Origin of the sequence: Streptomyces sp. NPDC047453, from assembly GCF_040643155.1 — a bacterium.
GTDB lineage: Bacteria > Actinomycetota > Actinomycetes > Streptomycetales > Streptomycetaceae > Streptomyces.
Map to the genome: position 1 here is coordinate 1 of NZ_JBEYTS010000036.1, position 56510 is coordinate 56510.

The following is a 56510-nucleotide window of genomic DNA, read 5'->3' on the forward strand; positions in this document are numbered from 1 at the left end:
TCACCAGGGGCCTCCTTCGCCGTGACGAATGTGAGCCACCTGGGACCTACCCGGGAACCCACGGGGGCGGAGGCCCCGCCCCTTCATCGCATCAAAAGCTCTGGATCGGTAGCTGTTCACGCTGTTTCGTGGTTCAGGTGGGTGAGCCCTTCGATGGAGTCCAGGCGGACCTGCAGGGCGAGGTCCGGGGTCGGAGTGGTGGCGAGCAACAGCACCTGGGCCGCCGGGTGTTCCGGGGCGTAGAGCATCGTCGCCGGGGGCCTGCGTACTGGATGTACTCGGGTGATGCGACAACGCGGCTGAGGGTCCCCCTGCTCGAAGAGCTCGGGGGAGCCGTGCCGGGCGTCGCGAGCCGGTGAACCTTTCCGGTCGCAGTACTAGAGTGCGCTGATCGACTCCTGAGTCGGGTGGGCAGGGAGCGATTCTCTAGGGGAAGGAACAAGGGGGCGGTTGATGTCCAGGTTTTGGGTCAGGGGTGTCCGAAGATCTGCCGAGGCGGGGTTGTGCGGGTCAGTGTTGACAGCCTCGCTGCTGGTTGCGCCCGGCGCGATGGCGTCGGACGGCGATTCGGCCGCTGGAGGAATGGTCGGAGTGGTGTCCACGGCACCGGGCGTGGCACACCGCGGCGGACCGAGCGCCGCGTTGGGGGACGGTGGGCGCGTCGAACTCGTCGGTGGACGGCAGGTTCATGTCACGGCGGGGCTGAAGGGCGCAGGGGCGGGCGCGGGGCGCTACGCCGTCGCCGCTGTGAACGGCATGGTGTCCGTGCGGCCGGACGGGGCGCACACGGCAGACCGTACAGCCGCGACGCTTCCGCTGACCATGGCGGGCGTCGATGGCACGCGCACGCCGGCCGCGCGGGGCGGTCTCACGACCATGAGCACCACGGCGTCCACGTACTCGGTGAAGCTGAGCATCACGCACGCCAACGTCACGACCAAGCAGTTCTATGTCTGGAACCGCACGACGTGGACGGCCTACGCAGTCGACAGCAGCGCCTACGGTGCCACGGCAACGGTGAAACTGCCGTCCGGTGACTACTTCGCCGTGGCGCTGCACATGGACTGGCGGCAGCCGAGCTATCTGCTCACCCGCACGTTCACGGTCGGTTCGGCCGCCACCACGGTCGCCTTCGACCAGAGGGCGGCCAAGCAGGCCGGGATCCGTACCGACGACACCACTGCCACCCGGCAGTCCTCCGCTGTGTGGCTGAGCGTCCCGGGAGGCGACCTCGCGGGCTTCGCTAGTTCGGGCGCCGACAAGGTCTACGTCACCCCATTCTCGATGCGGGGCGTCTCACTGCGGATCCACGAGGTGCTCGGCAAGAAGGGTGCCTCGGCCAGCGTGCCGAGCCCCTACCGCTACGACCTCACGCACGGCTTCACCACCACGGTGCCCGCCTCGCCCGTCGTGACGGTCCCCACCTCCGCCCTGGCGAAGACCGTCACGCAGGTCCGCGCACCCGGCACCCGGACGACCGCGAACCTGCAGACCGTCCCCTCCTTCGGCGAGTGGACGGGCGTCTTCATCGGCAGCGCGGTGCCCGTGGGCGGCTCGGTCACCGAGTACGTCACACCCGGCGTCACCTCCATGCGGCTGCTGAACTACGGCACCGGTGAACAGAACCTGATCCTGCCTGATCGCACCCTGCCCGCCGGGACCAGCGCGGGCGAGGTCCTGGGCGCGGCCCCGCTGCAGCCGGTGCGTGGTCCGTGGCCTGGCTCGCAGTGGTACCGCGGGAAGGTCTCGCTGTACGAGGGGCACACCTTCAGCGACACCGCGGGCCACACGGGCCACGACTTCCGGGCGAAGTACTCGTACAAGCTGACCGGCTCGGACGGCGTCACCTACGCCCAGGCGTCGGGTCTCGACTTCTCCCACGGACTGACGTCGTCGACCGTGCCGACGTCGCCGCAGACGTACACCCTCGACCAGACCGTCCACCGCCGCGTCCCGTACTCCCGGCTGTCTACGGACGTAAGCAGCAAATGGACGTTCCGGGCGGGCTACGCCGAAGGCAAGGAACTCCCCTTGATCGACACCGAGGTGAGGGTCTCGGGGCTCGACGCGATGGGGCGCGCCGCCGCCGGGCCGGTCAGGGTCAACGCGAGCGCCACCACCCGCAACGCGGACACGGCGCAGGCGAACACCAAGATCACGGGCCTGGCGTACTCCACGGACGACGGCGCGACCTGGACCGATCTTCCCGTCGCGGCCGACGGCTCGGCGACGTTGGACGTTACCGCCACCGGCTCCTTCGTCACCCTCCGCGTCACCGCCGCCGACGACCTGGGCGGCAGCCTCAGCCGCACCATCGAGCGGGCGTTCGCGGGGCCGGTCCCGCAGGGCAACGAGACGGCGGGCGCGACCCGCATTTCGAACATCGTGGTGAACGGCGGCAAGCCGGTGGAGCTGTCCGACCAGCCGCTCCAGGAGTTCAAGGCGAAGTTCACCGCCACCGACCCGTCGGGGATCGCGAGCGGTGACATGTACCTGTACCAGGGTTCGTACGACACCCCCAACGCCGTCCTCTACAGCCCCTGGCGAGCGACCTGCACCAAGGTCAACGCGACTACGTCCACCTGCCAGGCCCAGTTCGCCTACATCCACCCGCGCTGGACCCTCGGCCGCAACTCCTTCGCCGGCACGTGGAAGGTCGCTGCCTGGGCCGAGTCCGCGGACGGTACGGGCCACGTCGACCTGCACGCCGCCAAGTCGGCGGCCGTCCTTCGTGACGCGACCCTGACGGCCAACGCGACTCCCGAGCCGGTAGACCAAGGGTAAGACCCTCACCATCACCGGCAAGCTTTCCCGCGCGGACTGGGAGACGCTCGGCGGCTATCACGGCTACGCCGATCAGAAGGTGAAGCTCCAGTTCCGCAAGAAGGGGACGTCCACGTACACGACCGTGAAGACGGTCACCACCAGCAGTTCCGGAAACCTGAAGACCACGGTGAAGGCGTCGACGGACGGCTACTGGCGATACACCTTCGCCGGCACGTCCACCACCGCATCCGCCACCGCCGGGGGCGACTACGTCGACGTCCGCTGACGTCGCGACCGCCGTGGGGCCCGGCTTCCACCGGCCGGGCCCTACGGCAGACGCCACCGGAACGCCACCGGCCCAAGCCCTCGAGCGCGTTGAGCAGCCTGGGTCGGCCGGGGTGAACTCCATGGCGGACAGAAACCCGGACCGGGCCGCCGACAAAGAACCCCCAAGCCTTGACTTGGGGGTCTCACATGGAGCGGGTGACGAGAATCGAACTCGCGCTCTCAGCTTGGGAAGCTCGGGTTCTTTGGCGGGGTTGCTGAGCTGACCTGTGCTGGCGCCCTAGTCGCTTTCGCAGCCAGGCCCCGTTGTTCCCCGCACGATCTGGCACGCGAATGGCACGCCCCCTCGTCGAGCGGTCTGGGCAGAGGGCGGGCCTTCCACATGCTGGCACTGGAGACGAGGGCGAGGAATCGTCTCGGTTCTCTCGGACGTGGCGATGCCGGGTCAACACCAGGCAGTGCCGTCATGGCTGGCTGTGACTTCCAAGCTGTAGTCGTCGGAGCTGTCCCCGAGATCGCTGGGGAACCACACAGCGAGATGGGCGGTAGTGCCCGCGACGGGCTTCTCGAAGCAGAGCGCTGAGGTGTCGATCGCGAGGCTGCCGGGTGCCGGAGACGGTGAAGGGTTGGCGCCCTTGAGTCGCCAGCCGTCCTCTGCGGCGGCCTTGCGGTAGAAAGTCAGCACGCTGGCCCGGGATGTCGTGAGTCGGTAGTACTGCCCGGCGTAGGCGAATCCGTCATCGTCGTCGCATCCGGAGTACCGCTCGCCCTCGGGCCACGTCTGGCTCGGGTGCGTGTCGAGGATGGACGAGGACGCCAGTGTGGGGGCGAACTCTTCGTCAGCCCTGGTACAGCCGTAGAGCCCACCCGAAAGCGCCCACACTCCCGTTGCCGCGATGACGGCTATGCCGCCCGCGCCGACGAGAATCAGTGTGGCCGCTGCCTTCAGCTTCAGGGCGCGGAGCGTAGCGTAGCGGATCTGGAAGACGGGGAGTGCACGGCCCGAGCCCACCAGTAAGCCCCCGCGCCGTGAAGAAGCGGCGACTCAGGGGCTTACAGCCGTGGACCTACTTCTTCTTGCCCTGGGTCTTGCCGGGGATCTTGGTGAGCTGGGTTTTGGCTGCTCAGAAGCGGTAGGGCCGGGCGCTTGATGGTCGTTATTGGTCGTCCTTGGTCAGCGTTGAGCGGCCTCGGACGGCCCAGGGACGGCCCAGAGGGCTGAGCCGTCCCATGGCACCACCTTCTGATCTGTAGCTCTATGTGGATCGGTCATCGACGGTCGTATCGGACGTGCATCGGTCTGGTGCGGCTGCCAAAGCACGGGACTGGTCGTTGCGGTTGCTGTACTTCACTGCTGTACAGCCGGATCCCAAAGGCCGTCAGGAACCAGATTATGTGCAAGATCCACAGCCATGGTAGACGATCGCGTCTGAAGGATGCCGCTCCCGATGCTGCTCCGTCCGAGAGTGGCGGCTGCCCGCCAGCCCGGTCTTCTAACCTGTTCGTGTGATCGACTACGACGATTCCGGACGCCCAGCCGTCCAGGTGGGGGACCCCGGTCCCGTCCGCCTGCTGCTGTCGGAGCCGACACGCCCGTTCGAGGATGATCCAACGCTCGACTTCCTCATCAGGGCCTGCGGGCTTTGGGGAAGTGTTGAGACCTCGGTACAGACCTGGGACGGTGACGGCCTCGACACCTTCCTCGCCTCGCTTGCCGAAGACTTCCGGGGCTGGGAAGACGCACGTACCTGGCACTCCCTCTGCTACGACCTGACCCTCTCAGCGGAGCACCGTGGTAGCCACGTCCAACTGACCTGGGGCATCCACGATCGGGCGCCCTCCGAGGAATGGCACTTCGAGACCACCACGGCACATGCGGCAGGCGAGGACATGCGCAACCTCGCCGCCGACATCCACACATTCATTGCGAGCATCGCCAAGTAGCCGAAAGCGTCTCAAGTCGGGGCGCACCGTCCTTGAAGTGTGGCCAGCACCCGGTGTGAGCGCGGACCGGGTAGCGGTGCTGTCGGGGCCGAACCTGGCCCGCGAGATCATGGTCGGCCAGCCGGCCGCCGCGACCATCGCTTGCCCGGACGAGGACGCCGCGCGCCGCTTCCAGACGGCGTGCCACACTCGGTACTTCCGGCCCTACACCAGCACCGACGTGATCGGTTGCGAGCTGGGCGACGCGGTGAAGAACGTCATCGCCCTGGCGACCGGCATCGCCTCCGGCATGGGCCTCGGTGACAACGCCACGTCCATGCTCATCACCCGGGGCCTGGCGGAGACCACCCGACTGGCAACGGCCATGGGCGCCCACCCGGCCACCCTCGCTGGCCTGTCCGGCATAGGGGACATGGTGGCCACCTGCACCTCCCCACTCTCCCGTAACCGGACCTTCGGCGCGCACCTCGGCCAAGGCATGACCATCGACGAGGCCGCCGCCGCCACGCGGCAGACGACCGAGGGCGTCAAGAGCGCCGAGGCGATCCTCGCCCTCGCCCGCGCCCATGACGTCGAGATGCCGATCACCGAAGTGATCTCGGCGCTGCTGCACGACAAGGTCACCCTCGACGAGGCCGCGGCCGCGCTGATGCAGCGGCCCCCCAAGCCCGAGCGCTGACCCCCGGGCCGGCCCGGCGCGCGGGCCGCCCGCCCCTTCCTTCACCCTCCCTGTTCTCGGAGGCTCCTCATGCACGGTTCCGTGCTGCCCGCTGTCCAGGCCGCCGTCACGGTCGGCCTGGTCGTGTGGATGATCAGCGGCTTCACACCCCTGACCGGGCGCTGGATGCGCTGGAAGATGTTCTGCCGGGCCACGTTCACGATCATCACGCTCACCGGCACCACCAAAGACGGCCGTACCGAGGCGGTGAACGTCTACGACTGGCTCTCTCCCGGCAGCTTCATTCTCGGGCCGCCGCAGCTCCAGACGATCGTCAACCACCTCGTGGCGTCCGGCCGTTACGCCAGGGTCGACGGCCACGGCCGCGTGCTGTCCGCGCGTGGCGAGCAACCCGTGGAGGTGAGGAGTAGCCGTGTGGTTCTTTGACGCGCTCGCCTCCGGGTTCCAGCACCCCACCGATCCCGCGCGCCTCCAGGCCTTCCGGATCGTGTTCGGGACCGTGCTCACCGCACGGTTCGCGCTCTCCTTCGGTCAAGGCGGCTGGGACCGTCTCACCCCTGGCTCGCTCAGTGCGCACGTGGTGGAACAGCGTTTCGGTCCGGCGCGCGCCCGGCTGCTGGTCTCGGTCTACCGGCCCGCGCTGGTCGTCCGCACGGTCGCGACCGTCGCCCTGGCCGTGGGGATCGCTCCGCGCCTGGCGCTGGTGCTGGTCCTCGCCGGGTCCGCGATGGAGCTGCTCTACCTCCGCAGCCCGAACGCCGTCCGTTACACCCTGCTGACTGGGGCCTGCCTGCTACTCGCCGGGGACCTCGGCACCGGCCTGCACATCGCTCACGGCTCCAGCACGGCCAACGTGTGGGCGCAGGTCCTCCTAGTCCTGGTCACCACCGACATCTATTGGAACTCAGCCTGGCAGAAGCCTCGTTCCGAGCAGTTCCGCAGCGGTTGTACCTGGCTCAGTGGGTGCACGTCTACAGCCAGGTGCGCGAGCGGCTTCCCCACCGTCGCCAGTACGCCGTCCCCGGCCTCGTCTGCCGCTACATGGGCAACCTCACCGACCGTGACGTCCGCCTGTGGCGGCTCGTCTCGGCCGCCGTCATCGCCTTGGAGATCGCGCTACCTCCGGCGCTGCTCGTTGAGCAGACGATGCCGTACGCCGTCGCCGCCGGCATCGGGATGCACGCCGCCTTTACGTGCTTGAAGCCTCGTCAACTCATCACGTTCTCCGGCCTCACAGTGGGTACGTACCTGGGCTTCGCGGCTTGAGGCGCGGCACCCTGGGGCGCATGAGCACCCCGAGGATCCTTCACCCCGTCCCCTACTACGCGCAGTGGGAATCCGCCGCCCTCGTCCCGGAGTTCATCACCGGCCAGCGGGACGCGGCGGATGACCCGCTCTGGCAGAAGTCAGGCGCCGACAGCCCGGCCGAGTACGCGTTTTGGGCGCCGCGCATGTGTGGCGTCGCGTGCCTGCGGATGGCGCTGGACTACTGGAGGCGCCCGGTGCCCCCCTCCGTGCCGCTTGTCCGGGAGCTGTGCGAGGCCGGCGCCTACGTGCGCGACGGGGACCAGGTGAAGGGCCTGATCTACCAGCCGTTCGCAGAGCACGTCGGGGACCGTTGGGCCCTCCAGGCCGAGGCGGTCCCGGACCTGCCCGCCGCCCGTGTCCGTGAAGAGGTCGCGGGCGGGCGGCTGGTGCTGTTGTCCGTCCACAAGACGATCCGCACGACTGACGACGAACCACCGAGCAAGGGCGGGCACCTGGTGCTCGCCGTCGGCGTGTATGAGGAGGGCGTGATGCTGCACAACCCGTCAGGGCTGCCCGGCGTATCCCAGGAGGCCCACAGAGTCCCATGGGCTCGCCTGGCCCGGTACTACGCAGGCAGGGGTGTGGTCCTCGGTGGCTGACCAGACGACCGGCCAGGCCGCCGACGACGGCCCGTATCGCGGCGGATCGCCGTGCTCGGGGAGATGCTGGAGCTGGGCGACGAGGCGGCCAAAGCCCATTGGGACGTGGGGCAGATGGCCGGTGAGTACGGCATCGACCTCGTCATCGCCGTGGGCAGCGGCATGGCCAAACAGCTTGCCCTGGGCGCGGCCGATGCTGGTGCCGAGGTCGCGATCGTCCGGGACAACGAGACCGCTACCGCCGTCCTGGACAAGCTGCTGGGGCCCGGGGACATTGTCCTGATCAAGGGCTCCCGCGGCGGGATGCGGTGGCAGATCGCGCAGGCCCTCACCGGCCAGGACATCACCGACATCCTGAGCTGACGACGTGAGGAGGACACCGGCTGTGCGCTTTCACCCGGGGTGGCTGGAGCCCGTGATGCCCGTGCAGTACGTGCCGACCCTCGGCCCTGCACGCCTTCGACTTCTCGGTCTGGCGGCCGGCGCTGCCCATTGGCTGGTACGCAGCCCTGGAGGTGCTGGAGCTCAGTCCTTTAGGAACGGTCGATGCCCTTTCGCGTGAGATCGGCTGCGATGCCGTCCAGGACACCGGCGAGACCTGAGGCGAACAGGGCATCGAGGTCCCAGGGGTCGGCGCCCGCGCGCATCGCGCGGGCGAGCCGGGGATACGCCCCGGGTTCGTACAGCGGGTTCTGTGCGTGATCCGAGGCTTTCGCCCCCTGTTTCGCGGCGATCCTCGACTGCCGCTCCGCCTCCGCATCGCTGACGAGGATCAGCGCCACGCCTTGCACGTAGGAGGCGAACATGAACATGTACCGGAAGGCATCGGCGGGTTCGAGGTCGAGCCCGTCGAAGGAGGAGAGGGCGCTTTCGCTGTCCGCCGCGAGAGCCGGGCTGAAATACGCGCGGGTCGTCACCATGACCCTCGGCAGGATCCACGGGTGGCGGTGGTACAGCTCCCAGTCGCGGTACGCGGCGCGTTCGAGGCCGTGACGCCAGTTTCGCGGTGGTGAGTCGGGCGGCGGCACGTCGGCCATCGCGGCTTCCACCATCAGGGTCACCAGGTCGTCTTTGGACGCCACATGCCGGTACAGGGACATCGTGCCGGTGCCGAGTTCCATGGCGACCCGGCGCATCGACAGCGCGTCGAGCCCCTCCGCGTCCGCGACGACGATCCCGGCCCGCACGATGCGCTCGACGGTGAGATGTGGTGCGCCGTCGTCGCCCTCCGGGACGTCGGCCGGCGTTTCCGCCCTGCGTGCCCGATAGGCCCTGGCCTGGCACGCGCGGGAACAGTAGAGCCGGGGCCGCCCCCGGTCCGTGGGCTCCAGCGCCTTTCCGCACGACGCGCATGCCGGCTGCACGGACATCAACGAACTCCTTTTCGTCACACCTCAGGGTTGTGTCGAAATTCTAGCCCGTTAGCGCGAGTGTGTGCACAGTTCAGGAGAAACAGCAGGTCAAAAAGCTGTTTTGTCGGATCAGCGCGTGGGCGTACTCTGTACGCGTTGGTGCGTACAGAGTACGCATCCGGGTGGTTAAAAGTCCGTCCGGATCTGCACGGCTCAGGAGAGGGCATGACCGAAGAGAAGAAGAAGAGAGCCGGAACCAGGGAGTGGGTCGGTCTCGCCGTCTTGGTGCTGCCCTGCGTACTGGCATCCATGGACATGGCCGTCATGTTCATCACGCTCCCGTCCCTGACGGCCGACCTCGCACCGAGCAGTTCCGAGCAACTGTGGATCATGGACGCCTACGGTTTCCTCCTCGCCGGCCTGCTCATTACGATGGGCACACTCGGTGACCGCTTCGGGCGGCGGCGAGTACTGCTCACGGGCGCCGCGGCCTTCGGTGCCGCCTCGGTCCTGGCGGCCTACTCGACCAGCCCAGAGACACTCATCGCGGCCCGCGTGCTCCTGGGCATCGCCGGAGCCACGCTGGCACCGTCCACCCTCTCCCTGATCCGGAGCATGTTCCACGACGCCGCACAGCGGGCCACCGCAGTCGGCATCTGGACGGCGGGCTTCGCGGGCGGCGCCGTGCTCGGCCCGATCATCGGCGGTCTGCTCCTGGAGCACTTCTGGTGGGGATCGGTCTTCCTGATCAACGTGCCGGTGATGGTCCTGCTGCTGATCCTCGGCCCGCTGCTGCTCACCGAATACCGCGACCCCAAGCCGGGCCGTTTCGACCTGCTCGGCGCCGCCATGTCCCTCGTGGCCATGCTCGGCGTCATCTACGGCATCAAGGTGACAGCGGAGCACGGCTTCGGGTGGATTCCCCTGACGTGCTGCGCCGCCGGACTCGCAGCGGGAGCGGCATTCCTCCGCCGCCAGCACAGGGCCGCGAACCCGATGATCGACATGGCGCTGTTCCGCACGCGCCGGTTCAACTTGCCCCTGCTCATCGACGCGCTGGCGACCTTCGGACTGGTCGGCTTCAGCCTGTTCAACTGGCAGTTCATGCAACTCGTCCTGGGCATGGGTCCGTTCGAGTCGGCAGTGTGGTCCTTGCCCACCTTCCTCGTGATGCCCCTGGGCATCGCGCTGGCCACCGCGATCGCCCCCCGCATCGGTAAGCACAACGTGATCGCCGCCGGGCTGCTCGTGGCCACCGCCGGCTACGTCATGCTGGCCCTGCTCCAGGCCGATTCGGGAATCGTCCACCTCGTCAGCGGCATGACCGTCGTCTCGATCGGCATCGGCGCCGTCTCCGCGGTCGTCACCGAGGTGATCCTGTCCGCCGCACCACCGGAGCGGGCCGGGGCGGCCTCCGCCATGGCCGAAACCTCTGCCGAACTCGGCGGGGCGCTGGGCATCGCGCTCCTGGGCAGCATCGGCACCGCCGTCTACCGTTCGGACCTGGCGGCCAAGGCTCCTGAGGCCCTCACGCCCAAGGAGCTGGAAGCGGCGAGGAGCACCCTCGGCGGCGCCGTCGAGACCGCCGCCGCCCTCCCCAGGGGCGCCGCCGAATCCCTGCGGCGTGTGGCCTTCGACGCCTTCGCCCGGGAGGCCCGGATCGCCTCGGTGGCCCTTGCCGTCCTGATGTCGGGCGCGGCGATCCTCATCGCCACCCTGCTCCGCACCGCAGGCACCCGGCCCGAACCCGAGACCCCCCAATCCCCAGCGGAGCACCATGACGGGGACCGCGCAGGGGACCTGCGCTCCCGGGCAACCTCGTCCTGAGCGCGGAGGGTGAGCCGTACCGGTCGGATCTCCAGCGAGATTGGGTTCAGCCTGCGGCACGAAGTGACCGACTCCGGGTGCTCGCTCGACGGCAGTTGCTACCGCTTCACTAAGTCCCAGCGTTGACCCCTGGAGTTGACTCCTGAGCCGGCCCCGCCGTCCGCCGTCGCGGATGGTCGGGGCCGCTTCAGCGTTCATCTGGCAGCGGGTGAGCCGGATGCGCGGCAGCTTTCGGTCATCCTCGCGGCCGACGCGGGCTCGTGGAGCCCGGGAACGGGTACGGGCTGGTCAGGGCCCTACGCGTTCGCGATTCCCACGCGGTGTTCCCACGGGAACACGGGCGACGGTCCGAGGCGGCCCGAGGCGGGCCGGGACGGGCTGACGCGGGTTGAAGCGTGGAAGTTTCCGCAGGTCGGAGAGAAACCGCAGGTCAGAGGTATTGCGAGGGGCCCTTTGGGCGGGGTTCCCCGCACGACCGGGAGACAGGCTCGGCATGATGGCCGGATGATTACCGCGCGTGCCCTCAACCGCTCAACCCTCGCCCGGCAGTTGTTGCTCGACCGGGAGCCGCTCACCGCCGCCGACGCGGTACGGCGCGTGGTCGCTCTTCAGGCACAGCAGCCCGCCTCGCCGTACCTGGCGCTGTGGAACCGGCTCAGCGGTTTCGACCCTGCGGGCCTCGACGCCGCCGTGGCGGGCCACCGGGCGGTCAGGTCGACGCTGATGCGGATCACGCTGCACATGGTCCACGCGGAGGACTACCGGGTGTTCCGCGAGGCCATGGAGCCGACACTGCGCGCCTCCCGGCTCGGCGACTCCCGCTTCACTGCGTCCGGGCTCACCGCCGCCGACGCCCACGCGCTGATCCCGGGACTGCTGGAGTACACCGGCCGGCCGCGGTCCGCCGCCGAGGCGCGGGGCCGCATCGAGGAGTTGCTGGGCGCGCCGGTGGAACCGGCGGCCTGGCGGATGCTGCGGCAGTACGCGCCGCTGTGGCACGCGCCCACCGGAGGACCCTGGTCGTTCGGCACGCAGCAGTCGTACGTCGCCGCCGGCATGCCACCGGAGCTGGCCGACCCGGACGCCCCCGTCGCGGGTCTGCGCACTCTGATACGCCGTTACCTGGAGGGCTTCGGCCCGGCGTCGGTGGCGGACATGGCGCAGTTCGCCCTGGTCCAGCGGGCCAGAGTGAGGGCGGCGCTGCAGTCACTCGCCGCCGAACTGGATCAGTTGGAAGGCCCCGACGGCACGGTGCTGTACGACATCCCCGGCGCGCCGCGGCCGGCCGAGGACACCCCGGCCCCGGCCCGGCTGATGGCGATGTGGGACAGCATCCTGCTGGCCTACGCCGACCGCGGCCGCGTCATCCCGCCCGCCTACCGCAAGCTGGTGACGCGCGTGAACGGCGACGTACTGCCCACCCTGCTGGTCGACGGCTACGTCGCCGGCGTCTGGCGTCCCGTCGACGGAGGAATCGAGGCCACCGCCTTCCACCCGCTTCCGGAGCACGTCTGGCGGGGACTGGCCACGGAGGCCGGCTCGCTGATGCGGTTCCTCGCCGACCGCGAGGACACGGTCTACCGGCGCTACGGCCACTGGTGGGCCAAGGGGCTGCCGGCCGCCGAGACACGCCTGCTGCGCGGCGACTGAGCCGTACCCCATGCCGGTGCAGGCCGACCCGTCCGCCCCGGCTGCCCGAACGAGCGGTGCGGCGCGTAGCGTCCGGTCCTATGGAACCCATGGCACACGTCCAGTCGGCACAGGGCACCCGGCCGCGGGCCCGTGACCTCGGCATCGTCGTCGGGCGGGGCGGTACCGGGCCCCTCAACGCGATCACCGATGTGCCGGGCGTCCGGGTCGGGCACACCACCATCCGGCGTCCTCCCGACGTGCACAGCGGAGTGACCGCGGTCGTGCCCGGGACCGTCGGCCCCCACTCGCCGCTGCCCGCCGGGGTGTTCACCGGCAACGGCTACGGCAAGCTCATCGGCACCACCCAGCTCACCGAACTCGGCACGCTGGAGACCCCGGTACTGCTCACCTCCACCCTGTCGGCGTTCCGGGTCGCCGACGCCCTCGTCGGATGGATGCTCGAACAGCCGGGATGCGGCGAGGTGCAGAGCCTCAACCCGGTCGTGGGCGAGTGCAACGACGGCTTCCTGTCCGACATCCGCGCGCGGCCGGTGCTCGAGGAGCACGTCCGGGCCGCGCTCGACGGAGCGTCCGGCGGTGCGGTGGCCGAGGGCTGCGTCGGAGCGGGAACCGGAACGGGCGCCCTGGGATTCAAGGCGGGGATCGGAACCGCCTCGCGCACCCCCGAACTGGCGGGCCGGCGGTGCACGGCCGGGGTCCTGGTGCAGGCGAACTTCGGCGGCACGCTGCGGGTGCTCGGCCGCTGCGTCACACCTGGGTCCCTGGGCCTGGCCGAAGCTCCGGCGCCGGTCGCGGAGACCGGCTCCTGCATGATCGTGCTGGCCACGGACGCCCCCGTCGACGCGCGGCAGCTCACCCGCGTCGCGCGGCGGGCCGTGTTCGCCCTGGCTCGCACCGGCGCGGCCTACAGCCACGGCAGCGGCGACTACGCCATCGCCTTCGGTACGCGACCGGAGGCGGGCGCCCCGGCGGCGGACGCCGAACTGGGGCCCCTGTTCGAAGCCGTTCTCGACGCCGTCGAGGAGGCGGTGCTCAACTCCCTGCTCGCCGCGACCACGACCACGGGCTTCGGCGGCCGCACCCTGCCGGCCCTACCCGCGGACCGGCTGATCGACGCCCTCAGAACTCCCGCGCTCTGATCGGTCCCGTACGAGACGGCGCGGCCGGCCGGCTGACCCCCGATCAGCGGCGGCACGCGATAGGCCGCGGCTATCGGCCGCATTGGGCAATCGCGCATTGTGACGGCCCGGCCCTTCGGAGAGCCTGACCACGTCCGGCAGCACGGCCGGCGTTGGTCCAGCGAAGGGGAGGGCATGACACAGTCACAGCACCTTCGGCGCAACTTCATCGACGGACAATGGGACCCGGCCGAGTCGGGACTGACCAGGGAGAACACCAACCCGGCCGACGTCAGCGACCGGATCGGGGAGTTCGCCGAGTCGGGCGGCGTCGACGTGGACCGGGCGGTCGACGCCGCCACGGCCGCACTGCCCGGCTGGCGTGGACTCGGGCCGGTCCGGCGAGCCGAGTTCCTCGCACGGGCCGGAACCCTGCTCACCGAAAGGGCCGAGGAGTTCGCCGCCGTCATCACCCGCGAGCAGGGCAAGCTGCTTGCCGAGGCACGCGGTGAGGTGGCCCGGGCACGCGCCGTGCTCGACTTCACGGCCGGGCAGGCGCGGCTGCTCGGCGGCGTGACGGCGCCCGCGGAGGACGAGCGCACGTTCGCCTACACCTTCCGCCGCCCGATCGGCGTGGTGGGTCTGGTCTCGCCGTGGAACTTCCCTCTGGCGATCCCGATGTGGAAGGCGGCACCGGCGCTGCTGTCGGGGTGCACGGCGGTGCTGAAACCCTCGCCGCTGACCCCGCTCACCGCGGCCCTGCTGGTGGAGGTGTTCCAGCAGGCCGGAGTCCCGGACGGGGTACTCAACCTGGTGCAGGGCGACGTCGCGGCCGGCGAGGCGCTCGTCGCCAACCCGGCTGTGGCGGGCATCAGTTTCACCGGCTCGCTCGCCGTGGGCACCGCCATCCAGACCGTCGGCGCGGACCGTCTGCTGCGCACCCAGTTGGAGCTCGGCGGCAAGAACGCGGTCGTGGTCTGTGACGACGCCGACCTGGACCGGGCCGTGGACGCCGTCGTGCACGGCGCGTTCGGGCAGGCCGGACAGCGGTGCAGCGCGACGAGCCGCGCGGTGGTGGACGTACGGGTGCGGGAGGAGTTCCTGGAGCGGCTGGTGCCACGGGTCGCCGGGCTGCGCGTCGGCCCGGGTGACGACCCGGCCTCCCAGGTGTGCCCGGTGGTCAACACGGTACGCAGGGACGCGGCCCTGTCGGCGATCGCCGGGGCTCAGCGTGACGGCGGCAAGGTGCTCTGCGGCGGCGGCCCGGAGGAACGGGCGGACCTGCCACAGGGATGCTACGTGCAGCCGACGGTGATCCGGGACGTCCCGTGGAACAGCGAGCTCGCCCAGGAGGAGGTCTTCGGCCCGGTGCTGGCCGTGGTCCACGCGGACGGGTTCGACGACGCGATACGGATCGCGAACTCGGTGAAGTACGGAATGAGTGCGACGGTGTTCACGGCCTCCCAGTCACGGGCGTTCGAGGCGGTGGAGCGCTTCGAGGCGGGGATGCTGCACGTGAACCGGCCGGGCGTCGGCGCGTACGCGCATCTGCCGCACACGGGCGCCAAGGCGTCCCAGTACGGGCCCCCGGAGTGTTCACCCCAGGTGTGGGACTTCTACACCGCATGGCATTCGGCCTGCATCGCCTACTGACCCGGAAGACCGGTCCGGAAACGGTGAGGAGCCCGGCGGGAACGTTCCGCCGGGCTCCTCACCGTCCTGCGCTCAGCCGCCGATGTTCTCCTCCGCGAGTCCGAAGGACAGGGTCATGCCGGCGCCGCCGACACCGTTGACGACGGTGACGGCCGGCTCCGGGGAGACGACGAGTTCGGTGCGCCCGTCCCGCAGCGAGGGGTAGTAGCCCGCCCAGCGTTCGGTGACGCGGGCGTCGGGGAGGGCGGCGAAGGTGTCCAGGTAGGAGAGGACGGCCTCGTTGATCTCCTCGTTCTCGAACGGATCGTGCGTCATGCCGTAGGCGTGGCTGTCGCCGATCGTCAGCCGTCCGTCCGCCGTCTGGGACAGCAGGACGTGGATGCCGTGCTCGCGGTGGAACGGCAGCTCGACGGCCATCCGGTCGGCGAGCGCGGCACGAGCGGTCAGGCCGTTGAAGGCCGCGTAGTGCAGCAGGGTGAGACCACCGCAGAGCATCGGCCCGAGTTGCCGGCCGCCCGGCTGCACGCCGGTCCGCATCATCTGGAGCTTGCAGCGGACCAGGCCGCTCTCGGCGAAGACGTCCGGATAAAGCGTCGCGAAGTCGTTCCCGCTGCACACGAAGACCCGCTCGGCGTGCCACTCGCCCGCGGTCGTGGCGACAGCCGGCATGTCGATCGAGCGCACGGTGGTGCCGAACCGGATGTCCACCCCGTACTCGGCGACGAGGTGTTCGGCGACGGCGGGGATCGCCCGCCGGGGGTCGACGTTGACCTCGGTAGGACTCCACAGGGCGGCCAGCAGACCGTCCGGCCGGGCGGTAGCGCTGCGCTCGGCCGCCTCCCGGGCGGTGATCATGGTGGTGCCGCGTTCCCGCGCGGCGGGCGCGGCGGCGAGGAACTCCTCGAGGACCGCCACCTCGTCGGGGTGGTGGGCGAGGTGCAGCGAGCCGGTCTGCTCGGCCCACAGCCCGGTCTTGGCGGCGATCTCCAGCCAGATCTCCCGGCTGCGCAGCGCACGTTCGTAGACGGCGCCGCGTTCCTGGCCGACGGCCCAGATCATGCCGAAGTTGCGGATGGAGGCGCCGACGGCGAAGTCGTCGCGTTCGAAGACGACGACGCGTTCGCCGCGGCGGGCGGCGGCCAGGGCGTGCGCGAGTCCGACGATGCCTGCGCCGACGACGACGGTGTCGGCCCGGTTGACGGTCATGGGGTGTTCCTCTCTGGGTACGGCGGAAGGTACGGCGAGGGGTCACGCAGGAGTCCTGAAGGAACGGAGCTCACACACCGGCCGCGCGCGGCGTCCGGTTCCAGTGCGGCAGCATCAGCAGCCCGGCGAGCAGCGCGGCGACGGCGAACCCGGTGAACAGCACGCCCCCGGAGAGGAACCCGGGCAGCAGGCCACCGAGGATCGCACCGACGGAGCCGCAGCCGTTGACCAGCCCGGCCGCCGTGCCCGCACCCTTGTCGGTGCCGAAGTCCACCGCGGCGACGCAGGAGATCATCGAGTCGGCGGCGTACACGCTCAGTCCGATCACGGCGAGGACGCCGATCATGACCGCGACGCTGCCGGTCGCGGTGAGCGGCATGAACAGCGCCAGGGCCGCCGTCAGCAGGGCCAGCGCGAGCACGCACGGCGGTACGCGGCGCGAGGCGAACAGCCGGTCGGAGAGCCAGCCGACGCCGATCGGAGCGAGAACTCCCGCCGCGCCGAACGCGATCGGAACGAGGACGGCACCGACCTTGTCGAGGTCGGGCAGCCGCCGGCTGACGAGTACGGGCCCCCACAGCAGGATCGCGTAGCGGGCGGGTTTGAGGAGGAAGTAGGTGGCGCCGAGGGTCAGCACCATGCGGTCGCGCAGCGTCTCACGGTAGAGGGCGATCCCGCGGCGCCGTTCACCGGTCTCCATGGCTGGTGCGGGCCGCCCGCCCGGCGCCGGCTCCCCGGCCGGTGCGTCGTCCTCGGCGATGCCCGCGTCCCGCGGGGAGTTCTTCTGGAACGCCGCGAACAACAGCAGTACGGCGCCGAGCGTCGCCGCGCCCGAGAAGAACGCGGCCCGCCAACTGTCGAAGAGGGCGTACGCGATCCAGCCGAGGAACGGGGGCGCGGCCAGCCCGCCGAACGCGTAGTTGGTGCTCCACAGTCCGAGAGCCCGGCCGCGCTGCCGCATGGGGAAGAAGCTGCCCATGTTCTTGCACAGCGGTGCCCAGCCGGCCGACTGGGCGAGGCCCTGGACGACCATCGCGCCGCCGAAGGCCAGCAGAGCACTGCTGAGGCCCATCACGCAGGCCGCGGCGATGGCGCCGATCATGCCGCCGATGACGACCACCCGGGGACCGAAGCGGTCGGCCCACATGCCCCACAGGAACTGCCCGGCCGCATAGGCGGCGAGGTACACCGCGTCGATGACGCCGAGGGCATGTTCGGTGAGGGCGGTGTTGGCGGCAGGGTCGTCGAGGATGCCGAGCTTGGCGACGGAGAAGGCCTGGCGCACGAAGTAGAACCCGGCGTAGGCGAGCCAGGTCACGGCGAAGATCCGCCGTCGCCAGCGGACGGCGTCGGCATGTGCCGGGCCGGTCAGGGGAGCGCGGTGCGGATGCGGTGGTGCGAGGTCGGCCATGGCGGTGTCCTGTCCCTCGTCTGGGGCGGATGGGCTGGCGTGGGGGGCGGCAGCGGGCATGGCAAGGCCCCGGACGCTCGTACTCGGGGCTCGGCGGGCGGGCCCCGGCGGCCGGGGCCGGTCGCCGACAGGTGTGCTGGACGGGTCAGACGGTGAGCGGCTCACCTGCCGCGATCGCCGTGCCGAGCCAGAACGCGTCGAAGTTGCGCAGGCGGTGTCCATCGGGCAGACCGGGGACGGGCGCGTTCACGAGGAACGGCACCTTCTGCTCGGACAGCCCCCCGTGCGAGCGCAGGGGCTCGGTGAAACCGGAGATGTCGTGCCGGGCGGGCGTCGTACCGAGCACGGTGTTGCGTTCCGCGATGACGACGAGGTCGCCGATGCGGTCGCCGGGCAGCTCGAAACGGGCGGCCGCCTCGCCGCGGGTCAGCACCGTGTCCACGCCCTCCAGGGCCTGGAGTCGGGCGGTGACGGCGCCGGAGTCGGCGTGCTCGGGCAGATGGACGGTGGCGTAGGATCCCAGTGCGCCGTGGTGCACGGTGTACGGGTCGGTGATCGGCAGCACGACCCGTGCGGAGCCCGGCTCCAGCTGGGCGTCGAGGACGTCCTGGAGATGGATGACCCGGGCGTTCCCGTCGCGGTCGGCCTTGGCGTTCATGCCGTGGTCGGCGGTGACGACGAGTACCGCGCCGAGCGCGTCGATGCGCTCGAAGTACTGGTCGAGCATGGCGTAGAAGTCGTTGGCGACGGGCGATCCGGGGGCGTGCTTGTGCTGGATGTAGTCGGTGAGCGACAGGTACATGAGGTCGGGGCGGTCCTTGTCGAGGATGTCGGCCCCGGCGGCCATGACCAGTTCGCTGAGCTCGGCGCTGTAGACGGACGGCAGTTCCATGCCGGTCCGGGCGAGGACCTTGCCGATGCCGTTCTCCTCCTCCGTGGCCTGGTCGGCCTTCTCGGCGGAGAAGCAGATGCCGTCGACGAGACCGCTGCCGAGGAGGCGGCGCAGCTTGTCCTTGGCGGTGATGACGGCGACCTTGGACCCCTGCTGCGAGAAGGCGGCGAACAGGGTGGGCGCGCGCAGCAGTTCGGGGTCGTTCATCATGACCTCGGTGCCGGCGGCGGTGTCGTAGAAGTAGTTGCCGCAGATGCCGTGGACGGAGGGCGGCACCCCTGTGGCGATGGACAGGTTGTTCGGATTGGTGAAGGACGGCATCGTGCAGTCGGCGCGCAGGTCGCTGCCCGCATGGAGCATGCGTTCCAGGAAGGGCATGCGGCCGTCGGCGATGGCCCGCTCGTGGTAGGCGTCCTCGCTGCCGTCGATGCACACCACGACGACGGGCCGGCGGGGCCGGTGGTAGCGGCGTCCGTTCACTGTCAGCGGTTCGGTCATGTGCGGATCCACCTCTGAAGGTCGAAGGAGCCGGGAGGGCCATCGCGTCGGCCGTCCCGCTGTTTCATGGGTAGCACCGCGCCAGGGACGGGCAGAACCACCGGATTCGCTATGACGGCCATAGCCGCGGACGGTGCTCTCGCTGCCTCTCGCACCCTCCCCACCAGGGTGTTCTGGCGCTAGAGTCGGCGGCTCGGGTGATCGGCGACGGCCTGAGGGAGGCGTGTGGAACTCAACCTCCACCGATTGTGGATCTTCATGCAGGTCGTGGAGCACCAGGGCTTCTCGGCGGCGGCGCACCGTCTCTACATGAGCCAGCCGTCGGTCTCCAACCAGGTGCGCCGGCTGGAGCAGTCCCTCAAGGTCACCCTCATCGACCGCTCGGGAACCCGGGCGCGGCCGACTGCCGAGGGCGAGATACTGGCCGAGTACGGCAAGCGGGTGTTCCTGCTGGCCGAGGAGGCTGTCGCGGCGGTGCAGCAGGTGAGCGGTCTGGTGTCGGGACGGCTGCTGGTCGGTGGCTCGACGACCGTCGGCACGTATCTGCTGCCGTCGCTCCTGGCCCGGTTCCAGGAGCGGCATCCGGGCATCGAGTGCGACATCTTCGTGGGCAACAACGAGGCGGTGCTGGAGCGGCTGCTGGCCGGGGACATCGGTGTCGCCGTGGTCGCGGGCGTTCCGGCGGAGTCCCGGCTGGTGCCGGAGACGGTGCTCGGTGAGCGGCTGGTGCTGATCGCGGCGCCGGGGCATCCGCTGGCGGCGCTGGACCAGGTGAGCCCGGGGGACCTGAAGGGCTGTCGCATTTTGCTGCGTGAGCCGGGCTCGCAGACACGTGAACTCCAGGAACAGGCGCTCGCGGAATGGGAGCTGACCGAAGTGTCACGGGGTGAGGTCTGGGGCCCCGAGGCGGTCAAGCAGTGCGTGGCGGCGGGCCTCGGACTCGCCCTCATCTCCGAGCACGCCGTGGTGGACGACGTACGCGCCGGGACCCTGACCGTCCTGCCGGTCGACCCGGCGCCGCGCTCCCGGCCCGTCAACCTCGTCCGCCGCAGGGACCGTCTGCTGTCCCCGGCGGAGCGCGCGTTCATCGAACTACTGCGCTCCGTGGGCCAATGGCCGCGTGAACTCCCGAGGCCCGCCACGTCCTGAACGGCGGCCGGCGCCCGGTCCTACCGGAGATCCGGGGGATCGTCTCGTACGAGTCGAGGTGGCCCGGCTTTCGCAGGCCGTTTTGTGCTGTTGCACAATCGTCGTGTGCCCGTCTCGGTTCCCGACCTCCTCAGCGAACCCGCCCTGCGGCTTCGCGCGCTGAGCAGCCACTGCCATGACGAGGACCGGCGGATCGGCTGGGTGTCCACGACGGAACTGCCGGACCCGACGCCGTTCCTGCGCGGTGACGAACTGGTGATGACGACGGGCATGCTGGACCGGGACGACGCCGAGTGGATCCGGCTGCTCGGCCGGCTGGCGGAGCTTCCGGTGGCCGCGCTCTGCTTCGGCACCGGCCTGGTGCACAGGGACGTGCCGCCCGTCGTCGTCGAGACCGCCGAGCGGGTCGGTCTGGCCCTCCTGGGCTCACCCGTGGAGGTGCCCTTCGCGCAGATCAGCCGGTGGGTGGCTGACCGGATCTTCGCGGAGCGCTACGACGCGGTGCGATCGGCCGTCGTCCTCCAGGACCAGTTGGTCAGGGAACTGCTGTCCGGTCACGGGCTGCGCGGGCTGCTGCGGCGGCTGCACCGCGAACTGGGAGCCGGGCCGGTGGCCGTGGTCGAGCCGGGTGGGCGCGTGCTGGCACGCCATCCCTCCTCGTCCGAGTGGCCGCAGGCCGGTGCGGACGAGGGGGCGGTGGTCGACGCGGGGACGTCCGTGCCGATCGTGGTGGACGGTGTGCCGGTCGCGTGGCTGCGCACCCGGCTGGGCACGATGCGGCAGGACGTGCTGTCGTTCGCCACGAGCATCATCGGCCTCGAGGTGGCCCGCCACCAGGCCGTGCTCAACGGCCGGCGGGAGCTGCTGGGCCAGCTCCTCGAGGACGTCCTGCACCGCACGGTCTCCGACGCCGACGCCCGTCGCCGGCTGACGGCGTACGGCCTCGCGGTGGAGGGGCCGCACGTGGTCGTGGTCGCCCGGGTCGGCGGCGCCCCCGGGCGGCTGCGCAGGCTGCCGTGGACGCTGGGGCCGCTCCTGGAGCGTGAGCGCGACCGGCTGCCCACCGCCCTGATCGACGACACCGTGATGGTGATCGTGCCCGACGGTGTCGATGCCGCGGCCGCTGCCCGTACCGTCGCGGACCACCTGACCGTGCTGGACCCGGGGGTCCGGGTGGGTGTGGGCGAGCCGCGACGCGGGGTGGCCGGGCTGCGGCTCGGCTACTTCGAGGCGCGCCAGGCGGCGCAGGCCGGCCCCGGGGTGCACCGGGCGGCGCCGCTGAGCATCGCCGGACTGCTGATGGGCAATCTGGACCTGCCGCTGCGGGAGCTGGGCCACGCCGTGCTCGCGCCGCTGCTGCGGCACGACGAGGAACAGCGGGCCGAGCTCGTCACCACGCTGCGGTCGTACCTCGCTCACGACTGCGCGTCGGCCGCGACCGCCCGGGAGCTGACGCTCCACCGCAACAGCCTGCGCTACCGGCTGCGGTTGATCGAGCAGCTCACCGGCCGCGATCTCGACCGCCTGGCCGACCGCACGGAACTGTGGCTCGCCCTCCTGGCATTGGAGGCCGACCCCGCCGGGGCACCGCCGGGGCAGTGAACGGGTGCGACCGCCTCCGCCGCCGTCAGGGGGTGGGGGAGGGGGAGCCGGTCCTCGTCCCCGGCTCGGTGGTGAGGATCATGCGGTCCGGTACGTGGGCGGTGTCCCGGCGGGCGGTGAGCCAGTAGAGCGCGGCCGGTACGGCCAGACCGACGATCCAGGAGATGTCCGTGCCGCCGAGCGGCTGCACCAGCGGGCCGGTGTAGAAACTGGTGGCCAGGAAAGGCAGTTGGACCAGCAGGCCGATGCCGTAGACGACGAGTGCCTTGACGCGCCAGGCGCCGTAGCGGCCGTGCGGGTCGCTCAGGGCGGGCAGGTCGTAGCGCTCCTTGGCGATCAGGTAGTAGTCCACCAGGTTGATCGCCGACCAGGGGGTGAAGGCCGTGAGCAGGAAGAGCAGGAAGTCCTTGAAGGAGGACAGGAAGCTGTCCTTGCCCAGGAGGGCGACCGCGGTTCCCGCGATCATGATGCCGGCAATGTAGGCGGCGCGGCCGCGTGTGGACAGCGCGCGCTGCCCGCGGAAGCCGCTGATGCCGGTGACCATCGACATGAAACCGCCGTAGGTGTTGAGCACGTTCACCGTCAGCTTGCCCAGGGCGATGACGAAGTACAGGAACGAGGCCGCGAGGCCCGCGCCGCCCAGGCCGACGATGTAGCCGACCTGGTTGTCGACGAAGGCGCTGCCGGCCGCGGCCGCCGCGAGCGCGCCGAACGTCATGGACCACTGGGAGCCGAGGGTCGAGCCGCCGAGGGTCCACCAGAAGGTGGCGCGGGGAGAGGTTGCGCGGGGCAGGTAGCGCGAGTAGTCGGCGACGTAGGGGCCGAAGGCGAGCTGCCAGGAGGCGGAGAGGGAGATGGCGAGAAGGAACAGCGGCAGGTCGAACGAGCGGTTGGCGAGGAGGGTGCTCAGGTCGGCGCGCTCCAGGAGGCGGATGCCGAGGTAGATGAAGGCGAGTGCGCACACGATGCTGGCCACCCGTCCCAGGGTGTGGATGAGCCGGTAGCCGACGAGCGTGGTGACCGCGGAGACGACGGCGAAGATCACGATGCCCGTGGTGTCGCCGAGGTGGGTGAGTTCGCCGACCGCCTGGCCTGCCAGCACGCTGCCGCTGGCGAAGAAGCCGACGTACATCACGATGACCAGGACCAGCGGGACGATGGCTCCGCGGACGCCGAACTGGGCCCGGCTGGAGATCATCTGCGGGAGGCCGAGGCGGGGCCCCTGGGCGGAGTGCAGGGCCATCACCGCACCGCCCAGCAGGTTGCCGAGCAGCAGGCCGATGATCGACCAGAAGGCGCCCGCGCCGAAGACGACGGCGAGCGCGCCTGTGACGACCGCGGTGATCTGGAGGTTGGCGCCCAGCCAGAGAGTGAACTGGCTGAACGCGCTGCCGTGCCGTTCGGCGTCGGGTACGACATCGATCGAGCGTTGTTCGACCACGCCTGTCATAGATATGCCCTCTTCCACAGACCCGCTCCTGAACTGCATAGGGTCATTCAGAATGGGGTTGGTTGAATGAGAGGTCAATACTTTGGCGCAAAATATGGTCTGAGGATTGCCTGGGCGGGGTGGCGAGGCCCGAACCTACGGCCGGCGCCTGCCCGGACTCATTGACGGATCCGGCCCCGGTCCTCACGCAGCCATTGCTCGACAACCGCGTCGGTGTGCTCGCCGAGAGCCGGGCTCGGAGCCGCCGTCCCGTGGACCGAAGGACCGGTGCCCGCCCCGTCCGCCGCGCCGTCCGGCCCGAACCGCGCAGGCTGGCGCAGGTACGGCGTGCGGCCCAGCACGGGGTGGTCGAACTCGCCGACGAGCCCCCGCCCGCGGATCTGCTCGCTGTCCACCGCATCGGTCAGGTCCCAGATCGGGGCGGCCGGGACTCCCGCGGCCTGCGCCGACTTCAGGGCCTGCTCCGTGGTCAGTCCGGCGGACCACCGCTCGGTGATCTCCCGCACCTGCTCGATGTGGTGCGCCCGGGCGGCGTCGTCGCGGAACCGCGGGTCCGACGGCATGTCGGGCCGCCCCACCATCCGGGCGAACCGAGCGAACACCGCCTCGCCGGCGACCGCGATCGCCACCAGGCCGTCGGCGGTCCGATAGGTGTCGAACGGGGTGGAGACCGGATGCCGGTTGCCGACCCGGCCGGGCAGGTCTCCGGTCGCGGTGAGCAGACTCATCGCGGTCACCTGGAGCGACACCAGGGAGTCGAGCATGGCCACGTCGATGTACCGGCCCTGGCCGCTGCGCTCCCGGTCGAACAGCGCGGCGTTGATGGCCCACGAGGCGAACAGTCCGGCCACCAGGTCGCCGACCGACTCGCCGACCCTGGTGGGCGGCCCGTCGGGCGTGCCGGTGCCGGCCATCAGACCGGACATGGCCTGGACGATCAGGTCGTAAGCGGGGTGCTCCCGCATCGGGCCGGTCTGCCCGAAGCCGGAGATGCTCGCGTAGACCAGCCGCGGGTTGGCCACGCGGAGGGTGGCGTGGTCGATGCCGAGCCGCCGGGCGACCCCGGGACGGTAGTTCTCGACGAAGACGTCGGCCTGCTCGGCCAGCCGCAGCAGCAGCGCGTGGTCGTCGGGATCCTTCAGATCGAGGGCGATGCTGCGCTTGCCGCGGTTGAGCTGGGCGAAGTACACGCTCTCGCCCTTGCGGAACGGCCCGAGGTGCCGGGCGTCGTCACCGCCGGGCGGCTCGACCTTGACCACGTCGGCCCCGAGGTCCGCCAGCAGGGCCGTGCAGTACGGGCCGGCCAGCACCCGGCTCAGGTCGAGCACGCGCAGGCCGTGCAGAACAGTCATGGCTTCACGCCTTTCGGTCGGGGGGCGGCCGGATCACACCGCGGCATGCGGAACGTAAGCCGAGGGCCTTCGGGGAGTCGATGTGCGGCTGCACGAAGATCTGCCGGATCGTCGTGCGCACGCACATTGGCGCCGTGGGCGGGCTTGCGCCGCAATGGAGGCGGGCCCGTACCGATCCGCACTCCGACTCTCCGACCGAGGAGCACTCCATGACGACGCCGTACCTGCTGCCTCCGATGTACGACGAGTTCCGCGCCGCGGCCCGCGCCGTCGCCGAGAAGGAACTGGGGCCCCGGGCGGCGGAGGTCGACGCGCGGGGCGGGTTCCCGCACGAGAACTACGACCGGCTGGTGGCCGCCGGGCTGCACGCACCCGGCATCCCCGAGGAGTACGGCGGCGACGGCGTCGACGCCATCGCCGCGGCCATCGCCGTCGAGGAGGTCGCCCGCGTGTGCGCGTCCTCGTCCACCATCCAGACGTCCAACAAGCTCGGGGTGGTCCCGCTGCTGCTGGCCGGCACGGAGGAACAGCGGCAGCGGTACCTGCCCGAAGTGGCCTCCGGCGAGGCGCTGATGGCCTACGCCATCAGCGAGCGGGAGGCGGGCAGCGACGTCGCCGCGATGCGCTGCCGTGCGACGGCCGACGGGGACGGCTGGATCCTGGACGGCGTGAAGACCTGGATCACCTCGGCCGGTGTGGCCAGGTACCTCATCGTCTTCGCGGTCACCGACCCCGACGCGGGCTCCCGCGGCATCTCGGCGTTCGTCGTCCACGCGGACGACGCCGGCATCGCCTACGGCGAGCCCGAACGGAAGATGGGGCTGAAGGGCTCGATCACCCGCGAGGTGTACTTCGACGGCTGCCGGATCCCCGGCGACCGCCTGCTCGGCGAGCGAGGCAGGGGGCTCCGGCTGGCGCTGGCGACCCTGGACCACACCAGGGTCTCGGTCGGCGCCCAGGCGCTCGGCATCGCGCAGGGCGCCCTCGACCACGCGGTCGGCTATGTGCGGGAACGCCGGCAGTTCGGCAAGGCCATCGCCGACTTCCAGGGCGTCCAGTTCATGCTCGCCGACATGGCGATGAAGGTGGAGTCGGCACGGCAGATGGTCTACGCCGCCGCGGCCCGCAGTTCGGCGGGCTCGTCCGACCTGACATACTTCGGCGCGGCCGCCAAGTGCCTCGCCTCCGACACGGCGATGGCCGTGACGACCGACGCGGTGCAACTGCTCGGCGGCTACGGCTACACCAAGGACTTCCCCGTCGAGCGCATGATGCGCGATGCGAAGATCACCCAGATCTACGAGGGGACCAACCAGATCCAGCGGATCGTGGTGGCCCGCAACCTGCCGTAGCCCACACCGGCCCGGCACGGGTGCGCGGCGGGAGTACACCGGCTCGCGCGGAGTCGACAGCGGGCCTGCCCGTCGGCTCGAGCTCCCGGGACAGGACCGCGGCCGGCGTCCCTCGCCATGCGTGGCGCGGTCGTGAACCCGACCGCGCCGCGTCGTCGTGGGCACCACACGCGTGCGCTGGGCGTGAACCGGGCTTCCCCGCGGACGTGGCCGGCGGCGCCGGCCCCGGGCTCGGCGCCGCGCCCCGCAGTGGGCGAAGGCGCCGAGCAGGACGGGGAGTTGGCTCATGTACGGGTGAAGACGGGCTGCGCCAGGTCGGCCACGCGCGTCGGGCGGCCCAGCAGCGCGACCTCGCGGAACTGCCAGAGCAGCGCGCCGGTGGGCGGGTGGACCACCATCCCGCGGCGCAGCGGCAGTTGGAGGAGCGGTCGGCCGTCGTCGGCGGTGCGCCAGCGGGGGATGTCCGGATCGGTGAGCCTGTGCAGGGGGATGGGGTGCAGGGAGTGGACCTCGCGCCGGTCGCGTGCCGGATTCACCGGTGCCCGGGGGATCACGACGACCGGGGTGATGACGAAGCCGGAGTCGGTGACGAAGTCGTCGAGCAGCCCGGCCACGTCGCCCGGTTGCGCCGAGATCCCCGTCTCCTCGGCGAGTTCCCGCAGTGCCGCGGCCACCGGGGTCTCGCCGTCGTCCAACCGGCCGCCGGGCAGGGCCCACTGGCCGGCATTGCGGCCCCGGGGCGCTCTCTTGATCAGCAGGACGTGGGCCTGGCCACGGTGGGCGAAGAGGGTGAGGCACACCCCGGCGCGGCGGGTGGCCTGCGGCGCGGTGGCCTCGCGCCGTTCGAACGCGGCCAGATTGGCCGCTATCCGGTCGGCGGCCTCGCCCAGGTCGGTGACCGGCGCGGTGGCCGCGGACCCCTCAGGCGTCGGCAGGTTCATGGGATCCTCCTGTGGGCGCGAGGAGTTCGCGCTCGATGAAGTCCAGCAGAACGCCGCGCATCCGCTCGGCGCTGACCTGCGGTGCCCCGGTGAGCACCTGGATGGCCAGGCCGTCGGTGAGCGCGGTGATGCCGAGTGCCAGTTGCTCGGCGTCGGCGTCGGCGCGGAACTGCCCCTGGCGCTGCCCTCGCCGGATGATCCGGACCACGGCCTCCCGCCAGCGGGCGTAGAAGTCGTTGTGGATCGGACGCAGTTCGGGACGCAGTGCCGTCTCGGCCCAGAACTGAAGCCACACCAGCCACTCGTTCCGGACCCGGCCCGGTGCGGGCAGCTGCATGTCGATGAGCCTCAGCAGGCGTTCGTGGGCGCTGTCCACGGCCCTCAGCTCGACACTCTGCCGGTCGAAGGCGCTGTGGACGCAGTGCAGCAGCGCCGCGCTGAGCAGGTCCTGCTTGGTCGGGAAGTAGTAGTGCACGGCGCCGCTGCTGGTCCCGCAGGCACGGGCGATGTCCGCGATCCGGACGGCGTGGTACCCCTGCTCCGAGATGAGCTTCCACGCCGCGTCCAGGAACTCGTTGCGCCGGCGCTCGTCTCCCGCCCGCTCGGCTTCGCCGGTCTCCCGCACCGGTTCCGCGAGCTGTTGCCCGGCCGCCGGAGCCGGTCCCGTGCCCCGGCCGTGCATCAGCCAGTCGACGCTGACCCCGCCCGTCGCGGCGACGGCCGCCAACTCCTCCGGCGTGAAGCGGCGGTTGCCCCGGAGCGACTTGGAAAGCTTGGTCGGCTCCAGACCGATGCGCACCGCGAAATCCCGGTGCGTGTCCGCGACCGCCTCGATCACCTGACGCACGCGTTGCGCTGTTTCTCCCATGCCGCCGAACCCTAACCGCGTGATTGCTCAAATCGCAACACCCCAGGTATGCGCGGGTGCTGGACCAGAGCTGCTCCAGTTGATGAAAACCGCAGGCAGTGCACCTATTGACAGTGGGTTTCGGAGCGTCTCAGAGTGAGGGGCAATCGCCAACCGGCGCATCAGTCAGTCGATGTCCCAACGCCAGGGTTCCGGCCGCGATCCGGACACCAGGCCCGGCACGAAAGAGAGCACTGTGGGGACGACACCACTGCGCCCTGATGTACACGACGGCAAAGTCGTGCTGATCACGGGCGGCGGCACCGGTATCGGCCGGGCCGTGGCCGCCGACTTCGCCGCCTGCGGGGCGCGCATCGTGATCTGCGGCCGCCGCAGCGGCCCGCTGGAGGACGTACGCGCCCGGATCGAGGCCGTCGGCGGCACCTGTCTGGCCGTACCCGCGAACATCCGTGAGGAGGGCGCGGTCACCCGGGTCGTGGACGCCGCCCTCGAGGCCTTCGGCCGCATCGACGTGCTCGTCAACAACGCCGGCGGCCAGTTCACCGCCCCCGCCGAGGAGATCACCCCCAAGGGCTGGCGCGCGGTGCACGATCTGGCCGTCGACGCCGGTTGGGCCATGACCCGCGAGGTCGCGGTCCGCTCGATGATCCCGAACCGTTCCGGCGTCGTGTTCTTCATCGCGTTCTCCCCGCGGCGCGGCATCCCCGGCATGGTCCACGCCACCTCCGCCCGCGCCGCCTTGGAGAACCTCGCCGCCGGACTGTCCCTGGAGTGGAGCCGCTACGGGATCCGCACCGTGTGCGTCGCCCCCGGCACCATCGCCACCGAGGGGATGGAGGACGCGTACGGCGAGGAGGACCGCCGTACCTGGGAACGGGCCGTACCGCTCGGCCGGTTGGGACGCCCCGAGGAGGTCTCCGGGCTCGTGTCCTTCCTCGCCTCGCCCGGCGGTTCGTACGTCACCGGAACGACGATCGTCGTGGACGGCGGCACGGACGCGTGGGGCACGGGCCAACCGGCACCGGCCCTCCTGACGGAGACTCCCGGCTCTCAGCAAGCACCGGGCTCTCAGCAAGCACCGGGTTCCCCGGAAACACCGGGCTCCCCGGACGCGCTCCACGCCCCCGGCTCGCCCGAAGCCCTCCCCGGCCCGCCCCACACCCACCGTCCCCCGAACATCCCGGACACCCGCTCCCTCAACGCCCCGGACCCCACGGAGGTGGCCCCGTGACCGTCGCGCTCCCCGAAGGCACCTCCGCGCCCGGCGACGCCCGGGACGTGTCCGCGCTCTTCGATCCCGCCTCCGTCGCCGTGATCGGCGCCAGCAACGACCAGACCAAGTACGGCAACTGGATCGCCGTCCAGGCGCTGCGCGGCGACCGGAGCCGCCCGGTCCACCTGGTCAACCGGCGCGGCGAGCCCGTTCTGGGCCGCCCCGTCCACCGCCGCGCCGTCGACGCCCCGGGAGGCGTGGACCTCGCCGTGATCGCCGTGCCCGCCGCCGCGTTCGGCGACGCCGTGGACGACGCGCTCGCCGCCGGTGCCCGCGCGATCGTCGGCATCACCGCCGGCTTCGCCGAACTCGGCGAGGAGGGCCGGCAGCGGGAGGCAGCCCTGGCCGAGCGCATCAGGCAGGCCGGCGCCGTCCTGCTCGGTCCCAACTGCCTGGGCGTGCTCGACACCACCAGCGGACTGCGCCTGGCGTCCAACGACATGCCCGCGGGCCCCGTCGGATTCGTGTCGCAGAGCGGCAACATGGCCCTCGAACTCGGCCGCCACCTGGAGCGGGACGGCCTCGGCTTCTCCCGGTTCGCCTCCCTGGGCAACCAGGCCGACCTCACCGCCGCCGACCTCGTCCGCGGCTACACCGAACACGACGGCACCGAGTTGATCGCCCTGTACTGCGAGGACTTCGGGGACGGCCGCGCCTTCGCCCGCGCCGCCGCCGACGCCGTGCGGGCCGGAAAGCCCGTCGTACTGCTCACCGTCGGCGCCGGACAGGCGTCCATGCGCGGTGCTCGCTCCCACACCGGAGCCCTGACCAGCGACTCCGCCGTCATCGACGCCGCGTGCCGGGCCGCGGGCGTCGACCGCGTCGCCACCGTCGCCGAACTCGCCCACCTGCTCGGCGCCCTGCACCGCAACCGGCGCGGCGGCGGCCGCCGGGTCGCCGTCATCGCCGACGGCGGCGGCCACGCCTCGCTCGCCAGCGACGTGGCCGAGGCGCACGGCCTGCTCGTCCCGGAGTTCGGCGCCCGCCTCACCTCCGCGATGGGCGCCGAACTCCCGCCCTCCGCGGGCACCGCGAACCCGGTCGACCTCGCCGGGGCGGGGGAGCAGGACATCACCTCCTTCGGCCGGGTGCTCGACCTGGCGCTGAGCGCGGACGAGGTCGACGCCGTCCTGGTCACCGGCTACTTCGGCGGCTACGGCGGCTACGGCGAGGCACTCGCGGACGCCGAGACCGCCACCGCCCGCGTGATGGCCGAGCACATCCGCACCCGCGGCAAGCCCGTCGCCGTGCACACGATGTACGCGGAGCGGCCCGCCGCCAGGGAGCTCAAGGACCAGGGAGTGAGCGTCTTCGGCTCCGTGGAGCACGCGGCCCGGGTCCTCGGGCAGATCGCCGAACGTGCCGAGCGGTCCGCCCCGCGCGTCCCGGCACTGCCGGAGCCCGCCGTGCCCGTGGCCGCCGACGACTACTGGACCGCCCGCGAACTGCTTCGCGAGGGCGGGCTCGACTTCCCCGCCGCCCACCTGGTCCGTACCGAGGACGAGGCGGCCGCCGCCGCCCGGGAGATCGGCGGGCCGATCGTCCTGAAGGCCATGGGCCTGCTGCACAAGTCCGACGCGGGCGGCGTCGCGCTCGGCCTCGCCGACGAGACCGCGGTCCGGACCGCGCACGCCGACATGGCACGCCGCCTCGACCCGCCCGGCTTCTGCGTCGAGGCCATGGCCGACACCGGCGGAGGCGTCGAACTCATCGTCGGCGTCCGCCGGGACCCCCGCTTCGGTCCCGTTGCGCTCGTCGGGCTCGGCGGCGTCTTCACCGAGGTGCTGCGCGACGTCCGGCTCGCACTGGCGCCCGTGACCGCGGCCGAGGCCGAGGCCCTGCTGGCCCGTCTGGCGGCCGCGCCCCTGCTGCGCGGCGTACGCGGCCGGTCCGCCGTGGACCTTCCGGCGGCCGCCCGAGCGGTCGAGGCCATCACGGCCGTCGCCGCCGCGCACCCCGAGATCTCCGACCTGGAGGTCAACCCCCTGCTCGTCACCCCGAAGGGCTGCCTGGGCCTCGACGCCCGGATCGTCCTCGGCTCCTGACCAGCCGTCACCACTCGTCAGTAATCGCTCAGTCATTACGAGGAGAGACCCCTTATGGACTTCGCCTACACCCCGCGCCTGACCGAGCTGAAGGAACGTGCCGCCGCCCTCGCGGACAAGATCATGATTCACGAGGACGCCTGCGAGGCGAACAACGGACTGACACCCGAGGTGCTGCGCGGGATCCGCGACGACGTGCTCGCCAGTGGGCTGCAGGCCGTCAACATGCCCACCGAGTGGGGCGGCGCCGGACTGAGCGTCCTGGAGCAGGTCGTCGTCCAGGAAGAGCTGGGCAAGCTCACCAACGCCCTGTGGGACACCGTGTGGCGGCCCGCCAACGCCCTGTCCGCCTGCACCCCCGCACAGCGCGAGCGCTACCTCGTCCCCGACATCCTCGGGCAGCGCCGCGACGCCGTCGCCATCACCGAGGCCGACGCCGGCTCCGACCCGCAGGGCATCGCCACCACCGCCACACCGACCGCGGACGGCTACCGCATCGACGGCGAGAAGTGGTTCGTCACGGTCGGCGACGCCGCGGACTTCTTCCTCGTCCTGGCCCTGGTCGGCGAGGAGCGGGCGCCGACCCTCTTCCTCGTCGACAAGGACCTGCCGGGCGTACGCCTCAAGCGCGTTCCCCGCTACATGCACACCTTCGTCTACGAGCACCCCGAGTACGTCTTCGAGGGCGTCGAGGTCGGCGCGGACGCGGTGCTCGGCGAGGTCGGCGGCGGCTACGACCTGACCCGCAGCTGGTTCACCGAGGAACGCCTGATGATCGGTGCCCGCACCGTCGGCGCCGCCGAACGCGCCCTCGCCCTGGCCACCGAGTGGGCCCGGGAACGCGTCCAGGGCGGCCAGGCCCTGATCGAGCGCCAGTTGATCCAGGGCATGCTCGCCGACAGCGCCGTGGACATCGCCGTCAACCGCGCCTTCGTCCACCAGGTGGCCTGGGAGTTCGACCAGGGCGGCGACCGCAAGACACTGCACGCCAAGGCGGCCATGGCCAAGCTGTCCGCCTCCGAGGCCGCGGGCCGGGTCGCCGACCGGGCCGTGCAGATCTTCGGAGGGCGCGGCTACATGCGCGACTACCCCGTGGAGCGGCTCTACCGCGAACTGCGCGTCGACCGCATCTGGGAGGGCACCTCCGAGATCCAGCGCCTCGTCATCGCCAACGAGATCGGCAAGCGCGGCCTGGGCATGCTCGACTTCCCGACGACCGGAAGCACCCGCGCGTGAGCGCCGGCACCGTCGAGATCCGGCGCCGCGGCGGCACCGCCGTGCTGACGCTGCGCCGGGAGGCGAAACTCAACGCCCTCTCCACGCACCTGGAACGCGAGCTGCTGCGCGCCCTGGACGACAAGGCCGTCACCACCAGCCGCGCCGTCGTCCTCACCGGCGGCGACCGGGTCTTCTCCGCGGGCGCCGACACCGGCGAGCTGCGCGACATGACCCCGGAGGCGATCGCCGCGTACTACCGCGACTCGGGAGCGGTGTACGAGAAGGTGGCCGCCCTGCCGCAGCCCACCGTGTCCGCCATCGCCGGCTACTGCCTCGGCGGCGGCCTGGAGCTCGCCCTGGCCACGGACTTCCGCGTGGCGGACCCGACCGCCGTGTTCGGTCTGCCCGAGGTCGGCATCGGCATCCTGCCCAGCTCCGGCGGCACCTACCGCACGGTCCGCGCCGTCGGACCGGCCCGCGCCCGTGAACTGGTCCTGCGCGGACGCCGCCTGGACGCCGAGCAGGCCCTCGCCTGGGGCCTGGTCACCGAGGTCTGCGAGACCGGCGGGCACGTGGAGGCGGCCCACGGCATCGCCGGCGAACTGGCCGCGCTGCCGCCCCTCGCGGTGGCCGTCACCAAACGCGTCATCGACGCCGCGACGGACTCCCCACGAGAGTCCTCCCTACTGCTGGAACAGCTCGCGTACGCGTCCCTCAACCAGGCCACCCGCACCCCCACCGAGGACCCGACATGACCGTCACCTCGCGTTCCACCCCCGCAGCGGCGGCCGAGCCCCCCAGCGGCCGACCGGTCATCGAGACCCGTTCCATCGACTACGTGCCCCTGGCCGAACGCCACGGCAAGGTCTGGCACCTGTTCCCGGTCTGGTTCGCCGGTGACGCTCACCTGGCCACGGTCGCCACCGGCGCCATCGGGGTCGCCCTCGGCGGCAACCTGATCTGGACAGCGATCGCGGTCGTCCTGGGCAGCGCCTTCGGCACGTTCTTCATGGCCTTCCACTCCACCCAGGGCCCCCAGCTCGGCCTGCCCCAAATGGTGCAGTCCCGACCGCAGTTCGGCTTCGTCGGCGCCCTGCTCGTGTGGGTCACCGCGCTCACCACGTACATCGGGTACACCGCGTTCAACGAGATCCTGGTCGGCCGCACGCTGGAGCACCTGGCCCACGTGCCCAACGGGGCGAGCTACATCGGCTACGCCGTGGTGGGCATCGTCCTGGCGGTGATCGGCTACGACTTCATCCACCGGGCGTCGCGCTGGCTGACGTACCTCATGTTCGTGGCCCTGATCGTGTTCACCGTGGGCGTCGTCGTGGCCGACCCGTTCAGCTCCGCGCAGCTCGACCTGGGTGCCTTCGCGCTGTCCCCCTTCCTGGTCCAGTTCTTCACCGCGGCCGTCTACCAGCTCTCCTGGTCGATCTACGTCTCCGACTACTCCCGCTACCTGCCGCCGACGGTGGGCGTGCGCTCCTCGTTCTGGTGGACCTACCTCGGGGCGACGATCGGCGGCGCGTGGATGATGCTGGTCGGCACCGTGGCCGCCGGGCTGTTCCCGAAGCTGACACTCGTCGAGTCGATCATCTCCGCCGGAAACGAGGTCTTCCAAGGATTCGGCATGACGCTGCTGCTGGCCTCGGTCCTGCCGCTCATCACCATCGGCACCCTCAACTTCTACGGCGGCAGCCTGACCCTGCTGTCGAGCATGGACTCGGTGCGCCGGATCAAACCCACCGTCGCCAAGCGCGTCGCCACCCTCCTGGTGATCGGCCTGGTGTCCACGGCGATCGCCTTCGGCTCCGACGAGACGTTTCTCCAGCAGTTCGAACACTTCCTCGTCGTGCTCGGCTACCTCTTCACCCCGTGGACGGCGATCAACCTGGTCGACTTCTACGTGGTGCGCCGCGGCCACTACTCGATCCGGGAGATCTTCAACCCACGAGGAACCTACGGGCGTTGGAGTTGGCGCGGGCTGGTGTCCTACGCCGTCGGCTTCGCCTCGATGATGCCGTTCGCGGTCGTCGGCGACAGCATGGGGCCCGTGGCCCGCTGGATGGGCGGCCTGGACATCACCATGATCGTCGGCCTGGTCGTCTCGGCCGGCCTGTATCTGCTGGTCTGCCGATCGCTGGACGTGGAGGGCGAGCGCGCCGTCGTCGACCACGCCGACGACGGCCTGGACCCGGACGTCCCGCAGGGTACGTCGCTGACGGCACACACCGCGTGACCACGGCCGCCTCCGTCCCGTCCGGTACGCCCGCGCCGTTCGGTACCCCCGCCGCGCGGGCGGTCGTAGGGGGCCACCGGGCCCCGCCCCGTTCACCAGCGAAGGGACAGACGACTCGTGGACATCCAGGGTGCTGCGGACCTCCCGCAGCGGATCGGCGTCGTCGGCGCCGGCCAGATGGGCTCGGGCATCGCCGAGGTCTGCGCCCGGGCCGGCCTGGACGTCCTCGTCGCCGAGAGCGGACCCGACGCGCTCGCCGCCGGGCGGCGGCGCATCGAACAGTCACTGGCCCATGGCGTGCGCAGGGGAAAGCTGTCGGAGGCCGACCGCGAACAGGTCCTTGCCGGGATCCGACTGACCACCGATCTCGGGGACTTCGCGGACCGCGACCTGGTCGTCGAGGCCGTCGCCGAGACCCAGCGGGCCAAGGCCGACGTCTTCGCCGTCCTGGACAAGGTCGTGGCACGCGAGGACGCCGTCCTCGCCTCCAACACCTCGTCGATCCCGATCGTCCGACTCGGCATGGCCACCACCCGGCCCGAGCACGTCATCGGCATTCACTTCTTCAACCCGGTCCCCGTTCTGCCCCTGGTGGAGCTGGTGCCCTCCCTGGTGACGGGCGAGCGGACCCGGGCACGCGCGGAGCGCTTCGCCACCGCCGTGCTCGGCAAGAGGGTCATCCGCTCCACGGACCGCGCCCGGTTCGTGGTGAACGCGCTCCTCGTGCCGTACCTGCTGTCCGCGATCCGGATGCTCGAATCCGGTTTCGCCTCCGCCACCGACATCGACCAGGGCATGGTCCTCGGCTGCGCGCACCCGATGGGCCCGCTGGCGCTCGCGGACCTGATCGGGCTCGACACCACGCAGGCGATCGCCGAGTCGCTGTACGCCGAGTTCAAGGAGCCGTTGTACTCTCCGCCCCCGCTGTTGCAGCGCATGGTGGAGGCGGGCCACCTCGGCAAGAAGACCGGCCGCGGCTTTCACCGCTACCCGGCCGCCTGAGCCCGGCGTCCGACCGGTGTGACGGCCGGACACGCGAGCGCACATTCGATGACGACGAATTCGACGACCGGCTCCAACAACCGCCCCGGCGTGGGCGGTCAGGGTGTTCCTTCGGGGTGCACGGCCCGCACCGCCTCGACGACGGAGCCGCTGTGCACCAGGTCGACGGCCGCGCGGACCCGGGGGTACAGGACGACGTCCCGCGTGATGTGGTCGATGGCCCGCCCGTCGGCGGACCGGGTGGTGCGTACGAGTTCGAGGACCGCCCGGCTCGCGCTGGACAGCACCGAGGCGTCGGCGTCCTGTTCGGCCAGGCGCAGTTCGAGTGCCTGCGCGGCCATCAGCAGCTCGATGCCGATGACGGCCTCGATGTTGGCGACCACCTGCCGGGCGTGCCGGCCGGCGTTGTTCGCCATCGAGACGTGGTCCTCCTGGTTCGCGCAGGTCGGGATCGAGTCGACGCTGTCGGGATGGGCCAGCGTCTTGCAGTCCGACACCAGCGCGGCCGCGAGGTACTGCGGCAGCATGTAGCCGCAGTCCATGCCCACCTTCTCGCTGGCGACGAGCATGTCCGGCAGCCCGCGGTTGAGGGAGCCGTCGTCGAGTCGGAACAGCCGGCGCTCGGCGATGCTGCCGATCTCGGTGACGGCGATGGCGAGGAAGTCCGCGGCGAACGCGAGGTACTGGGCATGGAAGTTGCCGCCGGAGACCGCCTTGAGGCCACGGGTCGCCGGCAGGTCCGGGAACACGAGCGGGTTGTCGGTGGCCGCGTTGATCTCGGTCTCCACGATGCCGTGCACGAAACGCAGTGTGTCGCGGACCGGTCCGAGTACCTGCGGTGTGCAGCGCAGCGAGTACGCGTCCTGCGGCGGCCGCCGCACCGGGTCGCGGTCCACGTCGCCGTCGATCAGGCCGCTGTCGCCGAGCAACTGCCGGATGCGGGCCGCGGACTCGATCTGGCCGCGGTGCCCGCGGGCCTGGTGGATCTGCGGGAGGAACGCGTCCCCGAAGCCCATCAGCGCCTCGATGGACATCGCCGCGGTGATCTCGGCGGTGGCGAGCAGGTTCCGCGCGTCCGCGAGGGCGAGGGCCACCTGCGCCGTGGAGAACGACGTGCCGTTGGTGAGGGCGAGGCCCTCCTTCGCGCGCAGCACGATCCGCTCGATCCCGGCGTGGCGCATGGCCTCGAAACCGCTCACGATCTCGCCGTCCCGGAACGCCTCGCCGCTGTCGAGCTCGACGTCCTCGCCGGCCGGACGCGACAGCACGATCGCCAGGTGGGCCAACGGGATCAGGTCGCCGCTGGCGCCCAGGGAGCCGTATTCGGGGACCGCCGGGTGCACCCCGGCGGCGAGCATCCGCGCGAGGGTCTCGGGCAGCTCGGGCCGGACGGCCGAGTGGCCGCGGGTCAGGCTCGCGGCCCGGATCAGCATGGCGGCGCGCACCACCTCCTGGTCCAGATAGCGGCCCACCCCGCTGGCGTTGGAGACGATCAGCCGGCGGGACAGCTCGGCGGCGTCCTCGGCGGTGGCGAAGGCCTGCCGTCCGGCCAGCGAGCCGAAGCCGGTGTTGACGCTGTAGATCGGCTCCACCGGCTCGCCGGCCCGCATGCCCTCGACGATCGAGTCGACCCACTGCTCGCTCGCACGCATGGCTTTCACGGCGCTCTCGCCGACGACGACCCGACGGCCGCCGCGTGCGACGGCGAGGAGATCGTCGAGGGAAACGGGCGCTTCGCCCAAGGTCACTGGCTCGGTCATGGGTTCCTCCTGGGCAGAGGCTACGTGTCGTCTCAGGGGCTGCAATCGGCTGTTCTCAGGGGGTGAGAACAGCGCCGGGCCGCGGCGACCACGGCGGCGTTGGCGTCCTCGTCGCCGACGGTGATCCGCACGCCCTCACCGGGGAACACGCGCACGGCGATGCCGGCGAAAGTGCACTGCCGCAGGAACTCCTGGCTCGCGTCCCCGAACGGCAGCCAGACGAAGTTGGTCCCGGACGCCGGCACCTCCAGGCCCGCCGCGCGCAACTCCGCGACGAGCCGGTCCCGCGAGGCGGTGAGCCGCCGTACCCGACGCGCCGTCAGCTCCGGCTCGTCCAGGGTCGCCAGCGAGGCGGCGAGTGCGGGCGCGCTCAGCGTGAACGGCAGCGCCACGCGCCGGGCGGCGTCGAGCACCGCGGGGTCGGCCACGCAGTAGCCCACCCGCAGACCGGCGAGGGCGTAGGCCTTGGAGAAGGTCCGCAGTACGGCGACGTTCGGATACGACCGCTGAAGCCGCACCCCGTCGTCGGTTCCGCCCGCCGGCACGAACTCGCGGTACGCCTCGTCCACGATGATCAGCACGTCCTCCGGAACGGCCGCGACGAAGGCGGCCAGGGCGCCCGGCGGCAGCACGGTCGAGGTCGGGTTGTTGGGATTGCAGACGAGGACCGCGCGCACGTCGAGCGTCAGCGCCGCCGCGACCGCGGACAGGTCGGGCGCCGCGTCGCGCAGCGGCACCTCCAGCGGGGTCGCGCCCGCGGCGGCGACCAGGATCGGGTAGGCCTCGTAGGAGCGCCACGCGTAGGCGACCCGGTCCCCGGGGCCGGCGAACGCGCGCACCAACTGCTCCAGTACGGCGATGGAGCCGCCGCCGGTGAGTACCTGTTCCGGGCGGACTCCCAGGTGGCCGGCTAGACGCGTTTCGAGTTCGGCGGGCCGCAGCGGCGGGTAGCGGTGGGCGGCACCGGCACTGGCCGCGATCGCGGCCCGCACCGCGGCCGACGGCGGAAAGGGCGACTCGTTGGAACCCAGCCGGTGCGTCGGCTCGTCCCCGACCCTGCCACCGCCGTAGGCGGGCAGACGCAGAACTCCCGCACGGGGGCGCGGCGTCATACGGTCACCACCCCACCGGGGTGCAGGCCGTCGCAGGCGAACGCCCCGTCGGGGGGCAGGCTGTGGCGGGCCGGCGCCTCGTCGGGCGCGGGTACCTCGCTGGGGTGCAGGCCATGACGGGAGGGCATCTCGCCGGGTTGCAGGCCATGGCGGGCGAGGGCCCCACTGGGGAGCAGGCCGTCGCAGGCGCGTACCTCGACGGGGAGCATGCCATGACGGGAGGGCACCTCGCCGGAGTGCAGGCCTCGGCGGGTGAGGGCCCCACTGGGGAGCAGGCCGTCGCAGGCGCGTACCTCGACGGGGAGCATGCCATGACGGGAGGGCACCTCGCCGGGGTGCAGGCCTCGGCGGGTGAGGGCCCCACCGGGGTGCAGGCCATGGCGGGCGACGGCCCCACCGGGGTGCAGGCCATGGCGGGTGAGGGCCCCACCGGGGTGCAGGCCATGGCGGGTGACGGTCCCACCGGGGAGCAGGCCGTCGTGGGCAGGGATCGCGACCCGTCGGCTGCGGATGACGTCCGTTCCGGTCGTCGCGCCGGGATCCGCGCGCCGGGGGCGCGGGATCCGGCCGGGGCCGGACGGGCCCTGGCCGCGGCGGCGGGCACGCCGCTCCCCGGCGGCCCGGACCGTCCGCGCGCGTCCGCCGGGCGCCTCCCGCAGCCGGACGCCGACTCCGCGTCCACTCCCGCGCGCGCTCACGCCAGGACCTTCGACAGGAAGGTACGGGTGCGCTCGTGGCGCGGATCGCCCAGCACCGCGGCGGGTGGACCGCTTTCCACGAGCACGCCGTCGGACATGAAGTGCGCGACGTCGGCGACCTCCCGCGCGAAGGCCATCTCATGGGTCACCACGATCATGGTCATGCCGCCCTCGGCCAGGTCGCGCATCACGTCCAGCACCTCGCCGACGAGTTCCGGGTCCAGTGCCGAGGTGGGCTCGTCGAACAGCATGAGCGCCGGACGCATGGCCAGCGCCCGGGCTATCGCCACGCGCTGCTGCTGCCCGCCCGACAACTGGCCCGGGTAGTGCAGCGCCTTGTCGGCCATCCCCACCCGTTCCAGCAGAGCGTGAGCCTCGTCCAGCACGTCCCGTCGGCGCGCGCCCTTGACGGTGACCGGGCCTTCCAGCACGTTCTCCAGCGCGGTGCGGTGCGGGAAGAGGTTGAACTGCTGGAACACCATGCCGATCCGCGCCCGGCGGCGCGCCACCTCACGATCGTTCAGCTCGTGAAGCCGGCGACCGACGCGGCGGTACCCGACGAGGTCCCCGTCGACCCACATGCGTCCCGCGTCGAGCTTCTCCAGGTGGTTGATGCAGCGCAGGAACGTGCTCTTGCCCGAGCCGGAGGGACCGAGCAGGCAGGCGACCTCCCCTCGGGCGACCCGCATGCTCACTCCGCGCAGCACCTCGACATGACCGAACGACTTGTGCACGTCACTGGCTTCGAACATGGGCTCACTCATGACGCGCTCCGCAGTGAGGTGGTGGCTTCGACGGGGGCGGCGGGCCGAGCGCGCAGCAGCCGCGACGGCCGGGTCCGGCGCGAGGAGGTGACCTGGAAGCCGCGCCCGAAGTGCCGTTCGACGTAGTACTGCGCGACGGAGAGCACCGCGGTGATCGTCAGGTACCACAACGCCGCGACGATCAGCAGGGGAATGGTCTGGAAGGTGCGGGAGTAGATCAGCGACGCGGAGGTGAGCAGTTCGGCGTAGCCGATCACCAGCACCAACGAGGTGTACTTCAGCATGCCGATCGTCTCGTTGCCGGTCGGAGGGATGATCACCCGCATGGCCTGGGGCAGCACGACGCGGCGCATCACCTGGCCCCGGCTCATGCCGATCGCCTGCCCCGCCTCGGTCTGGCCGCGCGGCACGGCGAGGATGCCGGAACGGACGATCTCGCTCATGTACGCGCCCTCGTTGAGGCCGAGGCCCAGGGTGGCCGCGAGGAACGGCGTGATCAGGCTGTTGGTGCCGGCCGAGGCCAGCTCCGGTCCGAACGGGATCCCGATCGAGATCCGGGGCAGCAGCGCGGAGAGGTAGAACCAGAACAGCAGCTGCACCAGCAGGGGCGTCCCGCGGAAGAACCACGAGTACAGCCAGGCCACCTTGGACAGGACGGGGTTGGGGGAGAGCCGCCCGATCGCGACCACGACCCCGATCACCAGCCCCATCACCATGGCGATGCCGGTGAGTTCGAGCGTGCGGGCGACGCCGGTGAGGATCGGCGCGGAGAACAGGTACTGCCACACCACCGGCCACTGCAGCCGCTCGTTCGTGACGAGCAGGTGCAGGGCCATCGCGGCGAGCACGGCGAGGGACAGCAGGGCGAGCCAGCGTCCCGGGTGGCGGGCCGGTACGATCGGGTCGCCCTCCTGTTCGGCCGGCTTGGCCTCTACGGTGGGGGCGGGGCTGCTCATGACGTCACCCCGTTGATGGGGAAGCTGTCCAGAGTGCCCGTCTCCTGGCCGTACTTGGCCAGGATCTTCTGGTAGGTGCCGTCCTGCGCAAGCCGCTCCAGTGCCTTGGCGAACGCCTGCTCGAGGGCCGTGTCGCCCTTGCGGAAGACGATGCCGAAGCTGCCGCTCTCGTACGGCGGTAGCATCGTGAACGCGCCGGTCCGACCAGCCACGTAGCCGCCCGCGGTCGAGTCGATCAGGGCCGCGTCGGCCCGTCCGCTCTGGAGGGCGAGCACCATCTGGTTCTGCCCGGGGAAGATGGAGATCTCCGGCGCGGGCCTGCCGTTCGCCCGGCACTTCTTGATCTGGTCCTGACCGTCCTGGACCTCGGTCGTCCCCTTGTCGATGGCCACCTTCAGACCGCACAGGTCGTCGAGGGCGGCCACCTTGTGCGGGTTGTCCTTGGGCAGCATGATTCCGCCGCCGGCCTTGAGGTAGTCGACGAAGTCGACCTGCTTCTGCCGCTCGACGGTGTCGGACATCGCCGACATCGCCAGGTCGTAGCGCTCGGCGGCCAGGCCGGGGATGATCGCGTCGAACGCGGTGTTGTGGAAGACCAGCTTGACGCCCAGCAACTTCTCGAATTCGTCAGCGAGTTCACGGTCGACGCCCTGCACCGTGGTGTTGTCGGCCGCGTAGGACTCGAACGGCGGGTATTCGATGTTGCTGGCGACGTCGAGGGTCGTCTTTCCGGCCGCCGCGTTCCGCATGAGCGAGTGCAGCGGCGCGTTCGTGGCGGCGGCGGCGCGGTCCGGTGGTGCTTTCGTGGCGGAGCCGCAGGCGGCCAGCAGGCAGGCGCCGGCGGTGGCCAGGACGAGCGCGGTACAGGACGGGCTCCGACGGCGGGAAAGAGGCATGGACGGCTCCTGTCGAAGTCCTCGGCGCGCGGTCCCGTGCCGCGGTGAAGCGGCTGGGACGGCGCGGGCCCTGTCGGCCGGCCACCGGTTCGCGCTCCGGTGCGCGGGGTGCGCGGGACGGCGGCTCGGTGCCTGGAAGCTAGGGCGGCGACCGGCAGGCGCCAACGAGCCGTTCTCAGCGGGCGAGAATCCGCCAACGGCCGAAACGGATGACCACGCGGGGGACGAAGGGACTTTCGGGGTCCTGGCAGGGACTGTTCGGCCTCAGCGGCAAGGCGGCGCGTGCGGTGGACTGGAGGCGACAGGAAGGGCGCCGAGTGATGAGACGACGCAGCGTGGGCGAGCTGATGAGCCCCACCGCCGTGAGTGTGCGACCGGGCACGGCGTTCAAGGAGATCGCACGCGTCCTCGACGAGTACGACATCACCGCCGTCCCGGTGGTCGACGACGAGGACCGGCCGATCGGGGTGGTGTCCGAGGCGGACCTGCTCCGCAAGCAGACCCGCGGAGGTGTCGGGAGGAACGCGGGGGAGCTGATGACGAGCCCCGCCGTCGTCGCGGAGCCCGGCTGGCACGCCGTGCGTGCCGCACGGACGATGGAGCGGCACAAGGTCAAGCGCCTGCCGGTGGTGGACGGCGACGGCCGGCTGATCGGCGTGATCAGCCGCAGCGACCTGGTGCGGCAGTTCCTGCGCCGGGACCGCGAGATCCAGCAGGAAATCCTGGAGGACGTCATCGTACGGACGGTGGGCCTGCGGCCCTCGGCGCTCGCGGTCGAGGTCGCCGAGGGCCGGGTCGTCCTCAGCGGCACCGTGGAGCACAGGAGCCTGATCCCGGTCACCGTGCGGCTGTGCGACAGCGCCGACGGCGTGGTGGAGGTGGTCAACCGGCTCGGCTTCGACCGGGACGACACCGTGGACCCTCCCGCCGTACGCGGCGGTTCGGCTCGTGCGGATGCCGGCGTGCGTGCGGCGCCGGGCGGTGGGCACGGCCTGTCGTCGGTGCTGTCAGCGCCCCGGCTCCGCTTCGGACGCCGCTGGTGAGCCGCCGGTAGTCAAACGTCCAGGATCAGGCGTTCACCCAGGCACCGCGAGACGCAGATCATCATGGTCTCGCCCGCGGCGCGTTCCTCCTCGCCGAGCACCCGGTCACGGTGGTCCGGCTCGCCCCCGAGAACCGCCGTCTCGCAGGTCCCGCAGACGCCTTCCCGGCAGGAACTGAGCGTCCGCACGCCCGCCTGCGACAGCGCGTCGAGGATCGACTGGCGGGCACCCACGGTGATCTCGCGGCCGTCGCGGGTCCGCACCGTGAACGGCCGGTCGCCCTCGCGGCGCGCGCCGCCGGGATCGGCGGTGAAGTGCTCCACGGTGAGCTTGGTCCCGGGGCGGGCCCTGGCGTAGTCCTCGACTGCGGTGAGCAGTCCGGGCGGACCGCACGCGTACACGTCGGCGTCCGCCGCTCCCAGTTTGTCGAGCTCCGCCGTGACGTCGGCGACGCCCGACTCGTCGTCGCGGTGGAGCCGTACCCTGTCCCCGTACCGGGCCAGCTCCGCGGTGAACGCCATGGAGGCGGCGGCCCGCCCCAGATACAGCAGCGTCCAGTCCTTGCCCGCCGCGTCGAGCGCGGCCGCCATCGGCAGCAGCGGCGTGATCCCGATTCCTCCCGCGACGAGGACGCAGCGGTCGGCTCCGAGGTCCAGTGGGAAGGTGTTGCGGGGGGTGCTCACCAGCAGGGTGTCCCCGGCGCGGACACGGTCGTGCAGGTGGACCGAGCCGCCGCGCCCGCCGGGTTCGCGCAGCACCGCGATCCGCCAGCGTGCCTCGTCCGGAGCCGACGACAGGGAGTACTGCCGGATCAGATCGCGGGAGAGCACGACGTCGATATGGGCCCCCGGCGTCCACGGCGGCAGGGCCCGGCCGTCGCGCGCCGCCAGGACGAGGGAGACGACTCCCGCCGCTTCCGTCGTCACCTCCTCGACCGTGACGGTCACGAACTGCTGCGCCGACATGGCTCCTCCGTCTCCGACTCGGCCTGTGCGGGGCGCGTTTCGAGGCACCCCGATCGCCGCATCGTGCGGAGCGCGGCCGCCACGCGGCAACGGCCTTTCTCAGCAGGCGATAACAGCCGTGTCCCGGACGCCCGCCGCCGAACTACCGTTCCTGCGCGGCGCCCGGCACGAGGCGGTGCAGCCCGGCGCCCGTCGCCCGGCACGCCCGGCCACACCGCCGGCCCGCAACTCGACCACCACCCGCGCCCACCCGAGGGGGCCTGATGACCAGCACCGCCGCCGACGGCGTCGTCGCATCCATCCCGGACGACCCCTACGACGACGCCAACCTGACCGACCCCTACCCGCTGTTCGACCGCATGCGCGAGGCGGGACCGGCGGTCTGGCTGGAGCGGTACGGCGTCCACGCCTTCACCCGCTTCGAGCAGTGCCGGCAGATCCTCGCCGACCACGAGACGTTCATCTCCGGCGCCGGGGTCGGTCCGCGCAACTACCACCAGGAGCCGCCGTGGCGCCCCGCGGGCATCCTCGACTCCGACCCGCCCGCGCACACCCCGCTGCGCACCGCGATGGCCGGAGTGATCTCCCCCCGCAACATCCGGGTGCTGCGCGCCGTATTCCAGGAGTTCGCCGTGCGGCTCGTGGACAGGGTCCTGGAACAGCGCGAGTTCGACGCCATCACCGAACTGGCCGAGCTGTTCCCGATCGAGGTGTTCGGCAACGCGGTCGGCATACCACGCGAAGGGCGAGCGGAGAACCTGCTGCCGCACGGTGCCATGAACTTCTCCGCGTTCGGACCCGAAGACGCCCGCTACGCACGGTACTTCGCCGCCGGCGAGGGGACCGTCGAGTGGGTGATGAGCAACTGCGCCCGCGAGAACCTGACCCCGGACGGCCTCGGCGCCAAGATCTGGGAGTACGCCGACCAGGGCGTGATCACCCCGGACGAGGCGACCCGGCTGGTGCGCGCCTTGCTGTCGGCGGGCCTGGACACGACCGTACTGGCCATCGGCAACACCATGAAATGCCTGGCCACCCACCCCTCCGAATGGGCGGCCCTGCACGAGAGCCCCGCGCTGGCCCGGTTCGCCGTCGACGAGGCGCTGCGCTTCGAGTCGCCCTTCCAGTCCTTCTTCCGCACCACCTCCCGCGAGGCGGCGTTCCACGGGGTGCCCCTCGCCGAGGACACGAAGATCGCGCTGTTCATGGGCGCGGCCAACCGAGATCGGCGCCGGTTCGGGGACGACGCGGGCGAGTACCGGATCGAGCGGGACGCCTCCGGGCACCTGGCGTTCGGCATCGGCATCCACCAGTGCGTGGGCCAGCCGATCTCCCGGCTGGAGATGGACGTCCTGTTCAGCGAACTGGCCCGGCGGGTGCGGACGGTGGAACTCGTGGGTGAGCCGGTGCCGTTCCTGCACAACACACTGCGGGGCTGGACGCGCCTGCCGGTCCGGGTCACCCCGGCCTGAGGAGCCGCGGGGGGCGTCCGGCGGGTGCGCGCGGCCGACGTTCACCCGATGGGCAGCGGCGCGGCCCGGTGCTCCAGCAGCTCGCCGAGCTGTCGGCCGGCCGCCCGCAGCCGGCTCTGGGCGTGCCGGCGCCAGGCCGAGCCGCACCGGTTCTCGGGCCCGGCCACGGTCAGCGCGCACAGCACCTCGCCTCCCGCCACGACGGGCACCGCCACCGCCACCGCGCCCTCACTCAACTCGCCCCTGGTGACCAGGAAACCGCTCTGGCGGACCCGGTCGATCTCGGTGGCCAGCTGAGCGCGTCCCAGGGTGCGGGCGGTGATGCCGCGCAGCGGCTGCTCCAGCACGTGGTCGATCACGGCACGCGGAGCATGGGCCAGCAGCAGGCGCTGGCCCGCTCCCGCGTAGAGCGGCAGCAGTTGGTTGATCCGGAACGCCATCCGGATCGGGTGGGGCGACTGGGTCTGCCGCAGGCACATGGCCCGTGTACCGACCCGCACGGTCAGCACGGCCGTCTCGCCCGTCGCGTCCGTCAGCTCCTGGAGCAGCCCGTGGCCCAGCTCGACCAGGCGGGTGTGGGTCAGGTGCTGACCGGAGATCTCCAGCAGCCGCCAGCCGGGAGCGTAGGTGCCCGCGCGCTCCTCCACCAGGTCCAGCTCGCGCAGGGTGCGCAGATACCGGTAGACGGTGCTCACCGGGATCCCGGCGTCGGCGGCGATCTTCTCGACCCGGGCCTCACCCGACTCGGCCACGCTGATCAGCACGTTGAGGCCGCGCTGGAACGAGACGCCCGGTGACACCCCGGACCGGCCCGCACCACCCGCGTCGCCCGCACCGCAGGGGACCACTTTTGTCATGAAGCCCTCCTCGGCCTGCCCATGGGGCGTCAGCGGTCGCCGTGCGGAGCGGCGGGGGCGTCAGCGTAAACGATCGTCCCCGCCTCGCACGAGACCTCGACCGTGCCGTATCGAGGGCTGTCGCGCACACCTCGTTCTCGCCCCGTGAGAACGCCTCTCGCCGTGTCGCGGACCCCGTGCCCGCACTGCGGCGACCGCTCCCGCACGGGCCGCGGCCGACGCTTCGGCGGCCACCGCCGCCGGCCGGACCGCCGTGGACACCGGAGCCGTGGGCACCGGAAGGTGAGCGTGCCGTTCGGGCGATCCCGTTCCCGTCGGTCAGCGGGCGAGGCCGCCCAACGCGGTCAGCAGCCGGTCGACGTCGTTGCCTCCGTACCCCTTCGTCCTGGCGGGGCCCTGCGGGGACACCGTCGTCGTACGCGACTGCTCCCCGAGGCTGGCCGAACCGCTGGTGCGGGCCAATGTGCTGGCCCTGGGCGGCGCGGCGGCGCTGGCCACCCACCCCGTCACCGCCGGCCGGCTCGCCGGGATCGGCGTGCCCGGTTCCGTCAGCGCCTGCCTGGGCCTGGGCGAGCGTTTCCTCGCCGCGGTCGACGGCCCTGGCTCCTCCCCGGAGCGACTGGCCGCCGCGCTGGGCGGTGAGCTGGTCGCCACAGGACGTGCCCTGGGGCTGCACCGCAACACCGTGACCGCCCGGCTGCGGCAGGTGCGGGACCGAATCGGCGTGGACCTGGACGATCCCGGCCACCGACTCGCCCTCCAGATGGCCTGCCGCGCGGTGCAGCCGGCACCGGAGTGACGCCCGCATCCCGTTGGGGCGGTGAGACCGGCCGGCGCGTCGTGGACGCCGGCGCTGCCGTGAAAGGTCAGCGGCCGCGCCGGTGGAGTTCCAGGTCCGCGACCACGGGGCGGTGGTCGGACGCCTCCGTGGCGATCTCTCGGGTGCCGGCCACGGTGATGTCGGGGGAGACGGTCACGAAGTCGATGCGCTTTTCCGGACGGACGGCCGGGTACGTCCCGCCGCCGTCCGGGGCGGCGTCCCTGAGCCGCCGCCACAGCGGTGCCAACTCCGGAGCGTTCGCCTCGGTGTTGAAGTCCCCGACCAGGATCTTCGGGCCGCGGTCGGCGGCGAGCACGTCGAGCATGTCCGCGACCTGGGCCCTGCGGACGGACGGGTTGGCCCGGTAGTCCAGGTGGGTGTCGTAGACGTGCACGTGCGATCCCCTGACGTTGAGAGTCACCTCGGCGAAGCCGGGCGCCGGGGCCGGCACCGGATCGGGCGTCTGGGTGGAGAGCCGGGTGATCTCGTGGTTCTCGGCCTCGAGCACCGGGTGGCGACTCAGCACGGCGACGCCGAACCGGCGGCGGTCCGCGCCCGGGGTGGCCGGGTCCATGTCGTAGATCGGTGCGAAGAACACCCGCATGCCCAGCTTCTCCGCCAGCGCCCGGGCCTCGTCGGCGAAGTCGCTGCGGGCGCCCCAGTGGACGTCGACCTCCTGGAGACCGACCACGTCGGCGTGCAGATCGCGTATCGCCCGTGCGGTGCGGTCGAGGTCGAAGACCTCGTCCTCTCCGGCCCCGGCGTGGATGTTGTAGGTCGCCACCCGCAGCGGCACCGCGGGTGCGCGGGACCCGGCGGTGCCGGCGTCCGCGGCCGTCGCCGGTGCCGCCATGGCGAGCGCGGCGGTGGCGGCGAGCACGGCGGCGAGGCCGCGCCGGACAGGACGTCGGAACGTGGGCTTCATGCCGTCGATCCCTTCACCGTCGTCTTGGCGAGTCACACAACAGCCTTTGTGACGAGTGTGGTTGACGATGCCGCCCGCGTCGAGACCGTCTCCGGCGAGTACCTGACGGAGATTCAGCGCCGTGGCGAGCCGTGTTCCGCCTGGCACAGCACAGAGGGTTCACGTCAGACGTCAGACGTCATATGATCCGCGTCGACGGCAGACGCCCTGCCGTTCTGAGCGATAGGACAGCGATGTCTCACTTCCGGCGAAGGCTCCGATGGGGAGCAGGTCTGGTGGGGCTCTCCACCGTCGTGGCACTGGCGGGCGGCGTGCCCGCGACCGCGGCCACCGATCAGGCACCGGACTTCGATGCCACGCCCCCTCAGGCCGGCAAGCCCTTCTACGCGGAGCAGCAACTCGCGGCCAACGGCGAGGGTTTCCCGAACTACCGCATCCCGGCGCTGGCCGTCACCAACCGCGGTGACATCCTCGCCGCCTACGACGGCCGGCCCACCGCGATCGACGCCCCCGGCCCCAACTCCATCCTGCAGCGCCGCTCCACCGACGACGGCGCCACGTGGGGGGAGCAGACGATCGTCCACGGGGGCAAGCGGGAAGCGCCCATCGAGGGCTACTCGGACCCCAGTTACCTCGTCGACCGCTCCACCGGCGACATCTTCAACTTCCACGTGAAGTCCTTCGACCAGGGCTTCGGCGGGTCCCGGCCCGGCGTCGACCCCCAGGACCGCAACGTGCTCCACGCCGAGGTCAGCGTCTCCCACGACGACGGCCTCACCTGGCAGCACGAGGTCATCACCTCGGACGTCACCGCCGACCTCGGCTGGCGCTCCCGGTTCGCCGCGTCGGGCCAGGGCATCCAGCTGAAGTACGGCAAGTACGCCGGGCGGCTGCTCCAGCAGTACACGATCATCAACGGCGCCGGTGTCTTCCAGGCCGTGTCCGTGTACTCCGACGACCACGGAAGGACCTGGAAGGCCGGCGAACCGGTCGGCTCGGGCATGGACGAGAACAAGACCGTGGAGCTCTCCGACGGCCGCGTCATGCTCAACTCCCGCGACTCCGGCCGCTCCGGCTACCGCAAGGTCGCGATCTCCGACGACGGCGGCGTCACCTACGGCAAGGTGACCGTCGACCGGGAGCTGCCCGACCCGGCGAACAACGCCTCCATCGTCCGCGCCTTCCCCAACGCGCCGCAGGGCTCGGACCGCGCCAAGGTGCTGCTGTTCTCCAACGCGGGCTCCACCAGCCAACGGGCCAACGGCACCGTCCGGATGAGCTTCGACGACGGCCAGACGTGGCCGGTCGCCCGGGTCTTCCAACCGGGCGGCATGGCCTACTCGACCCTGGCGACCCTGCCCGACGGCAACGTCGGCCTGCTCTACGAGCCCGACGGCGGCAACGGCGGCATCCGCTTCGCCCGCTTCAACCTCGCCTGGCTCCAAGGCGTCGCCGCGCCGCTCACGGCCGAGAACCTCACGGTCGAACGCGGCGGCACGGCGGCCTTCGAGCTCACGGTGGCGAACCAGAGCGGCTCGGCGCTCCAGGTGAAGGACCTCACCCTCGGGGTGCCGGCGGGCTGGACGTACGAACTGACGCCGCCGGACCGGATCCTCCCCGGCTACTCCAAGACCGTCACCGCCACCCTCACCGTCCCCGAGGACGCGACCGGGGGCACCTACCCCGTGACCGCCACGCTCACGGACACCAAGGGGCGCACCTCCCGGGGTTCCCTCACCGTCGAGGTGCCGAAGACGGCCGACGAGAGCACACCGGGCCGCATCCAGGTGACCGGCGGCACGCTCACCAACCCGCGGAACGACGGCTACCAGGCCGGTGACAGGCTGGTCTTCACCTACACCGTCACCAACCTGTCCGACGCGGCCACCACGGTGGTGCCGAGCGGGAACCTCAAGGACCTCGACCCGGCGGCCGACTCACGCAACTGCCGGTGGCGCGGCCTCGCGGCGCACGCCTCCTACACGTGCTCCTTCCCGTACCACGTCGTCTCGCAGGAGGACCTGGACGCGGGGCACTTCACGCCGGTGACCGAGTGGACCTCGACCTCGGACGACACCGTCACCGTGGTCGGGCACACCGGCGGACGCGTCGAACTGGGCTGACCCGCCCCCTCGTCGAACCGCCTCGTGGGAGAACTCCCGCGAGGCGGTGGGTCATGGTCATTCCTGTCCGGAGACGGCCATCTCGCCCAGCAGCGACCAGTCGTCCTGCGCCAGGGTGGTGTTGACGATCCGAGGCGTCTCGGCGAGGTGGGGCGGCAGGGTCCGCTGCGCGGCCCTGAACTGCTCCGACTGCACGTGGGCCGCCCCCGCCTCGTCGTCGCGGAAGGCCTCGACCAGGACGTACTCCGTCGGGTCCTCGACGCTGCGGGACCAGTCGAACCACAGGCAGCCCGGCTCGGCGCGGGTGGCCGCGGTGAACTCGGCGGCGATCCGCGGCCACTGGTCGGCGTACTCGGGGCGGACACGGAACTTGGCGGTGATGAAGATCATCGGTCTCCCTCATTGGTTCTCTGCGCGCAGCCGCGCCGCCCGCTGCCCGGTCCCGCGCGCGAACGGCGCCACAGGGGTGCGGTGGATCGGCTGAACACGGCCGTAGCCGTGACAGGTCGGACACGGCAGGCTGTGAAGATCGTAGCCGACGGAGAACACACCGCCCGGGGGTGCGGCGGTGCGCCGCCGCAAGGGGGAGGGGACGGAACCGGATGGGGATCGCGCTGCTGGTGGCGTTGACCGCCGTCGTGGCCGCGGCCGTCGTCACCGGCCTGGTACGGGCCGGGCGACGCGAGGCACAGGCGGAGAGGACCCGACTCGCCGAGGAGGCGCGGCGACGGGCGCGCCGGTCGCTGGACGCGGTGTGGGCGATGGACGACCGGCAGTTCGAGGAGTACGTCGCCGAACTGTGCCGCCGGGACGGCTGCACCGACGTCCGGCGGGTCGGCGGCGCCGGCGATCTGGGCGCGGACGTGACCGGCCGCTTGCCCGACGGCCGCCGTCTCGTCATCCAGTGCAAGCGGTACGCCAAGCACCGTACCGTCGGCAGCCGTGACCTCCAGACCTTCAACGGCACCGCGCGAGCCGAGCACCGAGCCGACGTCCCGGTCTTCGTCGCCTCCTGCGTCTTCACCCGGCCGGCCCGCGAGTTCGCGGCCCGGCACCGACTGTGCCTCGTCGACGTCGATCTGCTCGGCTTCTGGAACGGCGGCACCGCGTTGACCTCGTTCCTGGACCTGGACATCGGCCGGTCCGGAACCAACCGCCGGCTGCGCCCGGACCACGACTGACGGGAGTCGCGTGTGCCGTGGGCGGACGGGACACCGGCGGGATGCTCCGCGCACGGCACACGGGGCATCTTCCGTCCGGTCAGGCGGCGGAGTCGGTGCCTTCTCCGCCCTCCCCGCGCGGGAGCCGGCGGAGCCGCAGCACGGCCACCGCCGCCGTACCGGCGCCGGCCAGGGCCAGCACCAGCAGGAGAACCCGGTCCGAGACGGCCTCGCCGAGCCGCCTCGCGCCGCTCTCCCAGGCCGCCTCGGTGTCGATGTCGAGGAGGGAGGGCAGTGCCGAGGTGCCGTCGAAGAGCAGGAACACGACGCCCAGCAGGACGAAGAGGATCCCGCCGGCCAGCGAGGTGGTGTGCACGGTCAGAGGTCCCCACCGCAACGCGCGCCCCCGCAGCCAGCGCCGGCGCCCGAGGTCCCAGCGGTCCCACAGCAGCGCCAGGACGAACAGCGGGACGGCCATGCCCAGCGCGTAGATGGCCAGCAGGAGACCGCCGTGCAGAGGGCTGCCGTCGAGCGCCGCGACGGTGAGGATGCCGCCGAGGATGGGACCGGCGCAGAAGCCCGCCAGTCCGTAGACGGCGCCCAGGGCGAAGACGGACACGGCGGACCCGGTCCTGCGGGTGCCCGCCGCCTGCTGAAGACGGCGGGAGCCGAAGCCGAGGCCCAGGATCTGCGCCAGTCCCAGTGCGATCATCGTCCAGCCGCCGAGCAGGACCAGCAGTTCGCGGTGCCCGTAGAACAGGCGGCCGGCGAAGGAGCCGGCCACACCGAGCGGTACCAGCGTGGTGCACAGCCCCGCGTAGAAGACGGCGGTACGCAGTGACAGTCGGGTGCGGCCGGTGAAGGAGTAGGCGAAGAACGCCGGCAGCAGCAGCGCACTGCACGGGCTGAGCAGTGCCAGCAGGCCGCCGAGGAAGGCGGTCGCGGCGGTGATCCCGCTCATCGCCCGGCTTCCTTCGCGGCCTTCTCGACGGCGGCGGTGAACGTGCTCAGCGGCTGCGCGCCGAGGATGGGTGTGGAGTTGACGAGGAAGGCGGGCGTGCTGGAGACCCCGAGCGCGTATCCCTCCTCCTGGTCCCTGCTCACCGACACCTCGGCGGCCTCGGACTTCAGGTCGGCCTCGAAGCGGTCGAGGTCGGCGACGCCCGCCTCGCGGGCCATCTCGCGAAGCCGGGAGGAGGAGAAGGCGCCGTTGTTGCGCGGGCGTTCCTTGGCGTAGACGACGTCGTGGAACTGCCAGAACCGCCCCTGCTGTCCAGCGGCCCAGGAGGCGCGGGCGACGCGCTCCGATTCGGCGCCGAACACGGGGAAGTTCCGCCACTCGATGCGCAGCAGGCCCTTGTCCACGTACGACCGGACGAGTTCCGGCTTGGTCTCCCGCGCGAACTTGCCGCAGAAGGGGCACTGGAAGTCCTCGTAGGCGATCAGTACGACGGGCGCGTCGGCGCGGCCCAGGGCCAGCGGGTCCTTCTGGTCCCTGCGGGCCAGGGCGAGCAGGGACTTCTGCTGTTCGTCGGGGGTGGCTCCGGCCGCGGACGGCGAGACGGCGGCGGACGGCGAGACGGCGGCGGCCGGCCGGTCCCGGGACACGGAGTCCCCGGAACGGCCGCCGAGGGCGGCCGCCACGGCGACGGCGGCGGCCGCACCGCCGCCCACGGCGATCCAGGTCAGACGGCGACGGTGGGCACGAGGGGAGGAAGGCATGGGGCACCTCCGAAAGTGAAGTGTGCGAAGGAGAGGGGCGTAGAGGGGAGGGAGACTGGAAGGAGAGGGAGACTGGAAGGAGAGGGGAAGGACAGGGCTCAGGCGACGGGCCGCACGGGGCAGGCCGCCTCGGTGGCCAGGCGCCGCAGCGCGGCCTCGGCCAGCAGGACGAGGGCGAGCACCGCGACCGCGGGTTGCAGGGGGGCCCAGTAACTCAGCGCGCCGGAGGCCCCCAGCAGAAGCAGGACCGCCTTGTTGCAGACGGGGCAGCCGACCGCGAGGAAGGACAGCACCGCGCCGGCCGACCCGAGTGAACGCCCGGTCGCGTCGTCACGGCCCGCGACGGGCCCGGTTCGCACATAGGTGGCGAGCACCACGGCCGACAGCACGGCGGTGAGGAGCAGCATCGGGTAGTTCCACCACACCGGCGGCACCGAGCGGGAGAACAGCGGGGTCGGGACGAGGGCGGTGGGCACGCCCAGGACGAGGACCGCCAACGGCGTGGCCGCCGCGACAGCGGCCCAGCGGCGTCGGGGCCAGCAGCGCAGGGCGGCCCACGCCGCACGGGGGGAGCGGGACACGGACAACGGATGACTCTCCGGTCGTACGGGGTGACAGGGACGCGCGGACACGGCGCGCGGGCCTACACCCGTCGTACGGAGAGTTCGGCGAGGTCGGGAGGAGACGGTTCCGGTCCGTGGCGCCGGACGTCCCGGTGTGCGGACGTCCACGCCGCTGCCGTGTCGTCGGCGTACGCCGGCAGGGCACGGGCGAGCAGCGCACCGAACCGCGGGTGCTGTTGCTCCGGCTGCGCCTTCTTCAGGCAGGGCCCGTTTCCCGCGGCGGCGGGCGCGCCGTGACCGGCGTCGTCCAGCGTCTCGGGACACGGTGCCACGTGCGGGTCGGCCGCGGTGGAGGAGGACGCCGCCCGGAACGCGGGCGGGGAGGCGGTCGTGGCGCAGAACAGCGCGGCCAGCAGGACGAGCAGCGCGAGGCCGGCGCCCATGGCACCGTGCCGCCTGCGACGCATCGCCGTTCCTCCACTTCGTCGGTCCCGACACCATAGCCCAGGTACCCCTGGGCGTATCGAAGCAGGGACCAGGCGCGTCATCACAGCGGGACCAGGGCCCACCCCTCGTGCTGACGGAGCGCCAGGTGCCACACGGCGGCCGGTACGACCCCCACGCCGGCCACGAGGGTGTCGGCGGTCAGGCCGCGCCCCGAGAGACTGTTGGCGCAGGCGAGGACCCGCGCCCCGGTCTCCAGCAGCCGGGGGACCTGTTCGCCCGCCTCTTCCCCCAGAACGAGGTCCAGTCCGGCGCCGTGGACGACGACCTCGACCTCGACGGGCCGATCCGCCGCCGCCACCAGGTTCGTCACCGCGCGCACCACGCGGTCCGGTTGAGGAGCCGCCACGACGACACGTACGGGAGCGGGGAAACCGGCCTCGGCTGCCTCGGCGTTCTCGGCTTTCATGGGGTCACCCTCGCACAACGGACGGCACCTCGACCGGGGGCCGCGCGGCGCGGCCCGATCCCACCGGGAACGGGAACCCGCGGCCGCGCACAGGGCTGACCGCGGGCGGGCCGTGCCGCCGTCGTGCCGGCTGGTGTCAGCGGTCCTGGGACAGGCGCAGCAGGTCCGCGAAGACGCCGTTCGCCTGCACGAGTTCGTCGTACGGGCCCTGCTCGGTGATGCGGCCCTCCTCCATGACCACGACGTGGTCGGCGATCCTGGTGTTCTCCAGGCGGTGCGTGACGACGATGGTGATGCGTTCGCCGGCGATGGCCTTGATCTTCCCGAAGATGCCGTGCTCGCCCCGCGGGTCCATCTGCGAGGTCGGTTCGTCCAGGATCAGCAGCGGTGTCTGCCGGTACAGCGCCCGTCCGCAGACCAGGCGCTGCCACTGGCCGCCGGACAGTTCGGCACCGCCCCACAGCTCCTTGGCGAGGAGGGTGTCGAGCTGCTGGGGCAGTTTTTCGACCGCCTCCCGCATGCCAACGGCCTCGACCGCTTCCCAGACCGGTCCGTCGTCGTGGGTGCGGGGCTGGCCGAGGGTGATGTTCTCGCGGGTGCGCAGGGGCCAGCAGGCGAAGTTCTGGGGGACGAGGGCGGTGCGCCGCCATACGGCGTCGGGGTCGGCGTCGGCGAGGTCGGTGCCGTCCCACAGGACGCGGCCCTTGTCCGCGAGGAGGATGCCGGTGATGAGCTTGGCCAGGGTGGACTTGCCGGAGCCGTTCTCGCCGACGACGGCGAGGATCTGGCCGCGGCGCAGGGTGAGCGACACTCCGTTGACGGCCGGTTCGTCCTTGCCCGGGTACCGGTAGACGACTTCGTCGAGCCGGATCTCGTCCACGCGTTCGGGGATGGTCAGTTCACCGCGCCTGGGGGCGCGTTCGCGGGCCATGTCGAGGAAGGACCGCATGTCGGCGAGGTAGAGCGAGGTGTGGAACATGGCGGCGCCGTTGACGACGAACTGCGAGAGCGCGGCCAGCGTGGTCTGCACGGCGACCACGGCGGTGGCCGCGACCGGGAGGGCGACACGGCCGGTGGTGGCCAGCCAGGCGAGGGTGGTCCAGGTGCCGAGCAGGAACACGCCGCCCAGGGCGCTGGTCGCCAACACGATGCGCAGCATGCGGGGCGCGGCGGTGAGGGTGCGCTGGTCGATGCGGTCGGACAGGGCGCGGTACCAGTAGACCAGGTAGCCGGTCATGCCGTTGGCGCGGACCTCGTCCCCGAAGCGCGAGTAGGTGGCCCACCAGCGCATCATGGAGCGCACGTTGCGGTCGCCGACGTTGAGGTAGTGGGTCTCGTAGTCGACGCGCGCCGACAGTACGGCGCCGACGCCGGCCGGGACGACGGCCAGCAGGAGCAGCGGCAGCATCAGCGGGTGCAGGGCGGTGATGACACCGCTCGCCGCGATCATGCGGATCAGGGCGGCCGTGAACCGCTGGCTGTCCTGCACCATGAACCGGGTCCGGGTGACACCGACCTCGGCGGCCTCCTGCCGGTCGGCGAAGCCGTTCTCGCCGTACGCCGACGCCTCGACCCGGCACACGGCGGCGACGAGCGCGATGTCCGCCTCGGTCATCAGCAGCGGTGTGATCCGCCCGTCGGCGTAGGAGGACAGGGCGCTGCTGATCCGGCCGAGGCCCGCGGCGGCCATCACCACGATCAGCGCGGGCAGCGCGCCGTGCAGGCGTTCGGACACGGCGCCCGTGCCGAGGATGTGGGTCATGGCCCGCGCGGTGAACGCGAGGACGAGCGCGGCCGTGGCGCCCGTGAGGAGCTGGCAGGCCAGGAGGAGCACGACGCCGGTCCTGTCGACGGACCAGGCCATGCGTGCGGTGTGCCCGAGCACGGCGGGAAGCCGGCGGCACATGGCGCCGAAACCGGCCTCCGCCAGCGGGTTCCTGCCGTGCTTGCCCTCGAAGGTGATCGTGGCCGGCGGTGGCGGGGGAGGTGTCTTCCCGTTCGCGGTCGAGGCGTCAGTCACCGTCACCTGCATCCCTCCTTGGGGCTCGCACCGTGCCTGGATGGCTCGGCAGTGCC

General features: G+C 71.6%; 51 protein-coding genes and 1 pseudogene. 26 read left to right on the top strand and 26 right to left on the bottom strand.

From position 1 onward, the window contains the following. Positions 1-116 precede the first annotated feature (116 nt). Positions 117-248: a hypothetical protein gene (locus tag ABZ818_RS26680; protein ID WP_361419553.1), complete on the bottom strand. Its 132-nt coding sequence runs from the start codon at positions 246-248 to the stop codon at positions 117-119. Between the two features lie 346 nt (positions 249-594). Between ABZ818_RS26680 and ABZ818_RS26685 the strand changes: the two genes are divergently transcribed. Further along, the gene (locus ABZ818_RS26685; protein WP_361419556.1) at positions 595-2784 is read left to right on the top strand and encodes a hypothetical protein; all 2190 of its coding nucleotides are present in this window, start codon (positions 595-597) and stop codon (positions 2782-2784) included. Between the two features lie 79 nt (positions 2785-2863). Continuing rightward, positions 2864-3052: a hypothetical protein gene (locus ABZ818_RS26690; protein WP_361419559.1), complete on the top strand. Its 189-nt coding sequence runs from the start codon at positions 2864-2866 to the stop codon at positions 3050-3052. A 444-nt stretch (positions 3053-3496) separates the two neighbouring features. Here the strand turns inward: ABZ818_RS26690 and ABZ818_RS26695 are convergent, their stop codons facing one another. Continuing rightward, positions 3497-4063, bottom strand: coding sequence for a hypothetical protein (locus ABZ818_RS26695; RefSeq protein WP_361419562.1), 567 nt, complete (start codon positions 4061-4063; stop codon positions 3497-3499). A gap of 494 nt (positions 4064-4557) precedes the next feature. On the opposite strand from ABZ818_RS26695, the gene ABZ818_RS26700 reads away from it, so the two are divergent. The 6 genes and pseudogenes from ABZ818_RS26700 (at position 4558) to ABZ818_RS26725 (ending at position 7944) form a co-directional block, all read left to right on the top strand. After that, on the top strand, positions 4558-4995 hold the full coding sequence (locus ABZ818_RS26700; protein WP_361419565.1) for a DUF6228 family protein: 438 nt from the start codon (positions 4558-4560) through the stop codon (positions 4993-4995). Positions 4996-5050: 55 nt separating this feature from the next. Beyond that, positions 5051-5674 (top strand): annotated as a pseudogene (locus ABZ818_RS26705) (NAD(P)H-dependent glycerol-3-phosphate dehydrogenase); the annotation flags it as partial. 69 nt (positions 5675-5743) lie between these two features. Further along, entirely contained in the window at positions 5744-6100 is a 357-nt protein-coding gene (locus ABZ818_RS26710; RefSeq protein ID WP_361419568.1) for a hypothetical protein, read from the top strand. Positions 6101-6637: 537 nt separating this feature from the next. After that, positions 6638-6940, top strand: a complete 303-nt coding sequence (locus ABZ818_RS26715) for a hypothetical protein (protein ID WP_361419571.1) — start codon at positions 6638-6640, stop codon at positions 6938-6940. Positions 6941-6960: 20 nt separating this feature from the next. Then, positions 6961-7581, top strand: coding sequence for a C39 family peptidase (locus ABZ818_RS26720; RefSeq protein WP_361419574.1), 621 nt, complete (start codon positions 6961-6963; stop codon positions 7579-7581). Positions 7582-7632: 51 nt separating this feature from the next. Then, positions 7633-7944, top strand: coding sequence for a UDP-N-acetylmuramoylalanyl-D-glutamate--2,6-diaminopimelate ligase (locus ABZ818_RS26725; protein WP_361419577.1), 312 nt, complete (start codon positions 7633-7635; stop codon positions 7942-7944). A 170-nt stretch (positions 7945-8114) separates the two neighbouring features. Here the strand turns inward: ABZ818_RS26725 and ABZ818_RS26730 are convergent, their stop codons facing one another. After that, a complete protein-coding gene (locus ABZ818_RS26730; RefSeq protein ID WP_361419580.1) occupies positions 8115-8951 on the bottom strand; it encodes a TetR/AcrR family transcriptional regulator in 837 nt (278 codons plus the stop codon). A 207-nt stretch (positions 8952-9158) separates the two neighbouring features. Between ABZ818_RS26730 and ABZ818_RS26735 the strand changes: the two genes are divergently transcribed. From ABZ818_RS26735 to ABZ818_RS26750, 4 genes are all read left to right on the top strand, one after another. After that, a complete protein-coding gene (locus ABZ818_RS26735) occupies positions 9159-10760 on the top strand; it encodes an MFS transporter (protein ID WP_361419583.1) in 1602 nt (533 codons plus the stop codon). A 504-nt stretch (positions 10761-11264) separates the two neighbouring features. Further along, a complete protein-coding gene (locus ABZ818_RS26740) occupies positions 11265-12410 on the top strand; it encodes a winged helix DNA-binding domain-containing protein (protein ID WP_361419586.1) in 1146 nt (381 codons plus the stop codon). An 80-nt stretch (positions 12411-12490) separates the two neighbouring features. Further along, positions 12491-13552, top strand: a complete 1062-nt coding sequence (locus ABZ818_RS26745) for a P1 family peptidase (RefSeq protein ID WP_361419589.1) — start codon at positions 12491-12493, stop codon at positions 13550-13552. Positions 13553-13726: 174 nt separating this feature from the next. After that, entirely contained in the window at positions 13727-15184 is a 1458-nt protein-coding gene (locus ABZ818_RS26750) for an aldehyde dehydrogenase family protein (RefSeq protein ID WP_361419592.1), read from the top strand. A gap of 72 nt (positions 15185-15256) precedes the next feature. On the opposite strand, the gene ABZ818_RS26755 is transcribed toward ABZ818_RS26750, so the two are convergent. The 3 genes from ABZ818_RS26755 to phnA all read right to left on the bottom strand — a co-directional run bounded on the left by ABZ818_RS26755 (position 15257) and on the right by phnA (position 19191). Next, positions 15257-16390 (bottom strand): TIGR03364 family FAD-dependent oxidoreductase, encoded by a 1134-nt coding sequence (locus tag ABZ818_RS26755; RefSeq protein ID WP_361419595.1) that lies wholly within the window; start codon positions 16388-16390, stop codon positions 15257-15259. A 70-nt stretch (positions 16391-16460) separates the two neighbouring features. Continuing rightward, complete coding sequence (locus tag ABZ818_RS26760; RefSeq protein ID WP_361419598.1) at positions 16461-17801, bottom strand: MFS transporter; 1341 nt, start codon at positions 17799-17801, stop codon at positions 16461-16463. A gap of 145 nt (positions 17802-17946) precedes the next feature. Then, the gene (gene phnA / locus ABZ818_RS26765) at positions 17947-19191 is read right to left on the bottom strand and encodes a phosphonoacetate hydrolase (RefSeq protein WP_361419601.1); all 1245 of its coding nucleotides are present in this window, start codon (positions 19189-19191) and stop codon (positions 17947-17949) included. A gap of 225 nt (positions 19192-19416) precedes the next feature. Between phnA and ABZ818_RS26770 the strand changes: the two genes are divergently transcribed. Together ABZ818_RS26770 and ABZ818_RS26775 are read left to right on the top strand one after the other, a co-directional pair. Then, positions 19417-20340, top strand: coding sequence for a LysR family transcriptional regulator (locus ABZ818_RS26770; protein WP_361419604.1), 924 nt, complete (start codon positions 19417-19419; stop codon positions 20338-20340). 105 nt (positions 20341-20445) lie between these two features. After that, complete coding sequence (locus ABZ818_RS26775; RefSeq protein ID WP_361419608.1) at positions 20446-21942, top strand: PucR family transcriptional regulator ligand-binding domain-containing protein; 1497 nt, start codon at positions 20446-20448, stop codon at positions 21940-21942. Positions 21943-21967: 25 nt separating this feature from the next. On the opposite strand, the gene ABZ818_RS26780 is transcribed toward ABZ818_RS26775, so the two are convergent. Further along, positions 21968-23392: a cytosine permease gene (locus ABZ818_RS26780; protein WP_361419611.1), complete on the bottom strand. Its 1425-nt coding sequence runs from the start codon at positions 23390-23392 to the stop codon at positions 21968-21970. A gap of 158 nt (positions 23393-23550) precedes the next feature. Next, complete coding sequence (locus ABZ818_RS26785) at positions 23551-24744, bottom strand: CoA transferase (RefSeq protein ID WP_361419614.1); 1194 nt, start codon at positions 24742-24744, stop codon at positions 23551-23553. 209 nt (positions 24745-24953) lie between these two features. Here ABZ818_RS26785 and ABZ818_RS26790 point away from each other — a divergent pair, with 209 nt between their 5' ends. Further along, positions 24954-26096, top strand: coding sequence for an acyl-CoA dehydrogenase family protein (locus ABZ818_RS26790; RefSeq protein ID WP_361419617.1), 1143 nt, complete (start codon positions 24954-24956; stop codon positions 26094-26096). Positions 26097-26380: 284 nt separating this feature from the next. On the opposite strand, the gene ABZ818_RS26795 is transcribed toward ABZ818_RS26790, so the two are convergent. Both ABZ818_RS26795 and ABZ818_RS26800 read right to left on the bottom strand, forming a co-directional pair. Then, positions 26381-27037: a CoA pyrophosphatase gene (locus ABZ818_RS26795; RefSeq protein WP_361419620.1), complete on the bottom strand. Its 657-nt coding sequence runs from the start codon at positions 27035-27037 to the stop codon at positions 26381-26383. After that, the gene (locus ABZ818_RS26800; RefSeq protein WP_361419623.1) at positions 27018-27905 is read right to left on the bottom strand and encodes a TetR/AcrR family transcriptional regulator; all 888 of its coding nucleotides are present in this window, start codon (positions 27903-27905) and stop codon (positions 27018-27020) included. The genes ABZ818_RS26795 and ABZ818_RS26800 overlap by 20 nt, the downstream gene beginning before the upstream one ends. Positions 27906-28140: 235 nt before the next feature. Between ABZ818_RS26800 and ABZ818_RS26805 the strand changes: the two genes are divergently transcribed. The 6 genes from ABZ818_RS26805 (at position 28141) to ABZ818_RS26830 (ending at position 35685) form a co-directional block, all read left to right on the top strand. After that, positions 28141-29136 (top strand): SDR family oxidoreductase, encoded by a 996-nt coding sequence (locus ABZ818_RS26805; RefSeq protein WP_361419626.1) that lies wholly within the window; start codon positions 28141-28143, stop codon positions 29134-29136. After that, complete coding sequence (locus ABZ818_RS26810) at positions 29133-31223, top strand: acetate--CoA ligase family protein (protein ID WP_361419629.1); 2091 nt, start codon at positions 29133-29135, stop codon at positions 31221-31223. The genes ABZ818_RS26805 and ABZ818_RS26810 overlap by 4 nt, the downstream gene beginning before the upstream one ends. A gap of 54 nt (positions 31224-31277) precedes the next feature. Beyond that, positions 31278-32459 (top strand): acyl-CoA dehydrogenase family protein, encoded by a 1182-nt coding sequence (locus tag ABZ818_RS26815; RefSeq protein ID WP_361419632.1) that lies wholly within the window; start codon positions 31278-31280, stop codon positions 32457-32459. Then, the gene (locus tag ABZ818_RS26820) at positions 32456-33196 is read left to right on the top strand and encodes an enoyl-CoA hydratase/isomerase family protein (protein WP_361419635.1); all 741 of its coding nucleotides are present in this window, start codon (positions 32456-32458) and stop codon (positions 33194-33196) included. Before ABZ818_RS26815 ends, ABZ818_RS26820 begins: the two co-directional genes overlap by 4 nt. Beyond that, positions 33193-34683 (top strand): cytosine permease, encoded by a 1491-nt coding sequence (locus tag ABZ818_RS26825; protein ID WP_361419638.1) that lies wholly within the window; start codon positions 33193-33195, stop codon positions 34681-34683. Before ABZ818_RS26820 ends, ABZ818_RS26825 begins: the two co-directional genes overlap by 4 nt. Positions 34684-34800: 117 nt before the next feature. Next, complete coding sequence (locus ABZ818_RS26830; protein ID WP_361419641.1) at positions 34801-35685, top strand: 3-hydroxybutyryl-CoA dehydrogenase; 885 nt, start codon at positions 34801-34803, stop codon at positions 35683-35685. Between the two features lie 98 nt (positions 35686-35783). Here ABZ818_RS26830 and ABZ818_RS26835 read toward each other — a convergent pair whose 3' ends face one another. The 6 genes from ABZ818_RS26835 to ABZ818_RS26860 are packed head-to-tail and all read right to left on the bottom strand — an operon-like array spanning position 35784 to position 41871. Further along, positions 35784-37445 (bottom strand): histidine ammonia-lyase, encoded by a 1662-nt coding sequence (locus ABZ818_RS26835; RefSeq protein ID WP_361419644.1) that lies wholly within the window; start codon positions 37443-37445, stop codon positions 35784-35786. Between the two features lie 32 nt (positions 37446-37477). Then, entirely contained in the window at positions 37478-38557 is a 1080-nt protein-coding gene (locus tag ABZ818_RS26840) for a histidinol-phosphate transaminase (protein ID WP_361419647.1), read from the bottom strand. Further along, on the bottom strand, positions 38554-39255 hold the full coding sequence (locus ABZ818_RS26845) for a hypothetical protein (RefSeq protein ID WP_361419650.1): 702 nt from the start codon (positions 39253-39255) through the stop codon (positions 38554-38556). The genes ABZ818_RS26840 and ABZ818_RS26845 overlap by 4 nt, the downstream gene beginning before the upstream one ends. After that, complete coding sequence (locus ABZ818_RS26850) at positions 39252-40007, bottom strand: amino acid ABC transporter ATP-binding protein (protein WP_361419763.1); 756 nt, start codon at positions 40005-40007, stop codon at positions 39252-39254. Before ABZ818_RS26850 ends, ABZ818_RS26845 begins: the two co-directional genes overlap by 4 nt. A gap of 8 nt (positions 40008-40015) precedes the next feature. Then, positions 40016-40975, bottom strand: coding sequence for an amino acid ABC transporter permease (locus tag ABZ818_RS26855; protein ID WP_361419653.1), 960 nt, complete (start codon positions 40973-40975; stop codon positions 40016-40018). Further along, on the bottom strand, positions 40972-41871 hold the full coding sequence (locus ABZ818_RS26860) for an ABC transporter substrate-binding protein (RefSeq protein WP_361419656.1): 900 nt from the start codon (positions 41869-41871) through the stop codon (positions 40972-40974). The genes ABZ818_RS26855 and ABZ818_RS26860 overlap by 4 nt, the downstream gene beginning before the upstream one ends. A 320-nt stretch (positions 41872-42191) precedes the next feature. Here ABZ818_RS26860 and ABZ818_RS26865 point away from each other — a divergent pair, with 320 nt between their 5' ends. Next, complete coding sequence (locus ABZ818_RS26865; RefSeq protein ID WP_361419659.1) at positions 42192-42914, top strand: CBS domain-containing protein; 723 nt, start codon at positions 42192-42194, stop codon at positions 42912-42914. An 11-nt stretch (positions 42915-42925) separates the two neighbouring features. Here ABZ818_RS26865 and ABZ818_RS26870 read toward each other — a convergent pair whose 3' ends face one another. Beyond that, on the bottom strand, positions 42926-43879 hold the full coding sequence (locus tag ABZ818_RS26870) for a PDR/VanB family oxidoreductase (protein WP_361419662.1): 954 nt from the start codon (positions 43877-43879) through the stop codon (positions 42926-42928). Positions 43880-44142: 263 nt separating this feature from the next. Here ABZ818_RS26870 and ABZ818_RS26875 point away from each other — a divergent pair, with 263 nt between their 5' ends. After that, complete coding sequence (locus ABZ818_RS26875) at positions 44143-45351, top strand: cytochrome P450 (protein WP_361419665.1); 1209 nt, start codon at positions 44143-44145, stop codon at positions 45349-45351. Between the two features lie 41 nt (positions 45352-45392). Here ABZ818_RS26875 and ABZ818_RS26880 read toward each other — a convergent pair whose 3' ends face one another. Next, entirely contained in the window at positions 45393-46208 is an 816-nt protein-coding gene (locus tag ABZ818_RS26880; protein ID WP_361419668.1) for an IclR family transcriptional regulator C-terminal domain-containing protein, read from the bottom strand. Between the two features lie 364 nt (positions 46209-46572). Here ABZ818_RS26880 and ABZ818_RS26885 point away from each other — a divergent pair, with 364 nt between their 5' ends. Continuing rightward, positions 46573-47007, top strand: coding sequence for a helix-turn-helix domain-containing protein (locus ABZ818_RS26885; protein ID WP_361419671.1), 435 nt, complete (start codon positions 46573-46575; stop codon positions 47005-47007). 67 nt (positions 47008-47074) lie between these two features. On the opposite strand, the gene ABZ818_RS26890 is transcribed toward ABZ818_RS26885, so the two are convergent. Then, positions 47075-47953 carry an endonuclease/exonuclease/phosphatase family protein gene (locus ABZ818_RS26890; RefSeq protein WP_361419674.1) on the bottom strand — a complete coding sequence of 293 codons (879 nt, stop codon included), beginning with the start codon at positions 47951-47953 and terminating at the stop codon, positions 47075-47077. A 275-nt stretch (positions 47954-48228) separates the two neighbouring features. Here ABZ818_RS26890 and ABZ818_RS26895 point away from each other — a divergent pair, with 275 nt between their 5' ends. Continuing rightward, a complete protein-coding gene (locus ABZ818_RS26895) occupies positions 48229-50076 on the top strand; it encodes an exo-alpha-sialidase (protein WP_361419677.1) in 1848 nt (615 codons plus the stop codon). A 57-nt stretch (positions 50077-50133) separates the two neighbouring features. On the opposite strand, the gene ABZ818_RS26900 is transcribed toward ABZ818_RS26895, so the two are convergent. Next, positions 50134-50466: a putative quinol monooxygenase gene (locus ABZ818_RS26900; protein WP_361419680.1), complete on the bottom strand. Its 333-nt coding sequence runs from the start codon at positions 50464-50466 to the stop codon at positions 50134-50136. Positions 50467-50678: 212 nt separating this feature from the next. Here ABZ818_RS26900 and ABZ818_RS26905 point away from each other — a divergent pair, with 212 nt between their 5' ends. Next, positions 50679-51257, top strand: a complete 579-nt coding sequence (locus ABZ818_RS26905) for a restriction endonuclease (protein WP_361419683.1) — start codon at positions 50679-50681, stop codon at positions 51255-51257. Positions 51258-51336: 79 nt separating this feature from the next. On the opposite strand, the gene ABZ818_RS26910 is transcribed toward ABZ818_RS26905, so the two are convergent. From ABZ818_RS26910 to ABZ818_RS26935, 6 genes are all read right to left on the bottom strand, one after another. After that, entirely contained in the window at positions 51337-52197 is an 861-nt protein-coding gene (locus tag ABZ818_RS26910) for a cytochrome c biogenesis CcdA family protein (RefSeq protein ID WP_361419686.1), read from the bottom strand. After that, the gene (locus ABZ818_RS26915) at positions 52194-52958 is read right to left on the bottom strand and encodes a DsbA family protein (RefSeq protein WP_361419689.1); all 765 of its coding nucleotides are present in this window, start codon (positions 52956-52958) and stop codon (positions 52194-52196) included. Before ABZ818_RS26915 ends, ABZ818_RS26910 begins: the two co-directional genes overlap by 4 nt. 98 nt (positions 52959-53056) lie before the next feature. Continuing rightward, a complete protein-coding gene (locus ABZ818_RS26920; protein ID WP_361419692.1) occupies positions 53057-53539 on the bottom strand; it encodes a hypothetical protein in 483 nt (160 codons plus the stop codon). A gap of 62 nt (positions 53540-53601) precedes the next feature. Continuing rightward, positions 53602-53988: a hypothetical protein gene (locus tag ABZ818_RS26925; RefSeq protein WP_361419695.1), complete on the bottom strand. Its 387-nt coding sequence runs from the start codon at positions 53986-53988 to the stop codon at positions 53602-53604. Positions 53989-54068: 80 nt separating this feature from the next. Continuing rightward, positions 54069-54434 carry a DsrE family protein gene (locus ABZ818_RS26930; RefSeq protein WP_361419698.1) on the bottom strand — a complete coding sequence of 122 codons (366 nt, stop codon included), beginning with the start codon at positions 54432-54434 and terminating at the stop codon, positions 54069-54071. A gap of 136 nt (positions 54435-54570) precedes the next feature. Beyond that, positions 54571-56454, bottom strand: a complete 1884-nt coding sequence (locus ABZ818_RS26935; RefSeq protein WP_361419766.1) for an ATP-binding cassette domain-containing protein — start codon at positions 56452-56454, stop codon at positions 54571-54573. Positions 56455-56510: the final 56 nt, after the last annotated feature.

What these genes read in the sequence shown, in the direction of transcription:
- ABZ818_RS26680 (WP_361419553.1), bottom strand. Translation starts at nt 248, where the DNA reads ATGCTCTACGCCCCGGAACACCCGGCGGCCCAGGTGCTGTTGCTCGCC.
- ABZ818_RS26710 (WP_361419568.1), top strand. Translation starts at nt 5,744, where the DNA reads ATGCACGGTTCCGTGCTGCCCGCTGTCCAGGCCGCCGTCACGGTCGGC.
- ABZ818_RS26720 (WP_361419574.1), top strand. Translation starts at nt 6,961, where the DNA reads ATGAGCACCCCGAGGATCCTTCACCCCGTCCCCTACTACGCGCAGTGG.
- ABZ818_RS26730 (WP_361419580.1), bottom strand. Translation starts at nt 8,951, where the DNA reads ATGTCCGTGCAGCCGGCATGCGCGTCGTGCGGAAAGGCGCTGGAGCCC.
- ABZ818_RS26735 (WP_361419583.1), top strand. Translation starts at nt 9,159, where the DNA reads ATGACCGAAGAGAAGAAGAAGAGAGCCGGAACCAGGGAGTGGGTCGGT.
- ABZ818_RS26740 (WP_361419586.1), top strand. Translation starts at nt 11,265, where the DNA reads ATGATTACCGCGCGTGCCCTCAACCGCTCAACCCTCGCCCGGCAGTTG.
- ABZ818_RS26745 (WP_361419589.1), top strand. Translation starts at nt 12,491, where the DNA reads ATGGAACCCATGGCACACGTCCAGTCGGCACAGGGCACCCGGCCGCGG.
- ABZ818_RS26750 (WP_361419592.1), top strand. Translation starts at nt 13,727, where the DNA reads ATGACACAGTCACAGCACCTTCGGCGCAACTTCATCGACGGACAATGG.
- ABZ818_RS26755 (WP_361419595.1), bottom strand. Translation starts at nt 16,390, where the DNA reads ATGACCGTCAACCGGGCCGACACCGTCGTCGTCGGCGCAGGCATCGTC.
- ABZ818_RS26760 (WP_361419598.1), bottom strand. Translation starts at nt 17,801, where the DNA reads ATGGCCGACCTCGCACCACCGCATCCGCACCGCGCTCCCCTGACCGGC.
- phnA (WP_361419601.1), bottom strand. Translation starts at nt 19,191, where the DNA reads ATGACCGAACCGCTGACAGTGAACGGACGCCGCTACCACCGGCCCCGC.
- ABZ818_RS26780 (WP_361419611.1), bottom strand. Translation starts at nt 23,392, where the DNA reads ATGACAGGCGTGGTCGAACAACGCTCGATCGATGTCGTACCCGACGCC.
- ABZ818_RS26785 (WP_361419614.1), bottom strand. Translation starts at nt 24,744, where the DNA reads ATGACTGTTCTGCACGGCCTGCGCGTGCTCGACCTGAGCCGGGTGCTG.
- ABZ818_RS26790 (WP_361419617.1), top strand. Translation starts at nt 24,954, where the DNA reads ATGACGACGCCGTACCTGCTGCCTCCGATGTACGACGAGTTCCGCGCC.
- ABZ818_RS26795 (WP_361419620.1), bottom strand. Translation starts at nt 27,037, where the DNA reads ATGAACCTGCCGACGCCTGAGGGGTCCGCGGCCACCGCGCCGGTCACC.
- ABZ818_RS26800 (WP_361419623.1), bottom strand. Translation starts at nt 27,905, where the DNA reads ATGGGAGAAACAGCGCAACGCGTGCGTCAGGTGATCGAGGCGGTCGCG.
- ABZ818_RS26815 (WP_361419632.1), top strand. Translation starts at nt 31,278, where the DNA reads ATGGACTTCGCCTACACCCCGCGCCTGACCGAGCTGAAGGAACGTGCC.
- ABZ818_RS26825 (WP_361419638.1), top strand. Translation starts at nt 33,193, where the DNA reads ATGACCGTCACCTCGCGTTCCACCCCCGCAGCGGCGGCCGAGCCCCCC.
- ABZ818_RS26835 (WP_361419644.1), bottom strand. Translation starts at nt 37,445, where the DNA reads ATGACCGAGCCAGTGACCTTGGGCGAAGCGCCCGTTTCCCTCGACGAT.
- ABZ818_RS26840 (WP_361419647.1), bottom strand. Translation starts at nt 38,557, where the DNA reads ATGACGCCGCGCCCCCGTGCGGGAGTTCTGCGTCTGCCCGCCTACGGC.
- ABZ818_RS26850 (WP_361419763.1), bottom strand. Translation starts at nt 40,007, where the DNA reads ATGTTCGAAGCCAGTGACGTGCACAAGTCGTTCGGTCATGTCGAGGTG.
- ABZ818_RS26855 (WP_361419653.1), bottom strand. Translation starts at nt 40,975, where the DNA reads ATGAGCAGCCCCGCCCCCACCGTAGAGGCCAAGCCGGCCGAACAGGAG.
- ABZ818_RS26860 (WP_361419656.1), bottom strand. Translation starts at nt 41,871, where the DNA reads ATGCCTCTTTCCCGCCGTCGGAGCCCGTCCTGTACCGCGCTCGTCCTG.
- ABZ818_RS26865 (WP_361419659.1), top strand. Translation starts at nt 42,192, where the DNA reads ATGAGACGACGCAGCGTGGGCGAGCTGATGAGCCCCACCGCCGTGAGT.
- ABZ818_RS26870 (WP_361419662.1), bottom strand. Translation starts at nt 43,879, where the DNA reads ATGTCGGCGCAGCAGTTCGTGACCGTCACGGTCGAGGAGGTGACGACG.
- ABZ818_RS26875 (WP_361419665.1), top strand. Translation starts at nt 44,143, where the DNA reads ATGACCAGCACCGCCGCCGACGGCGTCGTCGCATCCATCCCGGACGAC.
- ABZ818_RS26880 (WP_361419668.1), bottom strand. Translation starts at nt 46,208, where the DNA reads ATGACAAAAGTGGTCCCCTGCGGTGCGGGCGACGCGGGTGGTGCGGGC.
- ABZ818_RS26890 (WP_361419674.1), bottom strand. Translation starts at nt 47,953, where the DNA reads ATGAAGCCCACGTTCCGACGTCCTGTCCGGCGCGGCCTCGCCGCCGTG.
- ABZ818_RS26900 (WP_361419680.1), bottom strand. Translation starts at nt 50,466, where the DNA reads ATGATCTTCATCACCGCCAAGTTCCGTGTCCGCCCCGAGTACGCCGAC.
- ABZ818_RS26905 (WP_361419683.1), top strand. Translation starts at nt 50,679, where the DNA reads ATGGGGATCGCGCTGCTGGTGGCGTTGACCGCCGTCGTGGCCGCGGCC.
- ABZ818_RS26910 (WP_361419686.1), bottom strand. Translation starts at nt 52,197, where the DNA reads ATGAGCGGGATCACCGCCGCGACCGCCTTCCTCGGCGGCCTGCTGGCA.
- ABZ818_RS26915 (WP_361419689.1), bottom strand. Translation starts at nt 52,958, where the DNA reads ATGCCTTCCTCCCCTCGTGCCCACCGTCGCCGTCTGACCTGGATCGCC.
- ABZ818_RS26925 (WP_361419695.1), bottom strand. Translation starts at nt 53,988, where the DNA reads ATGCGTCGCAGGCGGCACGGTGCCATGGGCGCCGGCCTCGCGCTGCTC.
- ABZ818_RS26930 (WP_361419698.1), bottom strand. Translation starts at nt 54,434, where the DNA reads ATGAAAGCCGAGAACGCCGAGGCAGCCGAGGCCGGTTTCCCCGCTCCC.